The sequence below is a fragment of the Bradyrhizobium sp. 14AA genome, from assembly GCF_054185205.1.
Genome location: NZ_JAVAYM010000021.1, coordinates 1 through 57671 on the forward strand (window position 1 = coordinate 1; position 57671 = coordinate 57671).

Genomic DNA, 57671 nt, shown 5'->3' on the forward strand with positions numbered 1-57671 from the left:
AATCGGATTTCATCAGGGCCAGCGGTCATAAACCCCGCACCAACAGGCCGGACATATGACCGAAGCAGACCAACTCGTTCGATACTTCAAAAAGCGCTTGCCAATAGGGGCCGTCCACATATGACGATGCGGAGGCAATGTGCCCGGCCCACTCACACTCTGCAGATCGGCGACGAGTGTTTGCGTTACTGGTAGACGAGCCCGTTAGGGTTGCGTCGACGGGGCGGTGCACTAAGATGTCACGTAACGGCTATTTGGGGATCAAAGCCTCGCCGCGCCGCAGGAGACGTATTGCGGTCTGTCAGATGAACAAGTTCCGATGGACGGCCAACTCGTTCAATCAAGTTTCGATATGGTCCCGAGCATGACTGGCCAAAGCTCCGCCAACGTTCCGTCAGACATCAGCTCTGACCTGTTGATCGAACCCAGCCATGCAATCAATCGCGGTTGGAGCATAAGCTCTCTTGAAGATAGGCTGACGCTTAAGCAGCTTTCCGCTCTAGTAGGAGTTCAAGGTACCAAGCAAGAAATCTATGCTTATTTCAGTATCGGCGCGTCGAGTAAGATTGTCGCTATAAATCCTGACCCGAGAGCGTCTTGAATTTTCTCGCAGAAATGGTCGGGGGCGACGTGTGTATTTACGACTCGCCCAGCACCTTTCTCATGACTGTGTTGGAGGGCGACATCACCATCCTGGCCGCTGCGCCGAAAACGTTTCCGAAGAGCCTCGGCGGCGCAATGAATCGAAGACGTTGGCTGGAGGTCGCTTCTCACCTGCGGAACGATCTGAAAGTGAGATTGCTTACAAAGTACGCAACCTCCGTAAATTGCGTATAGCTCGGATGGTTAGAGCGGATGCGAAACCCATCGATTTGAATTGTCGTGGTGATGGGTTTCGCGAAGAGCTCAACCCATCCTACGGCCCTGGCGGAAGAGTAATAAACGGCAGCGTTGCAATCGGCAGTTTTAGCGGCGTGATACGTTTGCCATGAAAGAAAAACCAACAGAAACAACCCAAATGACTTCACTCGAGGCTTCAATACTGAGAATGTATTATGAGCGGTACAAGAATTATAATTTTCCTGGCTCTTCAGAAATCAGCGTATTGAGCAGAGTAAACACGGGATCTGGTCGATATACGCGTCTATTCAGTTCGAATGAAATCGGCGTGCCAGATGGACAACTTGATGTCGGCTCTTTTGGGCAATTCAACATGGACGGCTTGCCTCATGGGGCTTCCTTTTGGTTGTACATCAAAGAACATAGATTGGATCAGTTGGAAATCGCCGTGAATGGTGGTGAGCAATGGGACGGCAAAGAATTTAATTGGAAGATTTGCAATCCTGATACTGGTGAATTCTGAGCGACACGGTCAGCAGCTCGCAGGGTGGGTGGAGCGGGAGCGACGCCCATCGACTTGAGTTGTGGCGGTGATGGGTTTCGCGAAGAGCTCAACCCATCCCGCGGGGCAAGATGCTTCGGATATGTTACGTTGCCGCAAAATGAACTGGTCTTGAGTTTCTAGTTAGCTGAAGGCGCGTGTGCAATGGCAGGACCGATATTCACCGGCCCGCAACTGGCGGCAGCCGCGACGGCGCTAACGCGCTTCAGGGCTGAAGAAACAGAGTCAAATTTGGCGCGCTTCATCATTGAAGTGCGCGAGACTGCAGAATTCTTCGAAGTAATGTTCGGGCCCGAGCATGTTGACGTATTCGATCCGGCTACTGGACAAAAAGTGATAGTACGCGGAGGTGGAAATGTTCACGGTCGAGCCGTGCACTATTTTGTTTCCAAGGATAGTGGCGAGATCGTCAAGAGACGCCTCTCTCGCTAGATAGTCGACAGAGTTGCGGTGACCATTGCGAGATTGAGCAGATAATGCCGACAAGGCACTCAAATTGACGTCGCGTTCGATAGCTGCGGTTTCGCGAATAGCTTCATCAATCCTAGGACGATCGCCATAGTTCGAGCTGTGAAAGAACCCTCATGCTCAAAGTTTTTACAGATTTTAACGCGCAGGCAGAGGGCGGTCTTTGCTGGAATTTGAAGTGTGAGAACATTGATCTCGAAAGGAGAATTGACGATCTGAAGCTGCGCGCGGGAGACAAGGTCCTTCTGTTTCAAGATGAAGATGATTTTGAAGTGACCGCTGTCCTCGATTATAGGTATGTTGAAGTCCTGTCTCGAAAGGCGTGGGTCGCGATTCCGGATTGGTCCACGGTAGTAAGAAAGTAGACCCAAGCCAGCCGCACGATTGGTCAATTGCGGTGACGCTGCACTCAATTGGCGGCGTGTGCTATGGCGGAGCGTCACCAAATGATGGCTCGTAAGGTGGGTGGAGCGGAAGCTCGTAGGATGGATTGAGCCGTTGCGAAACCCATCTCTTGCCGGTCACCGCTCTCCGCAATCGCGGTTATCATCTGACGGACCGCCCGCCCAATCGGCTGGATAGCTGCTAGATTTGATCTGCGGTGGTGATGGGTTTCGCGAACAGTTCAACAGCATCCTGCGGGATGCTTTGCTGGCGCGAGCACCTCAGTACAGCCGCCTGTAGCATTGTTGAATCTCCTGGTTCTGATTGTCCTGGCTTGGGCAGGAGCGCGATTAGCTTCATCGGCACGACTCAATTGCAAGACTTGGTTTTTGTGCAGGCCAGAAATTACGGCGCCGGAATGAGGATCGCTCGTCCATCGAATGTCGGGAAAGCGGGAGCCGGTGCACCGCGCGAGGAGTTGGTCGCAATCCTCGAAACGGCCAGCACGGCATAGTGCCACTGTTTTGCCCGACGCGTCAAATGGAATTCGTGAAATGCGAAATTCACGTCGACCCTGAATCGCGCCCGACTGACGTCGTGTCAGCTTGCGAAAACGACCCCGCGCCGCAGATGCCGCGGTCCTCGCCGGTTTGCTTCTGATTTGCTCGACGCGGCAATGGCTTGGCGGAGCGCGTCCGGTGCCGGCCGGTAGTCGTGGTTCTACTGTGCATGGGGTTGTTTTTCACTTTTTTGCGGGAGGGCTCCCCGGCCCGGCAAAGGAGGCGCGTTGGGCGGCGCATCGTGCTGCTTGTCCTGCGCTTGCGCTGAACAAAAGAAAAGGCCCGGTCGCGATGGCGACCGGGCCTTTTGTGTTTTGATGTTCGTCGTCCGCGCTTTACGCGGCCGTCGAAGCCTTCTGCGCAGCCTTCGCCTCGGCAGCCTCGGCCTCGTCCTTGCGAATCTCCGACAGGCGCTTCTGCACTTCCGCCGAGAAGATGTACTGCGCCGGGCGCTGCTTGGACATGTCGATCTCCGGCACCATCGGGCCCGAGGTCTTGATGCCGCGCAGCGACACCCACATCGCCTTGATCGGGTTGTTGAGCGCTGCGGTCGCCGCGGTCGGCTCGTAGCCGCAATGGGCCATACAGTCGGCGCACTTCTCGTACTTGCCGGTGCCGTAGGTTTCCCAGTCGGTGGTGTCCATCAGCTCCTTGAAGGTTTTTGCGTAGCCTTCACCGAGCAGGTAGCAGGGTTTCTGCCAACCAAAAATGTTGCGCGCGGGCATGCCCCAGGGCGTGCACTCGTATTCCTGGTTGCCGGCGAGGAAGTCGAGGAACAGGCCGGAATGCATGAAGTTCCACTTCTTGCCCTTGCCCATCGCGAAGACGTCGCGGAACAGCTTCTTGGTCTTGGTGCGGTTGAGGAAGTGCTCCTGGTCCGGCGCGCGCTCATAGGCGTAGCCCGGCGACATCGAGACGCCGACGCCGAGCTCGACGGTGAGGTCGAGGAACTTCGCGATCTCCTCGGCCGGATGGCCGTCGAAGATGGTGGCGTTGACGTTGACGGTGAAGCCGCGCGCCTTGGCCGCCTTGATCGCGGACACCGCGCGGTCGAACACGCCCTTCTGCGACACCGCCTTGTCGTGGTGGTCCTTCAGGCCGTCGAGATGCACGGAGAAGAACAAATAGGGCGAGGGCTCGAACAGATCGAGCTTCTTCTCGAGCAGCAGCGCGTTGGTGCAGAGCGAGACGAACTTCTTGCGCGCCACGAGGCCGCGCACGATCTCGCCGATCTCCTTGTGGATCAGCGGCTCGCCGCCGGGAATGGCGACCATCGGCGCGCCGCACTCGTCGGCCGCGTCCCAGCACTCCTGCGCCGTCATGCGGCGGTTGAGGATCGCATCGGGATAATCGATCTTGCCGCAGCCGACGCAGGCGAGGTTGCAGCGGAACAGCGGCTCCAGCATCAGCACGAGCGGATAGCGCTTGCGGCCAAGCATTTTCTGCTTGAGCAAATAGCCGCCGATACGCATTTCCTTGAAGAAGGGGATTGCCATTACAAGTTTCTTTCTGGGCTTTTCAATTCGGGTGGGTCAGCTCGCGGCCAGTTCGGCCGGAAGCCGGAATTCAATGTTTTCCTCGCGGCCCGGCAGCACCTGGACCTTGACCGGTCCGATCCGCCGCATCGCTTCGATCACGTCATCCACGAGTACCTCGGGCGCCGAGGCGCCGGCCGTGACGCCGACGGTCCCGGCATCCTTCAACCACGCCGGATCGAGCTCGCTGCCGTCGGCAATCAGATAACTCGCGACGCCGGCCTCAGTGCCGATTTCGCGGAGCCGGTTCGAGTTCGAGCTGTTGGCAGCGCCCACCACCAAGATCACGTCGACCAGCTTGCTCAAGTCCCTTACCGCAGATTGGCGGTTCTGTGTCGCATAGCAGATATCCCGGATATCCGGGCCTTGAATATCTGTAAAGCGGGCCTGGAGGGCCGAAATGATGTCCCTGGTGTCGTCGACCGAGAGGGTGGTCTGGGTGATATAGGCCATTGGCGTATCCGCAGGCAATTCGAGGGCGTTAACCTCTTCGACGCTCTGGACCAGCAGCACGGGGGCGGGAACCTGGCCCATCGTGCCCTCGACCTCGGGGTGGCCGGCATGGCCGATCAGGACCAAAGTGCGGCCCCTGGTGATGTAGCGCTTCCCCTGATTGTGAACTTTCGTGACCAGCGGGCAGGTGGCATTGAGCACCGGAAGGTCGCGCGCGGCGGCCTCTTCCTCGACGCTGCGGGCGACGCCATGGGCGCTGAAGACGGTCACAGCCTTCGCCGGCACCTCGGACAGCTCCTCGACGAAGATTGCCCCTTTGTTCTTCAGGCTCTCGACGACGTATTTGTTGTGCACGATCTCATGGCGCACGTAGACGGGCGGGCCGTACTTCTCCAGCGCCCGTTCCACGATCTCGATCGCACGCACCACGCCCGCGCAGAAGCCGCGCGGCTGCGCCAGATAAACTTCCATGGGACGTCCATCACGCAAGTTGCATCAATCCGCTTCGTTAGGTCCCCGGCGGCACTCCGGCACTGACCAATGAGTTGCAATATCCGCACCATTGGCCTCGCGCACGCGGTAGCCGCCCACCCCCGGCGGGGCTCCGGCGCATGGAGGCGCAATACTTTGTGTCAAAAAATCGGCGGCAAGGAAAGGTGGAATGAACTTTGGTTCCCGCGCTCGGTCAATTTTCCGGTACCATGGTAGAGTGGGGGACGGAAGCGGGTTGGTGGCAATCTGCACCCGGCCGTCCGCCACTTTCCCGCCTCAACTCCCCGGCTATACCGACCGCCCCGCATGATTTTGCCACGGTCTCCCGCCGTTTACCTCGAACCTTCTTGCGGCGAGAACCACTCAAAACAGCAATAGGTTTCGTCTGGGAACTCCGATAAACAGCGGGCGTTTCCGGCAAGCTGTTAACCGCAGAAAGAAAAGAAGTGCTGCAAAGCGTAGTCGTTGCCATCGTCAGGGCCTGCACCCGGTTTGCCTCCCTCGTCGTCGTTCTCGGGCTCCTGCTTGCGGTGGGCGCGGGCTATTACGCGTCCCAGCACTTCGCCATCAACACCGACATCAATTCGCTGATTGCCCAGAATCTGGACTGGCGTCAGCGCGACCAGCAATTCGACCGCGCCTTCGACCGCGATGCGACCATTACGGCGGTCGTCGAGGCCAAAACGCCGGAGATGGCGAGCGCGGCGGCGGACGCGCTCTATGCAAAGCTGAAGGATGACAAGGTCAACTTCCAGTCGGTGCAGCAGCTCGGCACCGGCGAGTTCTTCGAGAAGAACGGCCTGCTGTTCCTGCCCACCGAGGAGGTCGGCAAGATCACCGGCCAGTTCGAAGCCGCAGCACCCCTGATCGAGATCATGGCGGGCGATCCCTCGATCCGCGGCCTGACCGGCGCACTGGAGACGGGCCTTGCCGGCGTCAAGCGCGGCCAGGTCAAGCTCGACAATACCGCGCGGCCCTTCAACCAGATCGCGCAGACCGTCGAGACCGTGCTCAACAAGGGCAGTGCGAGCTTCTCATGGCGCGAGCTCGTCAGCGACGAGCCGCTGTCGGATTCCGACAAGCGCGCCTTCATCGAGTTCAAGCCGATCCTCGACTACAACGCGCTGGAGCCCGGCAAGGGCGCCACCGACGCGATCCGCAAGGCCGCGGTGGATCTGGATTTTGCAACCAAATTCCAGGCGCGGGTGCGGCTGACCGGCCCGGTCCCGATCGCCAACGAGGAATACGCCACCGTCCAGGAAGGCGCGGTCGTCAACGGCGTCGGCACCGTCCTCGTCGTGCTGCTCATCCTGTGGCTGGCGCTGCATTCGGCGAAGATCATCTTCGCGGTGTTCATCAACCTCTTCGTCGGTCTTGCGCTGACGACCGCGGCCGGCCTGATGATGGTCGGATCGTTCAATTTGCTGTCGATCGCGTTCGCCGTGCTGTTCGTCGGCCTCGGCGTCGATTTCGGCATCCAGTACAGCGTTCGCTACCGTTCGGAGCGCTACAAGCACAACGACCTCTCGGGGGCGCTGGTGCTGGCGGCGAAGCGCTCGGCGGTGCCGCTGTCGCTGGCGGCGATGGCGACCGCGGCCGGCTTCCTCTGCTTCATGCCGACCGATTACAAAGGCATCGCGGAGCTCGGCCAGATCGCCGGCGTCGGCATGCTGGTGGCGTTCCTCTCTTCGATCACCGTTCTGCCGGCCATGCTCAAGCTGCTCAACCCGCCCGGCGAGCAGGAGCCGGTCGGCTACGCCTTCCTGGCGCCGCTCGATCACTTCCTGGAAAAGCACCGCGTGCTGGTCGTCGGTGGCACGCTGCTGCTGGCGCTCGCCGGCCTGCCGCTGCTCTATTTCATGAAGTTCGACTTCAACCCGATGAACCTGCGCAATCCGCACGCCGAATCGATCGCGACCTTCCTCGATTTGCGCAAGGACCCCAACACCGGCGCCAATGCCATCAACGTGATGACCACGTCGGAAGAGCAGGCGAGGCAGGTCGAAGCGAAGCTCGAGAAGGTGCCGGAGGTGCTGCGGGTGATGTCGCTCAACAGCTTCGTGCCCCAGGACCAGCAGCCGAAGCTGAAGCTGATCGCGCAGGGGGCCAAGGTGCTCAATCCCGCGCTCAATCCGGACCAGATCGACGCGGCCCCGTCGGACAAGGAGAACGTCGATTCGCTGAAATCCTCGGCCGATAATCTGCGCCGGACCGCAGGCGACGCGAAAGGCCCGGGCGCGGTCGCCTCGCGCCGCCTTGCAGACGCCCTCGAGAAGCTCGCCAATGGCGACGAAGCCACGCGCAACAAGGCGCAGGACGTGTTCGTCACGCCGATGAAGATCGTGTTCGACCAGCTCAGGAACGCGATGCAGGCCGGGCCCGTCACCCTGAGCTCGCTGCCGCCCGACCTCGTCAGCGCCTGGAAGAGCAAGGACGGCATCATCCGCGTCGAGGCGCTGCCCAAGGGCGATCCCAACGACAACGACACGCTGCGCAAATTTGCGGCGGCGGTGCTCACTGCCGAGCCGACCGCGATCGGCGGGCCGGTCTCGATCCTGAAATCCGGCGACACCGTGGTGAAGGCGTTCATCCACGCCGGCGTCTACGCGCTGCTGGTGATCGGCCTGTTGCTGTGGATCACGCTGCGTCGGTTCGTCGACGTGCTGATGACGCTGGTGCCGCTCCTGGTTGCCGGCGCGGTGACGCTCGAGATTTGCGTGTTGATCGGCCTGCCGCTCAACTTCGCCAATATCGTCGCGTTTCCGCTGCTGCTCGGCGTCGGCGTCGCCTTCAAGATCTATTATGTCGTGGCGTGGCGCTCGGGCAGAACAAACCTGCTCCAGACCAGCCTGACGCGCGCGATCTTTTTCAGCGCGTTGACGACGGCGACGGCGTTCGGCAGCCTGTGGCTGTCGAGCCATCCCGGAACGTCCAGCATGGGCAAGCTGCTCGCACTGTCGCTGGTGACGACGCTTGCCGCAGTGCTGCTGTTTCAGCCGGCCCTAATGGGCAAACCCCGCAATCTCAGGGAGTAGGCAGATGTCGCCGACCGGATCGGCGGCGCTCTTCTGACCCGGCTTGGCGGCGGCCGCAACGCTCTTCGGCGCGCCTGTCGTCGGAGCAGGAGCGGTGACGCCCGTAGTTCCCGCAGCTTTCGGCGCCGGGCCGGCAGGCTTCGGTGCGCCCTTGGCCATGGCGTTGGCGGGACTCAAGGGGATCGGCGGGCCGACCCGGGTCCAGGTCTCGCCACCGCAGAGGAAGCCCATCACGCAGCCCTTGATTTCGAGCTGGTCGGTACCGGCCGGCGTGATGGTCGCGCTGTAGAGCTGGCCGTCCTTGGCGTTGTAGACCTGTCCTTCCCACTGATCGACGCCGGACTTCTTCTTCATGTCGATCAGGGTGGCCATGCCCAGCGTCGGCCTGTTCTGTTTCGAGACATCCGGATTGTTCTCGTCGCGGCCGCCGGGCTGCTTCTCCCAAGAAACCGCGCCCCACATGCTGCCATTGCATTGGGCGACGCGAATATTGGCGACGCCGTCGGCGACCCGCCAATCGCCGGTGGGATCAGCGGCGAGCGCAGGGGTCAGGCCGGCGTAACCGCCAGCCAGGAATAATACGGTGTAAAGGGTCAAACGCATGAGTGTTCCTTGGCAGTGCAACATGGTCTAAAGCTGTGCTTGCGAAGATGGTCCGAAAAAGGGCAAAAGGCCGCACAGACCGTTTCCAGTAACGGTCCGTTTTCAGTTGACGAGACGGCCCTCAAGCGAAGTATGTAGCGGATGCACAGTCCAAATCCAGACATGTCTCAGCTGTTCGCGGACCGGCAGGCCCAGCGCAGCGCCCTGCATAATCGGTATCTGAACGAGCAGTTTGTCCGGGTCCTCAAGACCATCGGCTACGATGTCGGCTTCCAGAAGGGGCAGGGGCAGTACCTCTACGACCGCGAGGGCGCCCGCTATCTCGACCTCCTGTCCGGTTTTGGCGTGTTTGCGATCGGGCGCAATCATCCGGTCATGCGCGAGGCGCTCAAGAGCGTGCTCGACGCCGACCTGCCCAACCTCGTCCAGTTCGACGTCTCGGTGCTCGCCGGCGTGCTGGCCGAGCGGCTCCTGAAATACGTCCCGTATCTCGACAAGGCGTTTTTCGCCAATTCCGGCGCCGAATGCGTCGAAGCGGCGATCAAATTCGCCCGTGGCGCCACCGGCCGTCCCGGCATCGTTTATTGCGCCCACGGCTATCACGGCCTGACCTATGGCGCGCTGTCGCTGACCGGTGATTCGAACTTCCGCACCGGTTTCGAGCCGCTGTTGCCGGGCTGCACCCCGGTCCCGTTCAACGACTTGGCTGCGCTGGAAAAGGCGCTTGCCTCGCGCGAGGTCGCCGCCTTCGTCGTGGAGCCGATCCAGGGCAAGGGCGTCAACATGCCCACGGACGAGTTCCTGCCCGGCGCCGCCGCGCTCTGCAAGAAATACGGCACGCTGTTCGTCGCCGACGAGATCCAGACCGGAATGGGCCGCACTGGCCGCTTCCTCGCGGTCGAGCACTGGAACGTCGAGCCCGACATGGTGCTGCTGTCGAAGTCGCTGTCGGGCGGCCACGTGCCTGTTGGTGCGGTGCTGACGCGCAAGAGCATCTTCGACAAGATCTTCAACCAGATGGACCGTGCGGTCGTGCACGGCTCCACCTTCTCCAAGAACGACCTCGCGATGGCCGCCGGGATCGCCACGCTCGACGTCATGGAGTCCGAGAAGCTGATCGAGTCCGCCGCCAAGCGCGGCGCCGAGTTGCGCCTCGCGCTGACGCGCATGGTGCCCGGCTACGAGCTGCTGAAGGAAGTGCGCGGCAAGGGCCTGATGATCGGCATCGAGTTCGGTCCGCCGAAGTCGCTGCGGTTGCGGGCCTCCTGGAACGTGCTGGAAGCCGCCAACAAGGGCCTGTTCTGCCAGCTCATCACCGTGCCGCTGTTCAAGGACCACAAGATCCTGACGCAAGTCGCCGGCCACGGCAGCCACACCATCAAGCTGCTGCCGCCGCTCACGATCACGGAAGAAGACTGCACCTGGATCGAGAAGGCGTTCGACGACGTCATCGCCGGCAGCCACAAGGTCCCCGGCGCGATCTGGTCGCTCGGCAAGACGCTGGTGGACAACGCGGTGCGGCGGTCGGCGTAAGCCGATCGCTCAGGCCGCTTCAGGCTTGTTCACAGGCTCGATACGATCGAGCGCCTTGCAAGATCGCGTTTGGCGATCTGGATGTCGTAATGGTTCTGAAGATTGAGCCAAAGCTCGGCCGTCGTGCCGAGCGACCTGCCAAGCCGAAGCGCGGTGCATGGTCTTGAAGACCGCCTCAGTCGTGTTGTCCCGGAAGGGGCCGATCACTCGTCACGAGCCACCGCCTCGATAGCGTCCCGGCGATCGTCCAAACACGCGGCTGAACGCCTTCGAAAACGCCGGTCCGGACTCGTAGCCGACGGCCCGCGCGATCTCGTCGATGGAGCGGCCGGTTTCACGCAGCGCCTTCGCCGCCAGGCTCATACGCCAGCGCGTGACATAGGCGAGCGGCGGCTCTCCGATGAGTTGCGTGAACCGGCGCGCAAAGGTGGCGCGGGAGAGCAGCGCGTGATCCGCGAGCGTCGCGACCGTCCAGTCGTCTTGCGGTTGCTCATGGATCAGCCGCAAGGCGCGCGCGATGGCGGGATCGCTCGATGCGCCGAACCAATTGGCCGAGCCCGCAGGCTGGTTGTCCATCCACACGCGTAACAGCAGAACCAATGCGCTGTCGAGCAGGCGCGATGCTATGATTTCGGCGCCGTTGCGGCGGCCCTTCGCCTCGACGCGCAGCAGTTGCAGCACCAAACGCAACGGCTCGTTGGCATCGACCTGCCGAGCGGTGAGATGGATCAGGGGCGGCATCAGCGACACCATGGGATGAGGCCCGGTCTCATCGAGCTGATACTTTGCACACAGTAGCATCGTTGCATCGGGCGCCCATTCCGTCTCATGGCTCGGGGCGACGGACAGCGCCTCGCGAATGGCAACGATCGCGGCATCCGACGGGTCGCTCAGCGCGTGACCTATGCCGCTCGCGACCAGGACCACGTCGCCGGGCGAGAGACGAATGGGTTCGTCGCCGCTTGCCAGCCTCAGCCAGCAACGGCCCTTGAGAACGACGTGAAGCGCGGAGTTCCGCTGCGGATCGACGCCGATACCCCAGGGACGGCGCAACACCGCTATTCCGAGAAACGCGCCACCGATGCGATACGACGCCAGCACATCAGCTATTGCATCCATCCCGTCCGCTCCTGCGTCCTGATCGCCGCTGTTTGAGACGATCGGATATGACTTTGCAAGTCTCGCACATCGACGGCGACCTTCTCGTCAGTCCAGAACACATGACAGCGATCACATTGGAGACAAGACGATGAGCGAGATCATTTCGGCAAACAAGGTCATCGTGCGTGACTTCCTGGAAACGGCGATTAATCAGGGGGATTTCGATGGCGCCGCAATCCATTTCGGAGCGCGCTATGTCCAGCACAACCCTACGATCGGAGACGGCGTCGAGGGCATCCGTAAACATTTGTCCGAGCTTCGCAGGCAATTTCCGGAGCTGACGGCCGAGATGAAGCGCATCGTCGCCGACGGCGATCTCGTCGTGGCGCATGTTCACGCCAGGCGCACGTCTACGGACCCCGGCCTTGCTATCGTCGACATTTTCCGGCTCGAGGACGGCAAGTTGGTCGAGCATTGGGAGGTGCGGCAGCCCGTGCCCGACGCCGCGTTGCATGACAACGGGATGTTCTGACTGGATTGATCGTCGGAAAGTTCGGGCAGCGTCACCGTCGCGGTCGCGAGGGAAGGGCGAGCAATCCAGAATCCTTCCGAGGCGACGCTCTGGATTGCTTCACTCATTAGCGTTCGCAATGACGGAGGATGCGCCTTACCCCTCCACATTCGCCTTCATCGCCGCCTCGAACTTGTCGACGAACTCGGCGAGTTCGTCGGCGCCGATATCGCTGACGGCCCAGAAGTTCAGGCCGCGCTCGCCCCAGCGGCGGCAGTTGAAACCCTGCATGGTCTGGGTCTTCGGCGGCCGGTGCTCGGTGCTCGAGGTTTGCGACACGAACAAATTGATCACGTGTTGCCGGCGCTTGTAGACGACCGCGCCGATGGCGCGGGCGTCGATATAGTCGAGCCGGCCGCCGACCAGCGTAAAACCTTGCGTGGTGAGATCGATCACGGGCGGGGCGACGTCGAGCTTGCCGTTGAACCAGGGTTTCACCGTGTGCTGGTCGGTGGAGACGACGTCAGTGAGGTGGCCGGCCTGGAGCGAGCGCAGGTGCGCGGAGACGACCTCCGACAGGATGCGCTGCTGGTCGTCCTGGCGCAGCACCACGGCGACGACGCCTGTTGCCGCAAGCGCGGAGACGGCCGAGCCCATCGCAAAGCCGCGCAGCACGGAGCGGCGCGTCGGCTGCTGGCGCTGCGGTTGCGGCAGTGAGGCCTCGATGCGGGCGCGCAGGCTTGCCGGCGCGGTGTAGCGCAAATCGGTATCCGCGAGCACGCGCTGCATCTCGCGCTGTGCAGCGAACTCGGCTGCGCAGTCCGGGCAGCTCGCGATATGCGCTTCGACCTCGCGCGCATGGCCGGCATCGAGCTCGTTGTCGAGCAGCGCATGAAGCAGGATTTTTGCTTCGTCGCAGGTCATTTCGCTTGCTCCTCTTCCGCCGTCCAGGCCGCGCGCAGCATGGCGCGGGCGCGGGCGAGGCGGGACATCACGGTGCCGACGGGGGCGCCGACGGCCTCGGCGATTTCACGATAGGACAGGTTGTTGATCTCCCGCAGCACGAATGTTTCCTTGAACGGCTCGGCGAGCGCGTCGATCAGCTTGCGGATGACGCCGGCATCGCGACTGCGCAGCACTTCGGTCTCGGGACTTGCCTCGCTCTCCTGCCATATCGGCGTCTGTTCGGCGGCGCCGGGCGTGTCCTCGATTGCGCTGGGCCGGTGCGCGCGCCGCGCATATTCGGCGTTGCAGACGTTGCGCAGGATCGCGAACAGCCAGGGCTTCATCGCCGGGCCGCGATAGCTGTCGAAATGCTTCAGCGCGCGCAGATAGCACTCCTGCACCGCATCCTCGGCGTCGGAGGCATCGCGCAAGAGGTAGCGCGCGAGCGTGTAGACGTCGTCGAGATAGGGCAGCGCCGCCTCACGGAAGCGTTGCGACTTTTGCACATCGTCGGTGGCGGGCATCGCTCCTCGCTTTGCCTCTTGTTCTGCCTGTGGCTTCGTTCCGTCCCTGTTCGTTTCGCCCGGGTGCGTGACCGCGGGCACACGAGCCCGGCCGGCGTGGGACCACCGGCCGGGCAAGACGTTGATGCCTCGGTTGGCGATGTTACTCAACCTTGATCATCCCCGTCATGTGCGGATGTAGCGAACAAAAATACTTGTAGTCGCCCGCATTGGTGAAGGTGAACGAGAACTTATCGTCGGTGTCCAGGGTCTTGGACCTGAATTTTCCGGCCGACACGATGGTGTGGGGAATGTCGTCCCGGTTGGTCCAGGTCACGGTGGTGCCGGTCTTGATCTTGAGCTCGGCCGGCTGGAACACGAAATTGTCGATATGTATTTCCATGTCGTCGGCACGCGCACGTGTTGCGGGCAACAGGATGGCCGCGGCCATGGCAAGACCGAGGTCGACACCGAAGTCGCGGCGATTGAGGGTCTTCATGTCAGCTTCCACCTTAGCCCTGGAGCGGCGTGTCGATGATCGCGAGCCGCTGCTCGTTCTGCTTGAAGTTGATGCTGGCAACGCCGAGCATGGAGCGCAGCCTGGCGTCCTCCACCTTCATCGGTCCGGGCGAGGGGGCTGCCCCCGGCGCCGGCTGTGGGAAGGCGGTCGAGCGCGCGGTGTGGAAGGTGACGTTGCCCTCGACCTTCTGCATCACCTGGTGGATGTGGCCGTTCAGCACGGTGACCGAGCCGAAGCCCTTCACCTGCTCCAACGCACGGCCGCCGTCCTCGGTGCCCCAGCCCCATTCCGGATAGACGGTCCAGAGCGGGATGTGGGCGAACAGCACGATCGGCGTCGATTTCGACTTGCCGCGCAGATCGTCCGAGAGCCAGGCGAGCTGCTCGGCGCCGAGATTGCCAAGGCCGCCGGCCTTGAGGTCGACGACGTTGACGAGGCCGATGAAGTGCACGCCGCCGGCGTCGAACGAATACCAGCCCTGGCCCTTGGTGCCGCGGCCGTAGCGCTCGCGATAGAACTTCACCTCCTCGTCGAGGAAGTCATGTTCGCCTGGGACGTAGTGCACGTCGAGCTTGGTCTGCGAGATGATGCGCTCGGCATTGTCGAACTCGGCGGCCTTCGACAGGTGGGTAATGTCGCCGGTGTGGATCATGAAGGACGGTTTGGTCGGCATCGCGTTGATCTTGTTGACGGCCTCTTCAAGCGTGCCGAGCGCGTTGGGATTGGCCGGCTTGTCGAAGCCGACATGGCTGTCGCTGATCTGGAGGAAGCTCATGCCGGGCGCGGCCGCGGTTGCGGCCTGCGCGGAATCAATGATGCCGAGCGAGCGCGGCACACCGCCCGTGATGGTCCAGAGCACCCCGGTCCCGGCCCAGGTCATGCATTCCAGCACCTTGCGGCGGCTGACGCCGTCTTCCCCGTGATCGTGTCCGCTCATCGCGCCTCTCCTTGCGCCCGGTATTGGGCTTCGGAGGAGGTGATTGGGGGAGCGGGGGACTTATTCCCGGATGGGATGACGTTTTCGTGAGATGACAGGATTGTGGCCCGGATTGCGCTTCGCTCCATCCGGGCTACGGCGGGCATTTACTTGGCATCCTCCAAAATCATCGTCGCGCCTTTCTCGGCGATCATCGCCGTCGGCGTGTTGGTGTTGCCCGAGGTGATCGTCGGCATGATCGAGGCGTCGACGATGCGGAGGCCGCTGAGGCCGTAGAAGCGCAGGCGTTCGTCCACCACCGCCATCGGGTCGCTCACCGCGCCCATCTTCGCGGTGCCGACGGGATGGAAGATGGTGGTGCCGATATCGCCGGCGGCTTTGGCGAGCGAGGCATCGTCGTCGCCGACGGAGGGGCCGGGCAGATATTCGCTCGGGCGATATTTCGCCAGCGCCTTCTGCTGCATCAGGCGCCGTGTGGTGCGGATGGCGTCGGCGCCGACCTGGCGGTCGTCGTCGGTCGACAGATAATTCGGCGCGATGATCGGCTTTTCGTCGGGCGTCGCCGAACGCAGCCGCACCGTCCCGCGTGAGGTCGGCTGCAGATTGCAGGCGCTCACCGTGATCGCAGGGAAGCGGTGCAGGGGATCGCCGAACTTGTCGAGCGACAGCGGCTGCACATGGAACTGGATATTGGCGCGCGCGCGCGTCGCATCGGAGCGCGTGAAGATGCCGAGCTGCGACGGCGCCATGGTGAGGGGGCCGCGGCGGCGGAAGGCGTAGTCGAGCCCCATCAGGCCGCGGCGGAGCAGGTTGTAGTAGGTCTCGTTCAGCGTGCGGACGCCCTCGACCTTGTAGATCGCGCGCTGCTGCAGATGGTCCTGCAGATTTCGACCGACACCGGGCTTGTCCATGACGATGTCGATGCCGAGCGGCGACAGCCAGTCGGCAGGACCAATGCCGGAGCGATGGAGCACCTGCACCGAGCCGATGGAGCCTGCCGAGAGGATCACCTCGCGTTTCGCACGCGCCTCGATGACTTCGCCGTTCTGGATGAAGCGCACGCCGACGGCACGGCCCTGCTCGATGATGAGACGGTCGACCAGCACGTGCTTCTCGAGCCGCAGGTTCGCCCGGTTCAGCGCCGGCTTGAGGAAGCCGCGTGCCGACGACCAGCGCCGGCCGCGCTTCTGGTTGACGTGGAAATAGCTGGTGCCTTCGTTGTCGCCGGTGTTGAAATCCGGGATGCGCTTGATGCCCATTTCTTCTGCGGCATCGCCGACGGCATCGAGAACGTCCCATGACAGCCGCGGCGCCTCGATGCGCCAACCGCCGCCGGCGCCGTGATGCTCGCTGGGCCCAAGGAAGTGGTCTTCGAGTTTCTTGAACAAGGGCAGCACATCGTCATAGCCCCAGCCGGTCATGCCGAGCTGGCGCCAATGGTCGTAGTCGGCGGCCTGTCCGCGCATCGAGATCATGGCGTTGATCGCCGAAGAGCCGCCGATCACCTTGCCGCGGGGATAGGCGAGCGCGCGGCCGTTCAGGCCTGGCTCGGCCTCGGTCTTGAACATCCAGTCCGAGCGCGGATTGCCGATCGCGAAGAGATAGCCGACCGGAATGTGGAACCAGATCCAGTTGTCGTCGCCGCCGGCTTCGAGGATGAGGACGCGGTTCTTGGGCTCGGCCGAGAGCCGGTTGGCGACGATGCAGCCGGCCGTGCCGGCCCCGACGACGATGTAGTCAAACTCACCTTCGAGCCGTCTTGGCATTCTGCTTCCACCCGGATGGTCACTTAACGTTCCGTCCTAATAGGCAGACGCGGCCGATCGGGACAAGCCCGGCCATGCCTGTTGGTCAGGGCTAGGCCCCGATCCCAGGCAGTTGGGTGGACTGGCGCTTGCATGGTAGACAGTCCTGTATTTTCAACAAAGCTTGAGACCCTCCATGCCCATCATGAACCGCGTCGCCGACCTCCAACCCGATATTCAGGCCTGGCGCCGGGACATCCACGAACATCCCGAGTTGCTGTACGACGTCCACCGCACCGCAGCATTCGTCGCGGACCGCTTGCGTGAGTTCGGCTGCGATGAGGTCGTGACCGGCCTCGGCCAGACCGGCGTGGTCGGCGTGATCAAGGGCAGCAAGCCGGCCGGCGAGGGGCTCAAGGTGATCGGCATGCGCGCCGACATGGACGCACTGCCGGTCGAGGAGCAGACCAACCTGCCTTACGCCTCGAAGACTCCGGGCAAGATGCACGCCTGCGGCCATGACGGCCACACCGCGATGCTGCTCGGTGCAGCCCGCTATCTCGCCGAGACCCGCAACTTCGCCGGCGATGCCGTGGTGATCTTCCAGCCGGCCGAGGAAGGCGGCGCCGGCGGCGCGGCCATGGTCAAGGACGGCCTCATGGAGCGCTTCGGCATCGAGCAGGTCTACGGCATGCACAACGGCCCGGGCATTCCGGTCGGCTCGTTCGCGATCCGGCCGGGTCCGATCATGGCGGCGACCGACGAAGTCGACATCATGATCGAGGGGCTCGGCGGCCATGCGGCGCGTCCGCATAAATGCGTGGACTCCGTGCTGGTCGGCGCGCAGGTGATCACGGCGCTGCAGTCGATCGTGGCGCGCAGCGTCGATCCGCTGGAATCGGCCGTGATCTCGATCTGCGAATTCCACGCAGGCAACGCCCGCAACGTCATTCCGCAGACCGCGACGCTGAGGGGCACCATCCGCACGCTGTCCCCGGAGGTGCGCAAGCTCGTCGAGAAGCGCGTGCACGAAGTGGTGGCGGGCGTGGCGCAGATCACCGGCGCCAAGATCGACCTGCACTACAAGCGCAACTATCCGGTCGTGAACAACCATGCTGCGGAGACCGAGGTGGCGCGGCGCATTGCCAGGCAGGTCGCGGGCGAGGCCAATGTGCACGAGATGCCGCCGCTGATGGGCGGCGAGGATTTCGCCTACATGCTGGAAGCGCGCCCCGGCGCCTTCATCTTCTGCGGCAACGGCGACAGCGCCGGCCTGCATCACCCCGCCTACAATTTCAACGACGAGGCGATCGTCTTCGGCACATCCTACTGGGTCAAGCTGGTCGAGGAATCGCTCGCGGCGTCGTAACGCCGAGCTCCAAGCACAAATGAAAAGGGCCCGTGCATCGCACGGGCCCTTTGTCTTTGCGGAGCGTGATACTCAGAAGATGCGCGAGAAGATCACGTAGAGAGTGGCCGACAACGCGATCGCGCAAGGCAGCGTCAGCACCCAGGCCATCAGCAGATTGCGGATGGTGGACCATTGCAGGCCCGAGCCGTTGGCGGCCATGGTCCCGGCGACGCCGGACGACAACACGTGGGTGGTCGAGACCGGCAGGCCGAACACGTCGGCGGCGCCGATCGTGGCTGCGGCGACGAGCTCGGCGGAGGCGCCCTGCGCATAGGTGAGATGGGTCTTGCCGATCTTCTCGCCGACGGTGACGACGATGCGCTTCCAGCCGATCATGGTGCCCAAGCCGAGCGCGATGGCGACCGCGACCTTCACCCAGGTCGGGATGAACTTCGTGGCGCTGTCGAGCCCGCCCTTGTAGGCGTTCAAGGTCGCGACCTCTTCCTTGCTGAGGTCGTTTTCCTTGTCCTTCATCAGGAAGCGGATCGCTTCCGAGGTCAGGTACATGTCGTTACGGGTGTTGCCGACCACTTCCGCCGGCACCTTGTTGAGCGAGCCGTACTTCACGACCTGGTCGCCGACATCCTTCACCAGCACCGACAGCGAGGGGTAGGTGCCTTCGCTGATGTGGTGCGAGGTGATGTACTGCGTCACCGCGGGACGGGGATCGCCGATGATCGAGTGACCGGCGCCCTTGGCCGCGATCACCTTGGAGGCGGCCTCCGAGACCTTCTGGAACTGGGCGACCTGGCTCTCCGGCAGCGCGCGGTTGAGCGCGTAGGCCGTCGGCACGGTGCCGATCAGGATCAGCATGATCAGGCCCATGCCCTTCTGGCCGTCGTTGGAGCCGTGGGCAAAGCTGACGCCGGTGCAGGTTGCGATCAGCAGGCCGCGGATCCAGAGCGGCGGCGCCTTGTTGCCCTCGGGCGCAGCATAGAGTGCCGGGTTGCGCACGATGAACTTGAGCAGCAGCAGCAACACGGCGGCGCAGATGAAGCCGACGAGCGGCGACAACAGCAGCGCATAACCGATCTCGGTCGCCTTGCTCCAGTCCACGCCCGACGTGCCGTCGCGGCCGCGCATGACGGCGTTGGCGATGCCGACGCCGATGATCGAACCGATCAGCGTGTGCGAGGAGGAGGCGGGCAGGCCGAAGAACCAGGTGCCGAGATTCCACAGGATCGCGGCGATCAGAAGTGCGAACACCATCGCAAAGCCGGCGCTGGAGCCGACCTGGAGGATCAGTTCGACCGGCAGCAGCGAGACGATGCCGAAGGCGACCGCGCCGGAGGACATGAGCACGCCGAGGAAGTTGAAGAAGCCGGACCACATCACCGCGACTTCGGCCGGCAGCGAATGGGTGTAGATCACGGTCGCCACCGCGTTGGCGGTGTCGTGGAAGCCGTTGACGAATTCGAAGCCGAGCGCGATCAGCAGCGCGACGAACAGCAGGATGTAGGGCAGGAAGGTCGTGACCCGCGTGCCGGTCGCGTTGACGTCGACATAGATGCTGTAGGCGACGAACAGCAGGCCTGCGGCGAGGATGCCGAAGAACAGGATCATCGTCAGCGGATTGAAGCCCTTGTCGAGATTTGGCCGTGAGGCCGGCTGGATCGGCGCGGGATCGGCTACCGCGCGGTCAAATGCTACATCGGTCATGTCTGGACGCCCCTTAACTTTCAAGTAAGGGTATTGTCTGCGATGGATTTGAAGGCTGCATGACAACCAGCGCTTGCGAGCCGTTTTCCCGCCAGTATTTAGGCGGCGCGCGCGGCTTTCCTCTGCAAGGTGGCGGCGATCTTCAAATCTTCGACAAAGCGCTGATATTCCAGCACCTTGGCTTGCGGATCGGGCAGCCGCAGCAGGTAGGAGGGGTGTACCGTCACCAGAGCCTTGCGCCCGTCGGGCAGGTCTATGAGCCGGCCGCGGGTCTTGCCCACAGGGGTGATCTTGCCGAACACGCTTTGCGCCGCGGTGGCACCCATCGCCACGATGAGATCGGGCTGGATGACTGAGACTTCCCGCTCATACCATTGCCGGCATGCCCGGATCTCCGGCGTCGCCGGCTTCTGGTGCAGGCGGATTTTTCCCCGCGGCACGAATTTGAAGTGCTTCACCGCATTCGTGACATAGACCTTCTTGCGGTCGACGCCGGCTTCCTCCAGCGCGCGGTCGAGCATCTGGCCGGCCGGACCGACGAAGGGATGGCCAGCGAGGTCTTCCTTGTCGCCGGGCTGCTCGCCGACCAGCATGATATTGGCGTCCTTCGGCCCTTCGCCGAACACGGTCTGGGTCGCGTCCTTGTAGAGCGGGCAGGCGCGGCAATGCGCGGCCTCCTCGCGGAGCGCTTCGAGATCGTCGGCAGCTGCTGTGTGTCTCATGATGGGTTCCGGACGTCGGGAGATCCGTCCGCCGGTCCAGCGTTCGGCGTCGGCGAGCAGAGGTCCAAGTATCGATGCGTCCTGGAGGTTCCTCCGGCGTTTCGTCGGCGCGTCAGTCGTCGTCAACCGGTCGGGCTGAAAATGGCGCCGCCAGGTTTCCTCCAGGCGGCCGGGAGCCGGCCGCTCCGTCCGGCTGATCCCAGGCGTGAAGGAGATCGCGTGGCCGTCCCAATGGGCACAAACGTCAGGCGTGAGGATGGACCAGGGCATGTCGGCAAAACGACGCGCGAAGAACGGCGCGGCAAATGCGACGATGTGATGCTCCGGCTCGAACCAGGCAGCGTAATGTGCCTTCTGCTCGCGCCCGATCTCGCGGAAGCGGACGAGATCGCGCATCCGCTGCGCATCACGCTGCACCGCGCCTGTCATCGTGGTTGCCTGCGCCACGTCGGGATCGCTCATCGTTGCGAGCAGGTCATGATCGGTCTTCAACCGCCAGAGCAGGCGATAGAGCAGGGCAAAGCGCTCACCGTCGCGATGCAGGATCGCGATGCGTGCAAGCTCGATGAAATTGGCCGGTACGGTGAACGTGCTCTCGGTCTCGATCGGCGGAAGGCTCGGCGCTTCCGACAGGCCGGGCACATGGTCTTTCGTTTTGCCTTGCACGTGCCACGCCACGTCCGCCGGGGCGACGTGATGCAGCGCGAACGCGCGTGCGGCTTTACGCCAGCCATCGAAATCGGTCTCGCCGTCCAGGGTGATGAGGTACATGGCATTCGAATCCCTTTGATTCCGCTCATGAATCTAAAGGCGCGCCAATTCGATTGACTCTCCGCGCGCTGTTAGCTTTATATTAGAACATATCATGAACAAATGAGCCAGCCGCTGGTTCTCTTTTTGAGAGCCATCGGCAATCACCTCTGAAGGAGCGGCGTATATGAGCGGCGCACGTATGAGCGCGCTTGCGACCTTGCGCGGCCAGATCGAGCGCATCGAGACGGCGGAGGTCGTGCATCAGCAGGGTCGCGTCGCGCTCGGTCACAGCGAGGTCGACGGCGCGTTGAAGGGCGGCCTCGCGCGCGCGGTGATCCACGAGGTGTTTTGCGAGGGGCGCCAGGGGACGGCCGCGACCGGCTTCGTCATGGGGCTCGCCGGGCGCGTCTCGGCGCAGCGACCGCTGCTGTGGGTGCGGCAGGATTTCTCGGAACTTGAAACGGGCGCGTTGTCGATGAGCGGGCTTGCCGAGCTTGGTCTCGATCCGCGGCGCGTGGTGATGGTGCGCGCGGCCGATGTCGAGAGCGCGCTGCGCACTTCGGCCGATGCGCTCGCCTGCGATGCGCTGGGCGCCGTCGTGCTCGAGCTCTGGGGCGAGACGAGACAATTCGATCTCGTGGCGAGCCGCAAGCTGACGCTGGCCGCGCAAGGCTCCGGCGTCACCGGGCTGATGTTGCGGATGGCGGCGCAGCCGCTGCCTTCGACCGCGGAGACCAGGTGGATGCTGCGCGCGGCGCATTCACCGCCGGGCTCGATGTGGAGTGCCTGGGGCGCGCCGCGCTTCGATGCCGAGCTGTTGCGCAATCGTCATGGCCCCTGCGGCCGGTGGATCATGGAATGGAATTGTGATGAGTGCCAGTTCAGTGAACCGTCGACGTATCCTCAGCCTGTGGCTGCCGCGCCTGCCTATCGACAGGATCCAGCGGTTCTTCAACAGCGCCGGGCTGGGTAGAACCAATGATCCCAGCATCGTCGTCATCAAGGACAACAATGCGCTGGTGATCCATGCGCTCGACGAGGCCGCCGAGCGCCTCGGGCTGTACATCGGCCAGCCGCTCGCCAATGCCCGGGCGATGTGTCCGGACTTGAAAGTGTTCGACGCCGATGTCGTGGCCGATGCCAAGACGCTCAGCGACGTCGCCGATTGGTGCGACCGCTTCACGCCGCTGGTGGCGCTCGATCCGCCGCATGGGCTGTTCCTCGATATCACCGGTTGCGCGCATCTGTTCGGCGGCGAAGCTGCGCTGTTGCAGACGCTGGTTCGTGCGCTCGCTCGCCAGGGCTTTGCCGTCGGTGCGGCGATCGCCGGCACCTCGGTCTGCGCGCGCACGCTGACGCGGCAGGCCTCGGGCAGCATCGTTGCCGATGGCGGAGAGGCGGCGGCGATCGACCGGTTTCCGGTGTCCGCGCTCGGTGCGGGCGAAGCCATCACCACCGGTCTGCGCCGCGCCGGCCTCAAGACCATCGGCGACGTCGCCTCGCGCTCGCCGAGCGAGATCACGGCGCGGTTCGGCGCACGGTTCTCCACGCTGCTCGCACATGCGCTGGGGCGGGGCGATGCGCCGATCAATCCGCGAAAGCCGCTGCCCGATTACATCGTGGAAAAACGTTTTGCCGAGCCGATCGCGACCGGCACCATGATCGCAATGACGCTGTCGCGGCTGGCGGACACGTTGATCGCGTCCATGGAGAAACAGGGCAAGGGCGCGCGGCGGCTGGAAGCCGCGTTCTTCCGCACCGACGGCGTGGTGCGCGCGATCATGGTCGAGACCGGACGTCCCGTGATACGAAGCGCGGTCGTCGACCGGCTGTTCCGCGAGCGGCTCGATGCGCTCGCCGATCCCCTCGATCCCGGCTTCGGCTTCGATATTGTGCGGCTGTCGGCGAGCCGCACCGAGATCGTGGTGCAGGAGCAGCGCGACCTCGACGCCCATGTCCACGACAATGACGAGCTTTCCGCGCTGATCGACCGCATCGCCGCGCGCATCGGCGGAAAACGCGTCGTCGTGCACCTGCCTGAGGATAGCCATATCCCCGAATGTGCGGTGCTGGCCGCGCCGGCGCAGCATCATCTCGCCGCCGCCATGCAGGCCGAATGGCCGGCGCGGATCGAGAGCGAGCCGCCGCTACGCCCACTCAGGCTGTTCGAGAAGCCGGAGCCGATCAAGGTGCCGTTCGCGGCCGTGCCGGATGGCCCGCCGCATCAGTTCACCTGGCGCCGCGCGCTGCATGCGGTGGTGCGGGTGGAAGGACCCGAGCGCATCGCCATGGAATGGTGGCGGCAGGACGGCAAGCAGCTGACGCGGGATTATTTCCGCATCGAGGATGCCGAAGGCCTGCGCTTCTGGATTTTTCGCGATGGCCTTTACGAGGGGGAGGTGTTCGACGGCGATGGCGAGCCCGCTTCTCCCGGCTGGTACGTGCACGGTCTCTTCGCATGAACGCGCCCGCTTATGCCGAGATCGGCATCACCACGAACTTCTCCTTCCTGCGCGGCGGCTCGGATCCGCGCGCCTATGTGCATCAGGCCAGCATCCTCGGGATTCCCGCGATCGGCATCGCCGACCACAACACGCTCGCCGGCGTGGTGCGGGCTTACAAGGAGCTCGACAATGACAAGGTGCTGCACAAGCCGAAGCTGCTGATCGGCGCGCGCATCGTCTTCATCGACGGCACGCCGGATATCTTTGTTTATCCGAGCGACCGCGCGGCCTATGGCCGGCTGTGCCAGCTTCTGACCCGGGGCAAGCGCGGCGACGACATCACGCGGATCGAGAAGGGCGAGTGCCGTCTCACCTTTGCCGATCTCCTCGAGTTCTCCGAAGGCCAGCTCCTGGTCCTGACGCTGCCGCATCGCTTCGAGCCGGCGCAGGCGCTGGATATTCTTGCAAAGCTGAAAGCAAGCCGCGCCGAGGGTGTATGGCTGGCGGCGAGCCTGATCTATCGCGGCGACGACCGGCGCCGACTGGCGCGGCTCGACGATCTCGCCGCAAAAGCAGGAGTGCCGCTGCTCGCAACCAACGAGGTGCTCTATCACCATCCCGCGCGCCGCCCCTTGCAGGACGTGCTGACCTGCATCCGGGAAAAGACCACGATCGAGGCGGTCGGACGGAAGTTAGAGGCCAATGCCGAGCGGTTTCTGAAGACGCCTCGCGAAATGTCGCGGCTGTTCCGTGATTTCCCCGAGGCGATCGCGGAGACCATGCGTTTTGCCGACGCAATCGACTTCTCGCTCGATCAGCTCAAATACCAGTATCCGGATGAGCCGGTGCCGCCGGGCAAGACCGCGCAGGGACATCTGGAGGATCTGACCTGGGCGGGCGTCGACAAATATTTCGGCGGCCAGATCGACGGCAAGCTGCGCGCCACGCTGAAGAAAGAGCTCGCGCTGATCGCCGAGCTGAAATACGCGCACTACTTTCTCACCGTACACGACATCGTGCATTACGCGCGCAGCCAGAACATCCTGTGCCAGGGGCGGGGATCGGCGGCGAATTCGGCCGTGTGCTACGTGCTCGGCATCACCTCGGTCGACCCGACCAAGGTCGACCTGCTGTTCGAGCGCTTCATCTCCAAGGAGCGGCTGGAGCCGCCCGACATCGACGTCGATTTCGAGCATTCGCGGCGCGAGGAGGTGATGCAATATGTCTATCGCCGCTACGGCCGTCACCGCGCCGCGATCATCGCCACCATCATCCATTACCGTCCGCGCAGCGCCATCCGCGACGTCGGCAAGGCGCTGGGCCTCACCGAGGACGTCACCGCCGCGCTCGCTGACACCGTCTGGGGCAGCTGGGGCAAGGGCCTCAACGACATGCAGGTCAGGCAGGCCGGGCTCGATCCGCAAAACCCCATGATCAACCTCGCGGTCGAGCTTGCAACCGAGCTGATCGAATTTCCGCGCCATCTCTCCCAGCATGTCGGCGGCTATGTGCTGACGCAGGACCGGCTCGACACTTATGTGCCGATCGGTAATGCCGCGATGGACGACCGCACCTTCATCGAATGGGACAAGGACGACGTCGACGCGCTCAACATGATGAAGGTCGACGTGCTCGCACTGGGCATGCTGACCTGCATCCGCAAATGTTTCGATCTGATCGACCAGCACAAGGGCGAGCGTTTTGTGCTGGCGAGCGTTCCGCAGGACGATCCCAGGGTTTACGACATGCTGTGTGACGGGGAGTCGCTCGGCGTCTTCCAGGTCGAGAGCCGCGCCCAGATGAACATGCTGCCGCGCCTGAAGCCGCGGACCTTCTACGACCTCGTCATCGAGGTCGCGATCGTGCGCCCCGGGCCGATCCAGGGCGACATGGTGCATCCTTATCTGCGGCGGCGGAACGGGATCGAAAAGGTGAGCTATCCGTCGCCGTCGCCGGACCACGGCGACAAGGACGAGCTTTACAATGTGCTGCACAAAACGTTGGGCGTCCCCCTGTTCCAGGAACAGGCGATGCGCATCGCGATCGAGGCCGCACATTTTACGTCCGAAGAAGCCAACGGCCTGCGCCGCTCGATGGCGACCTTTCGCAATGTCGGTACCATCGGCCAATACGAGGAGAAGCTGATCGGCAACATGGTGGCGCGCGGCTACGACCCCAACTTCGCCAGAAGCTGCTTTGACCAGATCAAGGGTTTTGGCTCCTATGGCTTTCCGGAGAGTCATGCCGCGAGCTTCGCGCAACTGGTCTACATTTCTTCATGGCTGAAGCACTACCACCCCGATGCTTTCTGCTGCGGCCTGCTGAACTCGCAGCCGATGGGCTTTTACGCGCCCGCGCAGATCGTCAGCGATGCCCGCAAGAACGGCGTCGAGGTGCGAGACATCGATGTGTCCTACAGCTTTGCGCAGAACACGCTGGAGAACACCAAGGACAGGTATTGTGCCGTGCGCCTCGGTTTCCGCCAGATCGACGGCTTCCATTGGCTCGATCCCGATGAGGAGTTCCTCAAAAAGGAGCAGACGAAGCGGCAAGGCAAGGTTTATGTCGCTCAGGAAGACTGGGCCGACCGCATCGTCGCCGCCCGCAACCGCCGTCCCTTCACGTCGCTGGAAGATTTTGCCCGCGACACCGGCCTGCCCAAGCGCGCGCTGATTTTGCTTGCCGATGCCGATGCGTTCCGCTCGCTCGGGCTCGATCGCCGCGAGGCGCTGTGGCAGGTGCGGCGGCTGCCTGACGATGTGCCGCTGCCGCTGTTCGAGGCGGCCACCGCGCGCGAGCAGCCGGATGAGCACGCAAAACCGCTGCCGACGATGCCGCGTTCCGAGCAGGTGGTCGCGGACTACCAGACCATCCGGCTATCGCTCAAAGGTCACCCGATGGAATTCTTGCGCGAGATGTTTTCGCGCGAGCGCGTCGTCGCCTGCAAGGAGATCAGCCACGAGAACGAGCGGCGCCGCGTCCGCTGCGCCGGCGTGGTGCTGGTGCGGCAACGTCCGGGCAGCGCCAGCGGCGTCGTGTTCATGACACTCGAGGACGAAACCGGCATCGCCAATGTCGTGGTGTGGCCCAAGATCATGGAGCAGTACCGCAAGGAGGTGATGGGCGCGCGCCTCATCCTGGTCGAGGGCTATATCCAGAGCAGCCCCGAGAAGGTGACTCATCTCATCGCCCAGCGCATGATCGACCGCTCGCATGATCTGGTCGGGCTCGCCAACGATGCCCTGAGCCGCCAGCATCCGCTGCCGGCAGGCGCAACCGTGGTCGAGCCGCTCAACGAAGACCCCCGCGCCCTCGCGGACATGCCGGCACAGAAAATCCGCCACCCCCGCAACGTCCGCATCCTGCCGCCGTCGCGGGATTTTCATTGAGGCTCTTGCCTTCCGCACAGCTGCCGTAGGGTGGGCAAAGGCGCGTAAGCGTCGTGCCCACCGTCTAGGATCTCCTCGCGCAGGCGGTGGACACGCTTCGCTTTGCCCACCCTACGAGTTCCTAGATGATGATGCCGTTTCCCTAAAAATTCACCCGGTTCGAGATCGCGCCATCTACAACCAGATTCGATCCCGTGGTGAACCCCGACACCGGGCTTGCCAGAAACACCGCTGCGTTCGCGATCTCCTGCGGCGTTGCCATCCGGCCCAACGGGTTGCGCTTCATCGCGTCGTTGTAACGCTCGGGCATGTTCTGCTCGATCATGTTCCAGACGCCGCCCTTGAAATAGACCGTGCCGGGCGACACGACATTCACACGGATCTTCTTCTTGGCGTATTGCCGCGCCAGTCCCTTGGACATGTGGATCAGCGCGGCCTTGATCGGGCCGTAGGAGCTGGCCGTGTCCGCTTGCGCCGCGGAGATCGACGAGATGATGACGAAGGCGGCATCGCCGCGTCTCTCGCCGCTGACCTCGAGAAACGGCCGCGCGGCGTCGAACGCATGCACGGCGCCGAGCACGTCGAGCTGGAAATTCTGCTGCCACGATGCGGCATCGTGGCCCTGCGCCATCGCGCCGGCATTGGAGAACAGCAAGTCGATGCCGCCAAGCTCGTTCGCAGCACCCTCGACCCACGCTTTCAGCGCCGTGCCGTCGGTGACGTCGACGGGACCGCCGGTCGCGTTGATGCCCGTCGCCTTCAGCTCGGCGACGGTGGCCGCAACTTGATCGGCATTGCGCGCGCAGACCGCGACATTGGCGCCTTCACCGGCGAGCGTCTCCGCAATCGCCCGCCCGATGCCGCGCGTGCCGCCGAGCACGATGGCGTTTTTTCCTTTGAGACCGAGATCCATTGTTGGGATTCCTTTTTGTTGGTGCGGGGAGTGTAGCTGTTTCGGTGGGTATGCTGAACTCTCCAATTCGTCATTGCGAGCGCAGCGAAGCAATCCAGAAATGCATCCGCGGAGATAGTCAGTCTGGATTGCTTCGTCGCAAGAGCTCCTCGCAATGACGACGTGGAGAGAGGAGTGGCCCGCCTCACTCCGGCGCAGCCCCCACCGGCGGGCCGCCGGGCGGGCGGTGCAGGAAGGTCAGCGAGGCGTAGGCGCCGACCCAGGAGCCGATCGCGGCGAAAGCGACATAGAAGGCGTTTTCGGTGTAGCTGATCACGGCGTAGGACGAGAGCAGGTACCAGATTGCGCTCCAGGTCGCCGCCGGCATGCGCTTGCGCGCAACCACGGCCGAGGTGAACATCACATAGACCGCGTCGGTGGCCGCCGTTGCGACGAACACGGCGCCTGCGGTGAGGGGATCGATGGCGGCCATTGCAATCCTTCTTGTGCTGATGAATGGTCATGAAACTAGAGCATGATCCGGAAAAGTGTGCAGCGGTTTTCCGTCGCGACCAACGCGAAACGCGTTTGCGCGGAGATCATGCTCAAACAATAACCTGAACGGGAGAGAAGCGGCCATGCAAAACCCCGCCGATATTCTCAAGGGTATCTGGACCTCTGCCGGCGGCGATGCGGCAGCGCTCGCCCGCGTACGGTTGACCGGCGCGGAGCCGCAAATCCCGTCCTCGTTTCGCGTCGCCGTCGCCGGACAGGCCACGATCGCCGCGGCCGGCCTTGCCGCCGCCGAGATCTGGCGGCTGCGCAGCGGCGAGATACAGGACGTCTCCGTCGACATGCGCCACGCCGTCGCCGAATGCCGCTCCGAGCGCTATTTGCGCGTCGACGACAAGCCGCCGCCACCGGCCTGGGACGCCATCGCCGGCGTCTACAGGACGGGCGACAACCGCTTCGTCCGCTGCCACACCAATTTTCCGCATCATCGCGATGCCGTCTGCAATGTGCTCGGCTGCGAGCCTGAACGCGAGAAGGTGCAGGCCGCGCTGATGCAATGGAAGGGCGAGGATTTTGAAACCGCGGCTTATGCCGCGGGCGGCGTCGTTGCCTTGATGCGGAGCTACGACGAATGGTCGGCGCTGCCGCAGGCGCGGGCGCTCGCCGAATTGCCACTGGTCTCGATCGCGAAGATCGGCGACGCCCCGCCAAAGCCCTGGCCTGGAGGTGATCGTCCGCTCGAAGGCCTGCGCGTGCTCGACCTTTCTCGCGTGATCGCGGGGCCCGTTGCCGGCCGCACGCTCGCCGCGCACGGCGCGGACGTGCTGCTGGTGTCAGGGCCGGAGCTGCCCGCCATTCCCTGGCTCACCATCGACACCGGCCGCGGCAAGCTCACCAGCTTCATCGCGCTGAAGAGCGAGACGGGCAGGGCGCAATTGCGCGAGCTCTTGAAGGACGCCGACATTGTCTCGCAAGGCTATCGCCCGCGCGCGCTTGCAGCGCTCGGCTTCGCGCCGGAGGACGCGGCGGCCATCAATCCCGGCATCGTCTATGTCACGCTGTCGGCCTATGGCGATGCCGGTCCCTGGGCCGAGCGGCGCGGCTTCGATTCGCTGGTGCAGACCACGACCGGCTTCAACCATGCGGAAGGGCAGGCCGCGGGCATCGACGGTCCCAAGGAATTGCCGGCACAGATGCTCGACCACGCCACCGGCTATCTGATGGCGTTCGGTGCGATGATGGCCAAGGCACGTCAGGCCAGCCAAGGCGGCAGCTGGCATGTGCGCGTGTCGCTGGCACAGACCGGTCGCTGGTTGTGGAATCTCGGCCGGCACGACGGCGGACTGAACACCCCGGATATTACGGGCGCGGCCGTACATGCGGCGTTCATCGACAGCGTGCCATCTGGCTTCGGCACGTTGAAAGCGGTGCGCCACTCGGCACTGCTGTCGAAGACGCCGGCGCAATGGAGCCGTCCGGCGATGCCGCTCGGCAGTCATCCGGCACTGTGGCCGGCTCGAAACTGACACGGAGCTTACCCAGGCCTGACGCGTCGCAAAATTTTAACGCAAACGGAGAGGCCCCAGCGTTTTTTAGGTTGTTTGAAATCACAATTCAGCACTATTAGCGCGACCGATAAGGCAGGCATCTGCCGAGATCGTCGCAGACACGACCGGGCCCCATGGTAGTTGAAAATACCAAGCGATTGCAGGTGCTTACAAAACAACGGGTCGTCGCATCCGTAGTTTTACTAGCTCTTGCCGGTGCCGGGGTCTACGGCTTTCTCCGTGCGGGCGCCAAGGAGAAGAGCCACTCCGAGATCTCCAGCCAGTCGCGCAGGAATGCGCAGAACTTCACGCCGACGGCGTCCGAATGGGCGACCCTGACGATCGAGCCGGTCAAGGCCAAGACCTTCCGGGCCGAGTATGTCACCGAGGGCAAGGTCGCGGTCGACGAGGATCGCTCGACGCCGGTGTTCTCGCCTTATGCGGGCCGCGTGACCAAGCTGCTCGCCAAGCCGGGCGAGACACTGAAGCAAGGTCAACCGCTGTTCACAATCGAGGCCGCCGACACCGTGCAGGCCCAGAACGATTTCATCGCGGCGATGACCTCGCAGAACAAAGCGAAGTCGGCGATCGATCTTGCCGAGATCCAGTTCAAGCGCGCCAAGGACCTCTATGAAGGCCACGCCATCCCGCTGAAGGACTACCAGCAGGCGGAAGCGACCCAGGTCCAGGCGCAGAACGACATGCGCTCCTCGACGACGGCGCTGGAAGCCGCGCGCAACAAGCTGCGCATCCTCGGCTTCACCGACGAGACCATCAAGGCGTTCCAGGACAAGGGCGCGATCAATCCGGAGGTCACGATCTACTCGCCGATCTCCGGCACCGTCGTGCAGCGCAAGATCGGCCCCGGCCAGTACGTCAATTCCGGCGCCAGCGATCCGGTCTTCGTGGTCGGCGATCTCTCCACGGTCTGGCTCACCGCCTTCGTGCGCGAGAGCGATGCGGCCGCGGTGTGCATCGGGCAGGACATCACCGTCAACGTGATGGCGCTGCCGGGCCGTCCGCTCACCGCGAAGATCAACTACGTCGCCGCCGCGATCGACCCAAGCACCCGCCGCCTTCTGGTCCGCGCCACCATCGACAACAAGGACGGGCTGCTCAAGCCCGAGATGTTCGCCAACGTCACGATCTATTCGGCCGGCGACCGTGCCGCGCCGGCGGTGCCGAAGCAGTCGCTGATCTATGAAGGCGACCAGGTCCGTATCTGGGTTGCGCGCGAGGACAAGTCGGTCGAGCTGCGCCAGATCAAGATCGGCCTCATCAACGGCAATCTCGTCGAGGTCACCAGCAACCTGAAGCCCGGCGAGCAGATCGTCGTCAGGGGCAGCCTGTTCATCGACCGCGCGGCGTCCGGCAGCTGATCGACGACCCAAGAAAACTGAAGAACCGAACTGAAGACAAACTGAAGACCTGAATGGATCGCCTCGTCGCACTTGCCGTCAACCGGCGCTTCCTGATGGTCGGCATGTTCGTCGCCGTGTTCGTCGGCGGCCTGATCGCGTTCAACCAGCTCAACATCGAGGCCTATCCCGACCCGACGCCGCCGATGGTCGACATCGTGACGCAGAGCCCGGGCCTGTCGGCGGAAGAGATCGAGCGCTACATCACGATCCCGATCGAGACCCAGGTCGCGGGCCTGAAGAACATCACGACCATCCGCACCATCTCGCTCTATGGTCTCTCCGACGTCAAAATCCAGTTCTCCTTCGCCTATACTTACGAAGAGGCGTTGCAGCAGGTGCTGAACCGCCTGGCGCAGCTCGCGCCGCTGCCCGGCAACGTGCAGCCGCAGATCTCGCCGCTCAGCCCGATCGGCGAAATCTTCCGCTACCGCCTGGTCGGTCCGCCGAACTACAGCGTGCTCGACCTCAAGACCATCCAGGACTGGATCCTCCAGCGCCGCTTCCGCGCCGTGCCGGGGGTGATCGACGTCACCGGCTGGGGCGGCAAGAGCAAGACCTACGAGCTCCAGGTCGACTTCAACAAGCTCGTCGCCAATGGCCTGACGCTGCCGCAGCTGCTCCAGGCGGTCGGCAATGCGAACGTCAATGTCGGCGGCAACACGGTCAATATCGGCCAGCAATCGGCGGTGGTGCGTGGCGTCGGCCTGATCCGCTCGATCGACGATCTCGCCAATACCATGGTCTCGCAGACCGGCGGCAATCCTGTTCTGGTCAAGGACGTCGCCACGGTCACCGTCGGCCAAAGACCCCGTCTCGGCATTGCCGGCCTCGACGAGGCCGACGACATCGTGCAGGGCATCGTGCTGATGCGCCGCGGCGAGCAGAGCTCGCCAACCATCAAGCGCGTCCACCAACTCGTTCAAACCATCAACGAGTCCAGCATCCTGCCGCCCGGCGTACGCATCGAGCGCATCTACGACCGCGGCGACCTGATCGAGCTCACGACCCACACCGTGCTGCACAACATGGTGGTCGGCATCCTGCTGATCGTGCTGTTGCAGTGGATCTTCCTCGGCGACCTGCGCAGCGCGCTGATCGTCGGCGCCACCATTCCGTTCGCGCTGTTCTTCGCCGTGATCATCCTGGTGCTGCGCGGGGAATCGGCCAACCTGCTCTCGGTCGGCGCGATCGACTTCGGCCTGATCGTCGACGCCACGGTCATCATGGTGGAAGCGATCTTCCGCCGCCTGACGCAGACGACGCCGATGTCGGAATCCGAACAGATGTCGCCCGAGACGCTGTTCGGCATGAAGAGCCATGCCATCCTCAGCGCGGCCGCGGACGTCTCGCGCTCGATCTTCTTCGCCGCGGCGATCATCATCGCGGCCTTCCTGCCGCTGTTCACGCTCTCGGGCGTCGAGGGCAATATCTTCGGACCCATGGCGCGGACCTATGCCTATGCGCTGGCCGGTGGTCTGCTCGCGACCTTCACCGTCACGCCGGCGTTGTCCGCGATCATCCTGCCGGCGCATGTCGAGGAGACCGAGACCAGGGTCATGCGGATCCTGCACCGGCTCTACATGCCGCTACTGAATTGGGCCGTCGCCAACCGCGGCATCGTGCTCGGCGGTGCGGTCGGCCTCGTGGTGATGACCGTGGCACTGAGCCGGCTGCTCGGCCTCGAATTCCTGCCCAAGCTGGAAGAGGGCAATCTCTGGATCCGCGCCACGCTGCCGCCGACCATCTCGCTCCAGGAGGGCAACTCCTACGTCAACGAGATGCGCAAGGTGATCCGCGCCCGGCCCGAGGTGGAATCCGTGGTGTCGCAGCACGGCCGTCCCGATGACGGCACCGACGCCGCCGGCTTCTTCAACGCAGAGTTCTTCGCGCCGCTGAAGCCCGCCAGCCAATGGCCCGGCACCCGCGACAAGGAAGAGCTGACCGCGCAACTGCTCAAGCAGCTCGACGACCGCTTCCCCGGCGTCGAGTTCAACTTCTCGCAATATCTCCAGGACAACGTGTCCGAAGCCGTCTCCGGCGTGAAGGGCGAGAACTCGATCAAGCTGTTCGGCAGTGATCTCCAGGCGCTCACCGACACCGCCGCCAAGATCAAGTCGGTGCTGGCCACGGTGCAGGGCGTGACCGACCTTGCGGTGTTTACCTCGCTCGGGCAGCCGACCGTCCAGATCGACATCGACCGTGCCAAGGCCGCGCGCTACGGGCTCGCGCCCGGCGATATCAACGCCACCATCAAGGTCGCGATCGGCGGCGACACCGCGGGCGATCTCTACGAGCCCGGAAGCGATCGTCACTTCCCGATCATCGTCCGCCTCGCGCCGGAATACCGCAGGAGCGCCGAGGCGATCCAGAACCTGCGCATCGGTGCGCCCGGACCGAACGGCACCGTGACGCAGATCCCCTTGAGCGAGGTCGCCACCATCAGCCTGGTGTCCGGTGCCGCCTACATCTATCGCGAGCAGCAGGAACGCTATCTGCCGATCAAGTTCTCGGTGCGCGAGCGCGACCTCGGCAGCGCAATCCGCGAGGCGCAGCAGAAGATCGCCGATCAGGTGCAGCTGCCGCCCGGCTCGCACATGGAATGGGTCGGCGAGTTCGGCAATCTCCAGGACGCCATCCGCCGGCTGTCGATCGTGGTGCCGATCTCGCTGGCGCTGATCGGCGTGCTGCTCTGGTTCAATTTCGGCTCGATGACCGACACGTTGCTCGCCATGAGCGTGATTCCGATGGCGATCTTCGGCGGCGTCCTCGGACTGTTGATCACCGGTACCGCCTTCAGCGTCTCGGCCGCGATCGGTTTCATCGCACTGTTCGGCATTGCGGTGATGGACGGCATCATCATCCTGTCGCAGTTCAACCAGCTCATCGAAGAGGGCATGGACCGCGTGAGCGCGGTGATACGCACCGGCGAGTTGCAGCTCCGGCCGGTGCTGATGACCTGCGTGGTCGCCGGCGTCGGCCTGCTTCCGGCGGCGCTGTCGGAAGGCATCGGCTCGCAGGTGCAGAAGCCGCTCGCGGTCGTCGTCGTCACCGGCATGATGCTCGCGCCCGTCGTGATCCTGGTGACCTTGCCGGTGCTGATCTCCTTCTTCTCCCGCCGCGCGCGCTGATTGCGGGCGCCGGCTGAGGTCTCAAAAACCGTAAAGCCGCGCCGGATTGTCGACCAGGATCCTCTTGCGCACATCCGCGTCCGGCGCCCATACCGGAAGCTGGTTGAGGAGACGGCCGTCGTCGATCTGGTACAGCGGCGCAATGTCGGTGGCTTTTCGTCCCTCGACACGGCTCGAATCCGGATGCGGCCAGTCGGTGCCCCAGACGATGCGATCCGGATTCGCTGCGATCAGCGCCCGCGCGAACGGCACCATGTCCTGATAATCCGGCGCGAGCTTCGACGAGCGATAGGCGCCGGAGATCTTCACATAGGCCTTGCCGGACTTCACCAGCGCAACGAGATCGGAGAAGCCCGGCTGCTCCGGACCCTGCGAGGCTTCCAGGCCGCCGAAATGGTCGAACACGACGGGTACCGGCGCCGTCTCGACGAGGTCCTTGATCGCCGTGATCATGGCCAAGGTGGTATAGAGCTGCACGTGCCAGCCGCGTGCCTTCATGCGCTCGACCGCGGCGGTGAAGCGCGGTCGGCCGACATTGGGGTCATTGACGCCGCCGGTCGCGAGATTGAGGCGGACGCCGCGGAAGCCGTCCTGCTGCATCATGTCGAGCGTGCTCGCCGGCGTCTTGTCGTCGATCACGGCGACGCCGCGCGCGTTCGCACCGCGGGCTTTCATGCCGAACAAGGTCGATGAATTGTCGGTGCCGTAGACGCTCGGGGTCACGATCACCACGCGTTCGATATGCAGCGCCTTATGCAGTGCGGCCATTTCTTCGGGGCTTGCCGGCTCGGGCGTGTAGACGCGCCCGGCGAAGAAAGGAAACTTCTCGACGTCACCATGAATGTGAGTGTGGCAGTCGCAGGCGTGCAGCGGGACGTCGAAATTGACCGGCGTCGCAGGCTGCGCCGCGCGGGCGTGGGCTCTGTTGGTCATGGCTACTCCGGCGGCAAGGGAGGCAAGCAGGACGCTGCGTCGGTTGAGCACGGTTTCTCTCCCTGTTTTTTGTTATTAGGCAGTGGTGCCGGAACGATATCACATCAGCCGGACAGCCGCTGCGCTTCGCTGCATAGCTGCTCGACGACGTCCGCAAGCGGGCGCGAGCCGTCAACGCGCACGACCGGGCAGGGCAGGCCTGCGAGCCAGGCCTCATCTTTTGCGAGACTGCGGCCCTCGCGATCGCCGGCTTCGTAGCGCGAGGCCCATTCCACGAACGACTCCGTCTCCTCATGACGCCAGCCGCCCTGTGCGACGGCATCAGCTCCGAAATGCGCAGCCTCGCGGCCACGCAGGCGCTGCAAGCGAAGTTCGCGCGGCGTCGTCACAAAGACGACAAGGTCGAAGAACGGGACGAGCTCGTTGCCCCAGCCGGTGACGGTCCCGCTCAATACCCAGTCGTGCCGCGGCAGAAAAATCTCGCGCATCAACCTCAGCCGCTCGGAGGCGGGGCGTGTCGTCTGGTAGGGCGGGACAGTCGGCAGCCAGAAATAGTCGTCGCTGTCGTGATGCGGCAGCGCGAGCCGGCCCGCGAGCGCGCGACCGAGCGTCGTCACGCCGGAGCCGGAAGCTCCCATCAGATGGATGCGGCGGCTTTTCATCGGCACCGATCCAAGCGATTTGAAACTACTGCCCCGAGGGCGTGCGCAGGCCGTGCCAGGCGTCGCGGACCTGCTGGTAGTGCACCTCGGGCAGGTAGTCCGGCGTGTTCAGGCTCAAGGTCTTGACGTCGAGATGGCCGACGGCGCTGAGCAGCGTGTAGGACGCGATGACGCGGTCGCGCAGCGCGCCGATCAGTCGGGCCTTGGCCTGGATCAGATCGGCCTGCGAGTTCAGCACGTCCACCGTCGTGCGCTGTCCGCCGGCGGCCTCGCGCTGCACGCCCTGGAGCGCGACGGTCGCCGCCTTCACCTCGGACTCCGAGGCCGACACCGCGATCTTGGCGCCCTCATTGGCGACCCAGGCGCTGGTCGCCGCCGTGCGCGCCTGGTTGCGCACCTGGTCGAGCACGAGCCGGCTCTGCGCCGTGATTTCCTTGGCCTGCCGGGTCTGCGAAGCGGCCTGGCCGCCGTCGTAGATCGGCGCGGTGACGCTGGCGACGATCGAGGCCTGGTCCTCGGCGAAGGTGCCGAGCGTCGGGTCGTTGTTGCGGCTTTTGCTGGCGCTGCCCTGGATGCTGGCGCTCGGCAGCAGCGCGCCTTCGGCAACGCGGATGTTGGTGGAGGCGACATCGACGTCGAAGCCAGCGGCCATCACCGCGGGGTGCTGGCGGATCGCCATCGTCATGGCGTCTTCGCGGCTCTTCGGCAGATAGCGGTCGACGACTTCGGCGGCCCGAAGCTGCGACGGCGCATTGCCGATCACCTGCGCGTATATCGCCTGGCTCACCGCGAGCGCGACCTCGGCGGCATTGAGGTCGGCAAGGCCGCGGTTGAGACGGGCCTCGGCCTGGGCGCTGTCGGTCGGCGTGACATCGCCGGCGTTGAGGCGACGCTGGGTGACGGCGAGCGTTTCGCGCAGGAAGGCGACGTTGGAGCGCTGCGCCTCGACCAGCGACTGGTTGGCGAGCACGTTGGTATAGGCGGTGACCGCATCGAGCAGCACGCCCTGGCCGACATTGCGCAGCGCCTCGCGGCCCGACTGCACCTGAAGCTCGGCGGCCCGCACGTTGTTGGCGGTACGGAAGCCGTTGAACAGGGTCTGCGTCACGGTGACGCCGATGACCCAGGGCTTCAGGTTGGCGGTCTGGATGGTGTTGTCGGGCAGCAGATTGCGCACCGATTGCAGGCCGGCGCTGAGGCTCGCCATGATCTGCGGCCGATAGCCGGCGAGCGCCTGCGGCACGTTCTCATCGGTGGCACGCTGACGCGCGCGCTCGGCATTGAGCTGCGGGTTGGTCTGGTAGGCCTTGGCGAGCGCCTCCGGCAGGGCTTCGGCCCATGCCGCGGAGGGCAGGGCGCACGAGAGCGCCAGCGTGGTCCATGTCGCAAGCACAGGACCCACGCCCGATCGACGTCGCGTCATCACGCGACCAGCTCTGGCGGCACGCCCAATCATGTAATCCCGCTAAACCCCGGCTGTCCGCCCCCGCCGACGGTGGCCTCTTAACTGTTTAACGAGCCGGGGTCCCGCAGGCAAACTGCCGCGGGGAAAACCCCCATCTATTCCGTGCTTGTTGCAGGTGCGTCACAGCTTTTTTGCGGGGACGCGCCAGAGACTTACATCAGCCTGACCAAGTGATGGCTCACCGGTTCTTGTTCACCGGTTTGCGCTTCTCGATGAACGCCGCCATGCCCTCGGAGCGGTCTTCCAGCGCGAAGGTCGAGTGGAACAGGTTGCGCTCGACGCTCATGCCTTCCGCCAGCGTCGTCTCGAACGCGCGGTTCACCGCTTCCTTGGCCATCGCGGTCGCAGGGCGCGACATCGAGGCGATCTTGTCGGCGGCGGCCATGACTTCGTCCATCAGCTTGTCGGCGGGCACAATGCGGCTGACGAGGCCGCTGCGCTCGGCTTCCGCAGCATCCATCATGCGGCCGGTCAGGCAGAGATCCATCGCCTTCGACTTGCCGATCGCGCGGGTCAGGCGCTGGGTGCCGCCGATGCCGGGAATGGTGCCGAGCGTGATCTCGGGCTGGCCGAATTTGGCGGTGTCGGCGGCGATGATGAAGTCGCACATCATGGCGAGTTCGCAGCCGCCTCCCAGCGCGTAGCCCGAGACCGCGGCAATGGTCGGCTTGCGGCAGCGCGCGAGGCGGTCGCCGCCGATCGCGGCAAAATCCTCGGAGAACATGTCGATGAAGCCCTTCGGCTGCATCTCCTTGATGTCGGCGCCGGCGGCAAAAGCTTTCTCGCTGCCGGTCACGACGATGCAGCCGATGGCGTCATCGGCTTCGAGATCGTCGACCGCCGCGGCGATCTCGCGGAAGACGCCGAAAGAGAGCGCGTTGAGCATCTTCGGCCGGTTCAACTTGACGATGCCGACTGCGCCTTTGCTCTCGACGATGATGTGTTCGAACGTGCTCATGCTCCACCCACGCTTTTGATTGGGCGGGCAATGTGCCCGCTGGCGCGGTGGGCTTCAAGGGGGCGCAAAGGCGGTCGGAACGAGGCCGCCGGAACACGCGGCGAGACGCGTATTCCGGACGAGGTCCCTCAGGCCGAAACTCAGGCCGAAACTCAGGCCAAAAATCAGGCCAAGAACATGCGCGCAGCGGAGGCCAGCGTCAGCAGCGTGCCGACGCCGATGAAGATCTTGCCGATCAGGGAGCTCTGGTCCCAGGCCGAGCTATGCTGGCTGCTTGCCATCACGGGCGCGGGGCGCGGCTGCGCCTCGGTCGCGGCAATCGCGGCCTTCTGCGCCGGCGGATTGTCCTGTTGCAGGGCGCGGTCGATGTCATTGAGCTGATCGGGTGCGACGACCTGGCTCTCGGCGTTCGGGCTGGTGGTATTATCGGCCGCGGCCTGGACGTTGTCGTTGGCACGCCCCGTCATCGCGGAGGCGGCAGCCGCGGTCGGCGTATCGGCGGCGGCAATCTGCGCATTGGCGTTGGCGACTTCCGGCGGCATCTGGCTCGAGGCCGGCACGTCTTTGTTGGCCTGCGCGTCGTCGGCCTTGGCCGCGGCGTCCTTCTTGTCGGCCTTGTCTTGCGACGTCTCTTGAGATTTCTGAGCCGTCTTGCTGCTGGTGCTGCGGTGCGAAGTGTGGCGCCGCTGCTTGCTCGGCCTGACCGGGTCGGCCTGTGTGCCGGCGCTGTCCGATTTGCCGCTTGCAGTTGAGCTCGGCGCCGCCTGTGCAACGCCGCCGAACAGCACGAAAAATGCGGCCAGAAGAATCACGGCCGCGCGCCCGCTGGCTTTCATCATGTTGAGGATCTCCCCAATTCCGCCCGTCCCGGGGCGAACAGAGACCCCGGGGCGTGACCACAGCGCGGCAGAAAATGGGAATCTTCGGGCTACACTGGGCGAAAACGGGGCAAGCCGCCCCTCGCGGCCGGCCGCTGGATGCGGAACGGGCCGATCAGTGTTATGAGCCGTCGAAGATCCCTACGGCCGTTTCGGTCGCGGGCTCCACCATCGATCACGAATTCGTGATCTGGTGGCCGCCCGCGTAACAAATTGAAAGAGCGGCCGAATTGCTTGGTGAGGGGCGCGCGTGCGCGGACGTGAGGACGAATGGACCGGCCTGATGCGGTCGGCCATGGCAGGCGATGACGCGGCATATCATCGCCTGTTGAAGGCGGTCACGCCGGTGCTGCGCGCTGCCGCAAGGCGAGGCCTGGCACGGGCAGGCCAGCCTCCCGACCAGGCCGAGGATATCGTGCAGGAGATTCTGTTGGCGGTGCATCTGAAGCGGCACACCTGGGACAGCGAAGCCCCCTTCGCGCCCTGGCTGTTTGCGATCGGCCGCAACAAGCTGATCGACACGCTCCGCCGGCGCGGCAAGCGCGTCTTCGTCAACATCGACGACTTCGCCGAGACGCTGCCGGGCGAGGTGCCGGCGGAGACCGCTTCAGCCGGCGAGGTGGCAGCCCAGCTCGACACCCTGCCGCAGCGCCAGCGCGACGTGCTGCAGTCGATCGCGGTGAACAGCGCCTCGATCAAGGACACGGCGGCAAAGTTTTCCATGAGCGAAGGTGCGGTGCGGGTCGCGCTGCATCGCGGACTTGCGGCGCTGACCGCCAAACTGCGGGACCACTAGTCATGGATACCGATCAACTCATTCGCTCGCTCGCGGCCGACAACGCCCATCGCGCGCCGCGCGTCGGCGCCGTGCTGACGATGGCGCTGCTGGTCGCCGCACCGCTGTCGATCCTGATCTTCGCGACGTTCCTCGGCGTGCGCGCCGACGTGATGACGGCCATGGGCAATCCGTTCTTCGATATGAAGTTCGCGGTCACGCTGTCGCTCGCGATCCCCGCGATCATCGTCAGCCTGCATCTGTCGCGGCCCGAGGCCCTGTTGCGAGGCTGGGGCTGGCTGCTGCTGCTTCCCGTCGGACTGCTCGCGGTGGCGATCGGCAGCGAGGCGATGATGGCACCCGCCATGCCGATGACCATGCGCCTGATGGGCAAGAACTCCAGGGTATGCCTGTTCGCGATCCCCGCGATGTCGCTGCCGCTGCTCGCGGGGGCGCTGTTCGGCCTGCGCCACGGCGCGCCCTCGCGCCCCGCGCTCGCCGGCGCGCTCGCCGGCCTGGTGTCGGCCGGCCTCGCCGCGACGCTCTACGCCTCGCATTGCACCGACGACTCGCCGCTTTTCGTTGCGACCTGGTACACGCTCGCGACCGCATTGGTGACCGTGATCGGCGCGGCGGTCGGCTCCAGGGTTCTGCGCTACTAGCGCCGGCGTCAGGCCGCCGGCGTCGCGCTCTGCTGCATGCGGTGGAAGCGCAGCACCTGCTGCGCAGTCGATGAGCGCAGCGCCTCGTAGGTGTCCCGCAGTGTGAGCATGTCGGTCTGCGAACCGCCGGAGAGCTTTTCGCGCATGGCGATGATGGCGCGCACGCCCGGCCAGGACATACCCGCGACCTTGGCGAGGATCATCACGCCCTCTGTCCGGCTCTCGATCATCATGGTCTCGGCAGTCTCGACGGCGACGCCCGCGAGCGCCGCGAGCCCCGCATTGGTCTCGTCGAACTTGCCCTGCTCGGCGAAGGCGGTGACCTGGAACTCGCTGAGGCGGCCATCCTCGTGCAACGACCTCACGAGCGCACGCGCCATCTCGGTCTGCCGGGTCATCGCGGCGGAGCGGACCCGCTGGGCAGCTTCCTGGACCACGCTCGACACTTCGTCGGCCATCTCCGGATGCGCGGCCTCCATTTTCCTGCGTACGCTCAGCGACGCCTTGGCGATCAGCTTCAGATAGTGATGGCGGGGCAGGCCGGGCCGCAGACCGATGCAGGTGGCGAGGTCGTCGTCGCGTTCGGCGCGGGTGACGAGGTCGGTGAGACTTCCCTCCGAGAGTTGCGCGCCCGGATTGCTGACGGTCGACTGCACCACGTCCTCGTTGCCGCGCGTCACCAGCACGTCGGTCAGCGCTTCCGACAGCACCCGCCGCAGCGAGATCGCCTTGAGATGCGCCTGGCTCCTGGTGCGCGCGATCTCGATCAGGGTCGTCTCGTCCAGCCGTTCCGATTTCGTGAGCACGGGGCCGGAGACCTCGATCACCTCGTCGAGCGCGAGCGTGCGGATGATCTTCGGCGGTGCGGCCGCGATCGGCGCGAGGCGGTCGGCAAGCAGTGCCCTGGCCGAAGTCTCGATCTGCTCGATCAGGCATTGGAACACGTCGTCGAACACACGGACGTGGTCGTCGGAATAATCCACCGCGTTGCCCACGAACAGATCGGTGACGCGGCGCAACGTCTCGACCCGGCGCGCGACGGTGCCGTGCGAGAGCGCGGCCTGCAATTCCTCGAGCAGGTTCTCGGATGGTTTGGCGGATTTGAATGTCATTGCCCTGTCCTGGAGCGTTCGGTCCGGCCGTGGTTTTTGTCGCGCCGGAAGAAAATGGATTGGTCAGCTCGTTGCAATACGGTTGCGCCCTTGCGCCTTGGCGGAATAGAGCGCGCTGTCGGCGCGCGCGAGAAACGTGTCGGCAGTATCATTGTCGCGCAGCGTCACGACGCCCGCGGAAATGGTCACGCGCGTGCCGGGGGCAAATGCGCTCCAGTCGAGATCGGCGACGATGCTGCGCAAGCGCTCGAGCATGCGCAGCGCCGCCTTGCCGTCCGCTCCCGGCAGCAGCAGCAGAAATTCCTCGCCGCCGTAGCGGCCAAAGCGGTCGTCCGGACGGATATTGGCAAAAATGGTGATCGCGAAGGTACGGAGCACCTCGTCGCCCATGGGATGGCCGTGGGCGTCGTTGATGCGCTTGAACCAGTCGAGATCGATCAGGGCGATCGCGCAAGGCGTCGATGCCTGCCGCGACTTTTCGATCTCGACGTCGAGAAGCCGCATGATGCAGCGGCGGTTGTAGGAGCCGGTGAGCTCGTCGAGCTCGGCCAGCTCCTCGATGCGCTGATAGGCGGCCTTCAGCTCGATGCTGCGCCGATACAGGATCTTGCGCAGCGTGGCGCCGAACAGGCCGAGGAAGGCGCACTGGCCGATCACCAGCACGAAGCACAGCATCGAGGCGATCCGCTGGAGCCGCGTCGCGACGGGCATGCCGATCGGCAGGTCGGAGGCGAGGAAGACGGCAGCAAGACCGGTGGCGGCGACGGCAAAGGTAAACATTGCCTGGGCCGCGGTCATGCGCAGCGAGCCGAAGGCGAACACCAGGAACAGCACGCTGATGAAAGCGATGCCGATCGTCGGCACCGACACCAGGAAGACGAACTGCAGCGCCATGTGCGCCGAGATCTGGAAGACCGTGAGATAGTGGTCGGCGAACCGGTCGCCGACGCCGGCTTCCGACATCACGACGAAGATGCCGATGATCGAGAGGCCGCCGGCCCAGAACAGCGACGGCACGTGCATCGCAACGGCGCCGTCATAGCCATAGAGCAGCAGGACGAAGGCGCCGAGCGAGTAGCTTGCGACCTGGCCGACATACATCTGGCGGCGCTGCCGGGCCCGCCGCGCCACCACGTCGGGGGCGGCCGCCTCGGGCGCGAGGACGAGATCCGCGACCTCAGCGGCATTCCTCTCGGGAAAGGACGTCGCGGCCGTGTTCATGGTCCCGCCAATGGTGGATGTCAGCCCAAAAATCTACGTGGCAAGCCTTTAGGTTTGGTATCCTTTCGAAACCGAATCCGAACCGTGCAGTGCGGAACAGGGTGATATCGGCCGGCAGCGGGAATTTGCCGGCGATTAGGCATCGTTTGCGATGCGGTCGAGCCAAAGCAGGGCTTCGTGAGACATACGTCGTGCAGGGCTGCTATGGAACCGGACTTGGTCGGCCCGCCCGTGCCGGGCGGGCGTTCCGCAGGAAAGTGTTTCAGTATTATGTTACCAATTTGGATTGACATGGCCGTTCGCCGCGGGTGGGACAAGAAAAATATGCGTATGTGGGGTAGATCACACAGGGCCCCGTATGACTGCGGTAGGTTGAACAATTTTGCACCTCCCGTCGAACCGGCCGCGGCGTCGACCCGACCAACCTTGCGAGACGGCCATTGAGCGTGACACAGGCGGCTTCGGACGAGGTCCTGATCGCCAGGATCGCTCAAGGTGACCGGCTCGCCATGCAGGTGCTGTACGGGCGGCACCATGTCAGGGTTTACAGGTTCGGGCTGAGGCTTGTGCGGGACGAGCAGGCGGCGGAAGACCTCATTAGCGAGGTGTTTCTCGACGTCTGGCGTCAAGCCGGCAAGTTCGAGGGCCGATCCGCCGTTTCCACCTGGCTGCTGGCAATTACCCGATTCAAGGCCCTCTCGGCGCTCCGGCGCAGGAAGGATTTTGAGTTGGACGAAGACGCCGCGAACGCGATCGAGGACACGTCCGATGATCCGGAAACGGTGGTGCAGAAGAAGGATACCAGTGAAGCGTTGCGGGAGTGTCTGACGGGCCTCTCGCCGGACCACCGGGAAATCGTCGATCTCGTCTACTACCACGAGAAATCCGTGGAAGAAGTTGCCGAAATCGTCGGGATACCGGAGAACACTGTGAAGACGCGCTTGTTCTATGCGCGCAAGAAACTTGCCGAACTGCTGAAAGCAGCCGGCGTTGAGCGAGGCTGGCCATGATGGCATTGAGCAAGAAGATGCTGGAGCAAGAGCCCAGTGAAATTGAACTGCTGCTGCCCTGGCACGCCGCCGGCACGCTGAACGCGCGCGATGCGCGCCGTGTCGAGGAAGCGCTGGCGCGCGATCCCGAACTCGCCAGGCAATATGCCGCGATCCGCGGCGAGTACGAAGAGACCATCCACCTGAACGAGAGCCTGGGTGCTCCGTCGGCGCGGGCGATGCAGAAGCTGTTCGCCGCGATCGACGCCGAGCCGGCGCGGGCGACCGGTTCGCTGCCGCTGTCGGCGCGCATCTCGACCTTCTTCGCGAGCCTGTCGCCGCGCACGCTGGCCTGGTCGGCAAGCCTCGGCGCCATCGCGTTCGTGCTGCAGGCCGGCGTCATCGGCGCCGTGCTGATGAAGACCCAGACCGCGACCTTCCAGACCGCCTCGCTTTCGACCAGCGCGCCGATTACGCGCGAGCTCGGATCGTCCGCGGCACCTGCTGCGCGCGCGCTGGTGCGCTTCACGCCCGAGGCGCGCGTCGCCGACATCACCGCGCTGCTCGACAGCTACCAGGCTTCGATCATCGGCGATGCCAAGGGCGGCATGTTCCGTCTCCAGTTCGACAAGGCGATGAGCCAGGACGAGCTCGCCTCGCTGCTCGGCAGGATGCAGCGCGAGAAGTTCGTCAATCTGGCCGTCGCGGCGCCCTGAGCGCGCCGCCGAACCGATGACAGGCAGATCCGAGAGCAGGGTACGCGCCGGGGTTTACGCCTCATCGGTCGGAGCCGCGCTCCTGCTCGCCGCCTGTCTCGGCGTCGAGGTTGCGCAGGCGCAGGCGATCATGCGCACGCCCACGATCAGCGTCCCCTCGCGCACGCCAACGATCTCTCCGAGCATCGCCGCGCGGGCGGTGAGCGTCGATCGCGGCCCGCGCCCGATCACGACCGCCCGGATCCCGTCGGCGCGGATCGGGTCGACGCCGGTGCTGCCCTATGCGCACTATTCGCCGAACCTCTATCCGGCCTGCACCGCGCCCTATCGCGATGCCGACGGCGAGTGCCTGGCGCAGCCGAACGCGGGCGGCGAGGGCACTGGAAAATCGGGCAAGAAGAGCGCCGGCAAGGGGCGCGGCAACAACATTCCGGCCGCCGGGAACCTGCGCAGCTTCGCCAATGAATTCGTCGCCGAGATCGACGGCGCCCTGTCGGTGGCGGAGGCTGACGAACTCGCTCGCCGGCACGGCTTGAGGCGCATCTCTTCGGAGAACTTCCCGCTGATCGGGGCGACGTTCGGCCTGTTCCGCATCGCAGACGGCCGGCCGTACGAGACGGTGCGGCGCGAATTCGCTGCCGACGGCAGCGTGCGCTCGCTCCAGCCGAATTTCCGATATGTGCTCCAGGACCAGAAGCCGGCGACGCCGAGCGAAGGCGATCCTGCGCAATATGCACTGACGAAACTCCGCCTGCCGCAGGCGCATACGCTGGCGCATGGCGCCAACGTGACGGTTGCCGTGATCGATTCCGGCATCGACGCCAGGCATCCCGAACTCGCCAATTCCGTCTCCGACAGTTTCGATGCACTCGGCAGCGCCGAAGGTCCGCACGTTCACGGCACCGGCATCGCGGGTGCCATCGTGGCGCATGCCAGGCTGATGGGCAGCGCGCCCGAGGCGCGCATCATCGCCATCCGCGCCTTCGGCGGCACCACCGGCGGCGCCGAGAGCTCGTCCTACATCATCCTGCGCTCGCTGAACTATGCCGCCGAGCACGGCGCGCAGATCGTCAATATGAGCTTTGCCGGTCCGAAGGACGCGGTGATCGAGCGCGCCATCGCGGCGACCGCTGCGCGCGGCCTCGTGCTGATCGCGGCTGCCGGCAACGCCGGCGAGAAATCGCCGCCGCTCTATCCCGCCGCCAATCCCAACGTGATCGCGGTCAGCGCGACCGATCGGCAGGACAGGCTGTTCCCCGCCTCCAACCGCGGCAATTACATCGCGGTTGCAGCGCCCGGCGTCGACATCTTCCTGCCGGCGCCCGACGGCAAATACCAGATGACGTCGGGAACCTCGTTCTCGGCCGCCTATGTCTCCGGCGTCGCCGCCCTGCTGCTCGAACGCAATTACGCGCTGAAGCCGGAAGCGCTGCGCATGACGCTTGTGAAGACCGCGCGCGACCTCGGCTCACCCGGCCGTGACGATCTCTTCGGCGACGGCGAGGCTGACGCCTTTGCCGCGGTCATGGCCGTTCCCGTCGACAATGCGACGCCGGTTGCAGCGGCGTCCGGTACAACAAAACGTGAAGATGCCGGGAAGCGTCGCGACGAGCCCGGCATCCGTGCGATCGAACAACCCTCGCTCTCGAGTGCCGACGATAAATCCACGATTTCTCAGGTGGATAGGCCGGCGAGGCGATAGCGGCTGCGACAAAGATGCGCGCGGCTCGAAGGTCAAAAAATCGAACGCCGCATTGAACGTTCAAGCCAGCTGCCACGACCAAAATATGTGGGAGCGGTCATCCCTCCCCATCAGTCATATCAGGCGCGAGCGCCCATCCACCCCAAGCGCCCATATGGCTCGACCCGTCCGGTTGTCCCCCCGGACGGGTCTTTTCTTTTTGGGCGTCCAATTCTTTGAAGCCCTGCCTTCGTTCAGCTTCCGGTTGAAAGAGAGCGACCGCGTTGGTCGCCATCGTTCGCTTGGCGCGCCGCACGTCCGTTATGCTTGTGCGAAGCTTGACTCGAAAACACAGCAAATATCCGCACGACTACGGTCTTTCGTGACGAAATCGGTGTCGTTGCTGGACAAGTCAAAACTTTTCCACAAAATATTCATGTCGCGTCTAAATTGATTCGTGTGCGTTGCGTCGCGTCCGTATTTCTCTCCTCACGGGCTGGTTCATGACACAACGCCAAGGGACTGTTCGCGACGTGGCGAGTGACCGCGCCGTCGCGGCACGCTGGTGCGCCCTCGCCGAGCAGCGCCTGCAACATCTCTCCGAAATGTTCGAGACCGGACGCTGGCGCCGTTATCACTCCGAGATCGCATTTCTCGAAAACATCCAGGAAGCCAAGCGCGCCGTTCAGACCTGGCGTGCGCTCGCCACCGGCGCGGACGTTGCCGAGGCGGCGGCGAGCGTGACGCCCGCATTCGGCTGGTCGCCGGCGACGATGCCCCGCGTGTTTCCGCGCGACCAGCAGGCGCAGACCGTGCAGCCGAAGGCCGTCCACATCGCTCCCGAGACCGCCGTGCCGGTCGCGCTCGATCCCATCCCGAACGTGCTCGCCGAGATCACCGAGGCCCCGATCGCGCCGCTCGCCGTGCCCGCTCCGCTGGCGCCGCCCACAGTGCCTGCCGCGATGGCGACGCTTCTGCCGCAGTTCTCCCCGCCCGCCGCCGAAATCGTCGCAGCCCCCGAGCGCCTGGTTGAATTCACCTTCAGCCTCGACGGCCTGGAAGCGAAGTACCCGCTGCTGAGGAACGCGTTTTAAGTTTTCGTGTGGGGCGCGCGCCGTACCCTCCGCCGTCGTCCTGGCAAAGCCAGGACCCATACCGCGGAATCTTTCGGGCGAACGATGCGGCCAATACCGCGCACATAACCCAATCCTGCGGTTATGGGTCCTGGATCTGCGCTTCGCTTGTCCAGGACGACACCGAGTGTGTCTTACCGCCGCACCGCGTTGCCCCCGACCATCACCTGCGCGAACCGCTGCGCACCGTCCGCCGACAAGTCGGATGTCACCGCGCGGGCGTGATCGAGCCCGACCACGGCGCCACGCGGGGTCTCCGAGATCATGTTGTTGTTGACGAGCGCGGTGCCGGCTCCGGGCACCACGGAGACGCCGACGCCGGCCAGAGCCTTGCGGATCACGTTGCCGGTGATCGCGACGTCGCGCAGATATTTGCCCCAGCCGGCGACGACGCCATAGGACGGCGCGTTCTCGATCACGTTGCCGGTCACAGAAGAATCCGCCTCGATGTAGATGCCGACGCCGGCATCGTCATCAGGCGCGGTGCCGATCGGCCGCTTGGGGATCAAATTGCGGATGATGTTGCCCTGGACCACCGCGATGCGGCCGCCCTCGTTGAAATTGCAGACGGAGACGCCGACGGCGGCGCCATCGACAATGTTGTTGGCGATCACCGCGGCCTCGAATGCGAACTCGGAATAGAGCGCGACCTCGCGCACGTCGCTGACGCTGTTGCCTGATATGTGGATGTTGGAAGCGGAATTGCCGCGCACCGCGGAGTAGTCGCAGTTCCTGATGCGATTGCCGCGCACGATGACATTGCCGGCGCGGAAGGCGTTGATGGCGTTGCCGTACTGGCCGGAGCCGCCGGGGCCGGCCTTGATGTCCTCGATGCGGTTATCGGCGACCAGCGTGCCGTCGTCGCCGATCGCGGTGCGCAGGATCTCGATGCCGTTGTCGTTGGTGCCGGTGATGGTGTTGCGCGACACGCTGAGGCCTCTGGCGTCGAACGAGACCACCGCCGTCACCGCGATGTCGGTGAAGACATTGCCGGAGATATCGCCTGACACCTGCTCGAGCCAGATGCCGCTGCCGCCGGAGCGGGTGATCTCGCAATCGGTGATGCGGACGTCGCGCCCGCCGAGCACGTGGATCAATCCGCGCCGGGTCGGCAGTGGGATATTTCCACCGTCGAAGGTGATGCCGGAAATGCCGATCGAGTCCGAACCTTCACACTGGATCGCCGATGCTCCACCGGTGAAGGCGAATTTGGTCGCGCCGCGCACGCCGATCAGTTGCGTGCCGTTCGGCAGGCGCAGCAAGCCGCTGCGGTAGATGCCGGGTGGCAAGGCGAGCGGCATTTGCACCCGCGCGGCCTCGTCGATGGCGCGCTGCAGCGCGCGGGTCTGATCCTCGCTGCTGCCGGGCCGCACGCCGTATTGGGTCGCATCGCGGCCGAGCAGGGACGTCAGCGGTGCCGCGCGTGCGGCGTCAACCGGCATGGCGAGCGCGCCGGCGATGCCGGCTGTCGAAGCTCCGATGAGATGGCGGCGATTGAGGTCCATGATGCGTCCTCTAGCGGACGCGGGGGTCCGCGGGGGACTAGGTAGCGCAGGGCGGCCGGGCCCGCGGGGATTGTTCGCGGTAGGGTTAAATGTTTACCGCAAAGGCGGTGCCGTAGGGTGGGTTAGCCGAAGGCGTAACCCACCATCTCACCGCGACTACGGAGCCTGTGGAAACTGAAGAGGTGGATTACGCTTCGCTAATCCACCCTACGAAGCCGGTGTGCTCCGCCGCTTCCGCGCCAGCCCCACCATCTCCATCAGCATTGCTTCCCCCGCGTCCACCAGCTCCTCTAGCGTGATCCGCGGCGCGCCCTTGCGGCGCACCGCGCCGCTGCGTGCCAGCAGGGGAATGTGAATGAATGCGGCAAGCTGTGGCCCGCCCGCCCTGACATTCTCGATCGCGCGCCAGCTCAGATAATTGCAGAGATAGGCACCGGCATCGCGCGAAGAGCGCGCATCGAGGCCGGTGAGGCGCGCGGCGCGCAGCAGCCTTGCCGTGTGCGGGCCGAACTGCATCGCGTCCGCCTTGGCGGCGATGCCGCGCTTGCTCGAGCGGGTGTTGGCGGCATCGGGCCACAGCATGGTGACGGCGTTGCGGGCGCGGGTCTCGATGCGCAGGTAAGGTGTGCCCGCGGCGAGGCCGAACATCAGCAGCGCGTCCGGTTTCACCTTCGCGAGCACGTCGGGCAATTGCCGGTCGACCGCGGCGTAGGTGACCGGAAAAATGTGGCTCGACAGCGCGACATCGTCGAGCGCCGGACGGCGCAGATGCGCGAGCCGCGCGACCAGCGGCTGGGTCGGGTTATACGGCGCGCCGGGAAAGGGGCCGAAGCCGGCGAGGAGAATGCGGAGCTTGTCGCTCATTTCAGCAACTCCAAAATCTGCTCGGCGGCGAGGGCCGGCGTGAGATGGCCGTCGGCAACGTCGGCCTCGATCTTGCGGACCTTGGTCCGCACGGACGCCTCGCTGCGCAGCCGCGCCAGCATGCGCTGCTCCAGCATCGACCACATCCATTTCACCTGCTGCTCGCGCCGCCGCGCGGCGAATTCGCCGGATGCGTTCATCGCCTTGCGGTGATCCAGGACTTTTTGCCAGATCTTTGCGATGCCGTCGCCGGTCAGCGCCGAATACGTCTCCACCGGCGGATGCCAATGTTCGGACCGGGGGCTGAGAATATGCAGCGCGCCGCGATAGTCGGCGGCGGTGATTTTTGCGCGCTTGAGATTGTCGCCGTCCGCCTTGTTGATCGCGATCATGTCGGCGAGCTCGACCAGGCCCTTCTTGATGCCCTGGAGCTCGTCGCCGCCGCCCGGCAGCATCAGTGCGAGAAAGAAATCGGTCATGTCGCAGACCGCGGTCTCGGACTGGCCGATGCCGACGGTCTCGACCAGCACGACGCCGAAGCCGGCCGCCTCGCAGAGCAGCATCGCCTCGCGCGTCTTGGCTGCGACGCCGCCGAGCGTGCCCGAGGACGGCGAGGGCCGGATGAAGGCATCGTCCGAGGCCGCGAGCTGCGCCATCCGCGTCTTGTCGCCGAGGATCGAACCGCCGCTGCGTGCCGAGGACGGGTCGACCGCGAGCACCGCGACCTTGTGGCCCTGCTCGATCAGATACGTCCCGAGCGCATCGATGGTGGTGGACTTGCCGACGCCGGGCGAGCCGGTGATGCCGACGCGAAATGCCTTGCCGGTGTCGGGCAGGAGCATCTGCACCAGCTCGCGCGCCAGCGCCTGGTGGTCGCCGCGCCGGCTCTCTACCAGCGTGATCGCCCGTGCCAGCGCCGCGCGGCTGCCGGTGCGGAGGTCACGGGCGAGGGTTTTGATGTCGAGCGAGGCCTTCTTCTCAGTCATGCCCTGCTTTACAACGCCGAGGGGAGGCAGGCGAGGGCCGCTCGCCCCATATCACCTGCTCGTTGCCGCCGCCGTCTGCACCGGTTTCACCTTGCGCCAGACCCACACCATAACCGGCCAGAGCAGGGCGCCGATCGCCATGGCCGCGAGGATCGCCGCGACCGGGCGCTCGAAGAACGGCAAAATGCTGCCGTCCGACTTGATCAGCGACGTGACAAAAGCCTGCTCGACCATGGTGCCCATGACGATGCCGAGCACCATGGCGGCCACGGGGTAGCCGTTGGCCTCCATGACATAGCCGATCACGCCGAAGGCGGCGACGGTGACGACGCCGAACATGTTGTTGCCGATTGCGAACGAGCCGACCGCGCAGCACAGCATGATGATCGGCATCACGGTGGAGCGCGGCGCCAGCAGGATGTAGGCCGCGACGCGGATCATGGCGATGCCGAGCGGGATCATCAGGATGTTCGCGATGATGAACATCAGGTAGATCGCGTACATGCTCGACGCTTTTTCCGTGAACAGCGTCGGGCCGGGATTGAGGCCCTTCATGTAGAGCACGCCAATCGCGATCGCGGCGATGGTGTCGCCTGGGATGCCGAACAGCAACGAGGGCACCCAGCCGGAGGCGATGCTGGCGTTGTTGCTGGCGCCGGCCTCGACCAGGCCCTCGACATGGCCAGTGCCGAACTTCTCCGGCTCCTTGGAGAAGCGCTTCGACATCGCGTAGGAGACCCAGGCCGCCATGTCGGCGCCGGCACCGGGCAGCACGCCGATGATGATGCCGACGATGTTCCCGCGCGTCATCTGCCAGTGATATTTCTTCGTCAGCCTCCACTGGCCGGCCATGATGCTTCCGAATTTCCGCCGCGGCAGCGGTGGCGGTTCCGGCGTCAGCATCGCGCGCATCACCTGTGCCACCGCGAACACGCCGACCAGCGCCGGGATCGGCTCGATGCCACCGAACAGGTCGGTGATCCCAAAGGTAAAGCGCGGCACGCCGCCGGGATTCTCGATGCCGATGCAGGAGACCAGCAGGCCGAGGAACATGCCGGCGATCGCCTTCACCGGCGAGGACCGCGCGACCAGGGTGGCGCACATCAGGCCGAGCAACGCCAGCCAGAAATATTCGAAGGTCGAGAACGACAGCGCGATCTCGGCGAGCGGCGGCGCCAAAATCATCAGCGACAGCACGCCGGCGATGCCGCCGACCGCCGAGAACCAGACGCCGGCACCTAACGCGAGCTCAGCCTGGCCCTTGCGCGTCATGGCATAGGCCTCGTCCGCATAGGCGGCCGAGGCGGGCGTGCCGGGAATGCGCAGCAGCGCGCCGGGAATGTCGCCGGAGAAGATCGCCATCGAGGATGCCGCGACGATGGTCGCGATCGCCGCGATCGGGGAGAGGTAGAAGGTGACGGGGACGAGCAGGGCGGTCGCCATCGTTGCCGACAGGCCCGGCAGCGAGCCGATCACGAGCCCGTACACGGAGGCTGCGAACATCGCGATGATGACCTCCCAGGTGGAGATCAGCGCGAAGGCTTCGATGAGGGTCTTGAGCATGGGATTACCAGGGCGTCGGCAGCAGGCCGGCAGGAAGCGGCACGCGCAGCAGCTTGCCGAAGATGAGATGGATGGCGAACGGCGAGAGTGCCGCGAGCGGCAGCGCCAGCTTCCACTTCGCCCCGAGCGCGGTCGAGGTGACATAGACCATGATCGCCGCGGTGATGATGAAGCCGAGCCGGTCGGCGGCCGCGACGTAGAACAGCAGCAGCGCCGGCGGCAGCAAAGCGCGCAGGCCGTAGAGCTTGCTCTGCGGCGGCGGCGCTGCCGCCTGGCCGTCCTCCAGCGGGATCAGCTCTTCCTCCTCCTCGAAGGAATGCCCGATGCCGAACACGATCGCGAGCCCGCACAGCGCAAGGCCCGTGCCGATCACGAGCGGAAATACGTTGGGCCCGACCGGCTGCCCCGGCACCGGCGGCAGCAACCAGCCGCCATAGGCGGCGGCCGCGCCGAGCACGACGAGAAACGATCCCGTGACGGAGTCGGGAAGACGCATGGGAGGGAGTCCTGTGGGTGTCCTTCTCCCTCGCCCCGCTTGCGGGGAGAGGGTCGGGGTGAGGGGGAGTCTCCGCGGGGACGGTGAGAGTTGGACTCGCGGAGAGTCCCCCTCACCCGAATTCGAGCAAAGCTCGAATTCGACCTCTCCCCGCAAGCGGGGAGAGGTGAACAATCACGCCTTGCTCAAACCTGCGGCCTTCATCGCTTCGCCCATCTGGGCGTCGCCCTTGTCCATGAAGCCGGCGAATTGGCCGGCATCGCCCCATACCGTGCCGAAGCCGCGATTGCTCATGAAGTCCTTGAACTCGGCGGAGTCATAGACCTTCTTCAGCGCGGCGGTGAGCTTGGTTGCGATCTCCGGCGGCAGGTTCTTCGGCGCGCCGATGCCGCGCCAGGCGCCGGTCGCGTAGTCGATGCCCATCGCCTCCTTCAGCGTCGGCACGTCCTTGAAGATCGGGTTGCGCGCCGGTGCCATGATGGCAAGGCTCCTGGCCTTGCCGGCCTCGATGATGGCGCGCGCCTCCGGCACCGAGCAGGTGGTGAGGTCGAGGCCGCCGGCGGCGAGATCCTGCATCGCGGGTGCTGCGCCGTTCGACGGCACCCAGGCGACCTGGTTGGCGGGCAGGCCCATCGCCTGCATCCAGCCGACCAGCGCCAGATGCCAGATGCCGCCCTGGCCGGTGCCCGAGGCCTTGAACTTGCCGGGAGGTGCCGCCTTGATCGCCTCGGCGAGCTCCTTGACCGTCTTGTAGGGCGAGGACGAGGAGACCTGGATGCCGGGCGGGTCCTCGTTCATCAAGGCGAGCGGGGTGTAGCTCTTTGGCGTCAGGTCGGTCAGGCCCTGCCAGTGCATCATCGAAATTTCGACGGTGAGCATGCCGATGGTGTAGCCGTCGGGCTGCGCGGTTGCGATTGCGGTATGGCCCACCACGCCGGAGCCGCCGGTCCGGTTCACCACGTTGAAGGGCTGGCCGAGATCCTTTTCCAGAAGTGCTGCGACAATGCGCGCGGTCGCATCGGTGCCGCCGCCCGCGCCCCAGGGTACGATCACGGTGACCGGCCGCGCCGGATAGGCCTGCGCCAGTGCCGGCTTGAAGCCGAATGCCGCGGATGCCGCAACGGCGGCGGACGAAGCCGCGAAGGTGCGGCGCGAAATCTTGGACATGAATGCCTCCCAGCGGCGCCCGTGTCGTCGGGCGCTCTTGTCAATGGCGGCATTCTAGTCGGCTTTGCAGCGCCGCTGCAAGATAGCGCTACCAATGCGCTGTGAGCAACCAACGGGTCACTGCCCCTCCTCGGCGTCACCCTTCGGTCGTGCACCGCCGAAGATGCGCGTGCCTTCCGCTGTGAGAAATGGCTTCAGGGTTTCCCATGGCACGAAGGCGACATATTCGCCCTCGGCGTAAGACCCGACCGCATAAGGCGGGTAGTGGAAGGTGAGGCCGGAGCTCTTGCCCGCTTCGGTCGACGGCGCGAGCGTCGCCGCGCCGATCTTGAGTAGGCTCGGCTCCACACTCTTGAACCACTCGTCGGTCGCGGTCTCGCTGGTATCGCGCTTCTTCTTCTCGGTTTTCAGCGAGGCGATCACGGCTTTGACTAATGCCTTCATGGTGGGTCCGCCATCGGCGGTCTCGGTGAAGAACGGGCGGATCGAGATGCGCTTGCTCTCGGCCTTGTCCCACAGGATCGTGTTCACGTCCGAATTGGGATGGGCGCCATGGGTGTCCATGTAGTCGTTGCGCAAGACGCTGACATAGCGGTCGGCCACGACGGAACGGATGCTGTATTTGCGCTCAAAATCCCAGCCGCCATCCCTGAAGAACTGCGGATCCTGCTTGCGCGAGGCGGCGGCTTCAGTCGCGTTCTTGTCGAGCCACTTCTTGCCTTCCGTGAGGCAGTCCGCGGCCAGCGCCGTATCCGCCTTGATCCTGTCGTCGAGGAAGATTCGCGCGTCGATGCTCCTGGTCTTGACGGCGGCATCGGGCTTGGGGTCGGCGGCGAGGGCGGAAAACACGCATGTTGCGCTCAGCGCCAGGGCGACGCTCAAACCGGTCATGAACTTCAAGGATGGTGCTCCTGCGTGAGCGTCAGAAAATTTCGACAATGTCGTCTGCGCTGTGCGGCGCAAAGCGGGGGGACATCGAGCGGCGAACGGTTGCTTGCGTCTGCAAGCCGGTCGCGTCCTCGATGATGTGTTCGACATCGATCAGGTTGAGTAGCGAGAAAGTGGTGTCCGGTTCGACCTCGACCAGAATGTCGATGTCGCTGTCGGCGCGGTAGTCTTCGCCGGCCCGCGCGCCGAGGATGGCAAGCTTCGACACACCCTTGCCCTTGATGGCATCCGCGTTCTTGCGGATCGCCGCGATGATTTCGTCACGTGTCATGGACACAATCTGGCCGGTTACCCGGCCAGTCTATCATCTACTCCGCCGCCTCGCTATGGCCGAGCCGGGCATTCAGCTTGCGGATCAGCTCCTCGGCCGCATCCGCGATCACGGTGCCCGGCGGGAAGATCGCCTCGGCGCCGGCCGCGTAGAGCGCGTCGTAATCCTGCGGCGGCACCACGCCGCCGACGATGATCATGATGTCCTCGCGGCCCTGCTTCTTCAGCGCGGCCTTCAATTCCGGCACCGCCGTGAGATGAGCAGCGGCGAGCGAGGAGACGCCGAGGATGTGCACGTCGTTCTCGACCGCCTGCCGCGCGGCTTCGTCCGCGGTCGCAAACAGCGGTCCGATGTCGACGTCGAAGCCGATATCGGCAAACGCCGACGCGATCACCTTCTGGCCGCGGTCGTGGCCGTCCTGGCCGATCTTGGCGACCAGGATGCGCGGGCGTCGGCCCTCGGCTTCCTCGAAGGCGTCGATCAGCGCCTGAACCTTCTCGACCTGGTTGCCCATGCTGGACGCCTCTCGCTTATAGACGCCGGTGATGGACTTGATCTCGGCGCGATGCCGGCCGAACACCTTCTCCATCGCGTCCGAAATTTCGCCGACGGTTGCTTTCGCGCGTGCCGCGTCGATTGCGAGTGCGAGCAAATTGCCGTTGCCTTCGCCGGCCGAGCGCGTCAGCGCGGCGAGCGCGGCATCGACGTCCTTCTGGTTGCGCTCGGATTTCAGCCGCGTCAGCTTGTCGATCTGCAAGCGCCGGACGTTGGTGTTGTCGACCTTGAGGATGTCGATGGCGGCTTCGTCCGTCGGCTTGTACTTGTTAACCCCGATCACTGCCTGCTTGCCGGCATCGATGCGGGCCTGGGTCTTGGCCGAGGCCTCCTCGATGCGCAATTTCGGCACGCCGGCTTCGATGGCCTTTGCCATGCCGCCAAGCTCCTCGACCTCCTGGATGTGGCTCCAGGCTTTTGCGGCGAGGTCGCGCGTGAGCCGCTCGACATAATACGAGCCGCCCCAGGGATCGATGATGCGGGTGGTGCCGCTCTCCTGCTGCAGGAACAATTGGGTGTTGCGGGCGATCCGCGCCGAGAAATCGGTCGGCAGCGCCAGCGCCTCGTCGAGCGCGTTGGTGTGCAGCGACTGGGTGTGGCCCTGCGTCGCCGCCATCGCCTCGACCGTGGTGCGCATCACGTTGTTGAAGACATCCTGCGCGGTCAGCGACCAGCCTGAGGTCTGGCTATGCGTACGCAGCGAGAGCGAGCGCGGGTCTTTCGGGTTGAACGGCTTCAAGAGCTTTGCCCAGAGCAGGCGGGCGGCGCGCAGCTTGGCGACTTCCATGAAGAAGTTCATGCCGATCGCCCAGAAGAACGACAGGCGCGGCGCGAAGCGGTCGACGTCGAGACCGGCGGCAAGGCCGGCGCGAAGATATTCGACGCCGTCGGCGAGCGTATAGGCGAGCTCGAGGTCCTGCGTCGCACCGGCCTCCTGCATGTGATAGCCGGAGATCGAGATCGAATTGTACTTGGGCATCTTCGAGGAGGTGTAGGCGAAGATGTCGGAGATGATCCGCATCGAGGGCGCAGGCGGATAGATGTAGGTGTTGCGCACCATGAACTCTTTCAGAATGTCGTTCTGAATGGTGCCCGATAGCTTTTCCGGTGCCACGCCCTGTTCGCCCGCAGCGGCGACGTAGAGCGCGAGGATCGGCAGCACCGCACCGTTCATGGTCATGGACACGCTCATCTGGTCGAGCGGAATCCCAGCGAACAGCGTGCGCATGTCGTAGATGGAATCGATGGCCACACCGGCCATGCCGACGTCGCCGCCGACGCGCGGATGGTCGCTGTCATAGCCGCGATGGGTGGCGAGATCGAACGCGACCGAGAGGCCCTTCTGGCCGGCCGCGAGGTTGCGGCGGTAGAACGCGTTGGAATCCTCCGCCGTGGAGAAGCCGGCATATTGCCTGACGGTCCAGGGCTGGTTGACATACATGGTCGGGTAGGGGCCGCGCAAATAGGGCGCGATGCCCGGATAGGTCTCGAGGAAATCGAGCCCGGCAACGTCAGCCTCGCCATA

Annotated in this window: 48 protein-coding genes (1 of these 48 running past the window's edge); 19 read left to right on the forward strand and 29 right to left on the reverse strand. The window is 64.6% G+C overall.

All coding sequences use genetic code 11. The annotated features are described in order from the left end of the window. Positions 1-988 precede the first annotated feature (988 nt). From RAD15_RS30650 to RAD15_RS30660, 3 genes are all read left to right on the forward strand, one after another. Positions 989-1363 carry a hypothetical protein gene (locus tag RAD15_RS30650; RefSeq protein ID WP_458182032.1) on the forward strand — a complete coding sequence of 125 codons (375 nt, stop codon included), beginning with the start codon at positions 989-991 and terminating at the stop codon, positions 1361-1363. A gap of 183 nt (positions 1364-1546) precedes the next feature. After that, the gene (locus RAD15_RS30655; protein WP_458182034.1) at positions 1547-1834 is read left to right on the forward strand and encodes a hypothetical protein; all 288 of its coding nucleotides are present in this window, start codon (positions 1547-1549) and stop codon (positions 1832-1834) included. 152 nt (positions 1835-1986) lie between these two features. Further along, positions 1987-2235 (forward strand): hypothetical protein, encoded by a 249-nt coding sequence (locus RAD15_RS30660; RefSeq protein WP_458182036.1) that lies wholly within the window; start codon positions 1987-1989, stop codon positions 2233-2235. Between the two features lie 914 nt (positions 2236-3149). On the opposite strand, the gene hpnH is transcribed toward RAD15_RS30660, so the two are convergent. Together hpnH and ispH are read right to left on the reverse strand one after the other, a co-directional pair. Beyond that, positions 3150-4310, reverse strand: coding sequence for an adenosyl-hopene transferase HpnH (hpnH, locus tag RAD15_RS30665; RefSeq protein ID WP_458182037.1), 1161 nt, complete (start codon positions 4308-4310; stop codon positions 3150-3152). Positions 4311-4346: 36 nt separating this feature from the next. Beyond that, positions 4347-5273 carry a 4-hydroxy-3-methylbut-2-enyl diphosphate reductase gene (gene ispH / locus RAD15_RS30670; RefSeq protein WP_458182039.1) on the reverse strand — a complete coding sequence of 309 codons (927 nt, stop codon included), beginning with the start codon at positions 5271-5273 and terminating at the stop codon, positions 4347-4349. Positions 5274-5740: 467 nt separating this feature from the next. Here ispH and hpnN point away from each other — a divergent pair, with 467 nt between their 5' ends. Further along, a complete protein-coding gene (hpnN, locus tag RAD15_RS30675; RefSeq protein WP_458182041.1) occupies positions 5741-8329 on the forward strand; it encodes a hopanoid transporter HpnN in 2589 nt (862 codons plus the stop codon). Here hpnN and RAD15_RS30680 read toward each other — a convergent pair. After that, positions 8297-8932 (reverse strand): DUF2147 domain-containing protein, encoded by a 636-nt coding sequence (locus RAD15_RS30680; RefSeq protein WP_458182042.1) that lies wholly within the window; start codon positions 8930-8932, stop codon positions 8297-8299. The genes hpnN and RAD15_RS30680 overlap by 33 nt on opposite strands. A gap of 141 nt (positions 8933-9073) precedes the next feature. Between RAD15_RS30680 and hpnO the strand changes: the two genes are divergently transcribed. Further along, the gene (gene hpnO, locus RAD15_RS30685) at positions 9074-10465 is read left to right on the forward strand and encodes an aminobacteriohopanetriol synthase HpnO (RefSeq protein ID WP_458182043.1); all 1392 of its coding nucleotides are present in this window, start codon (positions 9074-9076) and stop codon (positions 10463-10465) included. Positions 10466-10675: 210 nt separating this feature from the next. Here hpnO and RAD15_RS30690 read toward each other — a convergent pair whose 3' ends face one another. Then, complete coding sequence (locus RAD15_RS30690) at positions 10676-11584, reverse strand: cupin domain-containing protein (protein ID WP_458182045.1); 909 nt, start codon at positions 11582-11584, stop codon at positions 10676-10678. Positions 11585-11714: 130 nt separating this feature from the next. Here RAD15_RS30690 and RAD15_RS30695 point away from each other — a divergent pair, with 130 nt between their 5' ends. Further along, the gene (locus tag RAD15_RS30695) at positions 11715-12098 is read left to right on the forward strand and encodes a nuclear transport factor 2 family protein (protein WP_458182046.1); all 384 of its coding nucleotides are present in this window, start codon (positions 11715-11717) and stop codon (positions 12096-12098) included. Between the two features lie 135 nt (positions 12099-12233). Here RAD15_RS30695 and RAD15_RS30700 read toward each other — a convergent pair whose 3' ends face one another. The 5 genes from RAD15_RS30700 to RAD15_RS30720 form a co-directional block, all read right to left on the reverse strand. Continuing rightward, positions 12234-13001 carry an anti-sigma factor family protein gene (locus tag RAD15_RS30700; protein WP_458182047.1) on the reverse strand — a complete coding sequence of 256 codons (768 nt, stop codon included), beginning with the start codon at positions 12999-13001 and terminating at the stop codon, positions 12234-12236. Further along, positions 12998-13546 (reverse strand): sigma-70 family RNA polymerase sigma factor, encoded by a 549-nt coding sequence (locus RAD15_RS30705; RefSeq protein WP_458182049.1) that lies wholly within the window; start codon positions 13544-13546, stop codon positions 12998-13000. Before RAD15_RS30705 ends, RAD15_RS30700 begins: the two co-directional genes overlap by 4 nt. A 142-nt stretch (positions 13547-13688) precedes the next feature. After that, the gene (locus RAD15_RS30710; protein WP_458182050.1) at positions 13689-14024 is read right to left on the reverse strand and encodes a cupredoxin domain-containing protein; all 336 of its coding nucleotides are present in this window, start codon (positions 14022-14024) and stop codon (positions 13689-13691) included. A gap of 13 nt (positions 14025-14037) precedes the next feature. Next, positions 14038-14982: a metallophosphoesterase family protein gene (locus RAD15_RS30715; RefSeq protein ID WP_458182051.1), complete on the reverse strand. Its 945-nt coding sequence runs from the start codon at positions 14980-14982 to the stop codon at positions 14038-14040. Positions 14983-15128: 146 nt separating this feature from the next. Continuing rightward, positions 15129-16748 (reverse strand): GMC family oxidoreductase, encoded by a 1620-nt coding sequence (locus RAD15_RS30720; RefSeq protein WP_458182052.1) that lies wholly within the window; start codon positions 16746-16748, stop codon positions 15129-15131. A gap of 175 nt (positions 16749-16923) precedes the next feature. Here RAD15_RS30720 and RAD15_RS30725 point away from each other — a divergent pair, with 175 nt between their 5' ends. Further along, positions 16924-18096, forward strand: coding sequence for a M20 aminoacylase family protein (locus tag RAD15_RS30725; RefSeq protein WP_458182053.1), 1173 nt, complete (start codon positions 16924-16926; stop codon positions 18094-18096). Positions 18097-18168: 72 nt separating this feature from the next. On the opposite strand, the gene RAD15_RS30730 is transcribed toward RAD15_RS30725, so the two are convergent. Beyond that, positions 18169-19797: an inorganic phosphate transporter gene (locus RAD15_RS30730; protein WP_458182055.1), complete on the reverse strand. Its 1629-nt coding sequence runs from the start codon at positions 19795-19797 to the stop codon at positions 18169-18171. Between the two features lie 98 nt (positions 19798-19895). Continuing rightward, on the reverse strand, positions 19896-21290 hold the full coding sequence (locus RAD15_RS30735) for a UdgX family uracil-DNA binding protein (protein WP_458182057.1): 1395 nt from the start codon (positions 21288-21290) through the stop codon (positions 19896-19898). Positions 21291-21456: 166 nt separating this feature from the next. On the opposite strand from RAD15_RS30735, the gene RAD15_RS30740 reads away from it, so the two are divergent. Genes RAD15_RS30740 through RAD15_RS30750 form a run of 3 tightly spaced genes read left to right on the forward strand, consistent with a single transcriptional unit; the run spans position 21457 to position 27105 of the window. Next, positions 21457-22245 carry an ImuA family protein gene (locus RAD15_RS30740; RefSeq protein ID WP_458182059.1) on the forward strand — a complete coding sequence of 263 codons (789 nt, stop codon included), beginning with the start codon at positions 21457-21459 and terminating at the stop codon, positions 22243-22245. Next, the gene (locus RAD15_RS30745) at positions 22142-23734 is read left to right on the forward strand and encodes a Y-family DNA polymerase (protein ID WP_458182060.1); all 1593 of its coding nucleotides are present in this window, start codon (positions 22142-22144) and stop codon (positions 23732-23734) included. The genes RAD15_RS30740 and RAD15_RS30745 overlap by 104 nt, the downstream gene beginning before the upstream one ends. Next, positions 23731-27105: an error-prone DNA polymerase gene (locus RAD15_RS30750; protein ID WP_458182062.1), complete on the forward strand. Its 3375-nt coding sequence runs from the start codon at positions 23731-23733 to the stop codon at positions 27103-27105. Before RAD15_RS30745 ends, RAD15_RS30750 begins: the two co-directional genes overlap by 4 nt. 142 nt (positions 27106-27247) lie before the next feature. Here RAD15_RS30750 and RAD15_RS30755 read toward each other — a convergent pair whose 3' ends face one another. Next, positions 27248-28018, reverse strand: a complete 771-nt coding sequence (locus RAD15_RS30755; RefSeq protein WP_458182064.1) for an SDR family NAD(P)-dependent oxidoreductase — start codon at positions 28016-28018, stop codon at positions 27248-27250. A 184-nt stretch (positions 28019-28202) separates the two neighbouring features. After that, entirely contained in the window at positions 28203-28490 is a 288-nt protein-coding gene (locus RAD15_RS30760) for a hypothetical protein (RefSeq protein WP_326899625.1), read from the reverse strand. 145 nt (positions 28491-28635) lie between these two features. Here RAD15_RS30760 and RAD15_RS30765 point away from each other — a divergent pair, with 145 nt between their 5' ends. From RAD15_RS30765 to RAD15_RS30775, 3 genes are all read left to right on the forward strand, one after another. Beyond that, entirely contained in the window at positions 28636-30036 is a 1401-nt protein-coding gene (locus tag RAD15_RS30765) for a CoA transferase (RefSeq protein WP_458182065.1), read from the forward strand. Between the two features lie 155 nt (positions 30037-30191). Then, positions 30192-31436, forward strand: a complete 1245-nt coding sequence (locus RAD15_RS30770; protein ID WP_458182067.1) for an efflux RND transporter periplasmic adaptor subunit — start codon at positions 30192-30194, stop codon at positions 31434-31436. A 53-nt stretch (positions 31437-31489) separates the two neighbouring features. Next, positions 31490-34606, forward strand: a complete 3117-nt coding sequence (locus RAD15_RS30775) for an efflux RND transporter permease subunit (RefSeq protein WP_458182069.1) — start codon at positions 31490-31492, stop codon at positions 34604-34606. Between the two features lie 21 nt (positions 34607-34627). Here RAD15_RS30775 and RAD15_RS30780 read toward each other — a convergent pair whose 3' ends face one another. The 5 genes from RAD15_RS30780 to RAD15_RS30800 all read right to left on the reverse strand — a co-directional run bounded on the left by RAD15_RS30780 (position 34628) and on the right by RAD15_RS30800 (position 39463). Next, the gene (locus RAD15_RS30780; protein ID WP_458182070.1) at positions 34628-35590 is read right to left on the reverse strand and encodes an amidohydrolase family protein; all 963 of its coding nucleotides are present in this window, start codon (positions 35588-35590) and stop codon (positions 34628-34630) included. Between the two features lie 53 nt (positions 35591-35643). Beyond that, entirely contained in the window at positions 35644-36201 is a 558-nt protein-coding gene (locus RAD15_RS30785) for a hypothetical protein (RefSeq protein WP_458182072.1), read from the reverse strand. 25 nt (positions 36202-36226) lie between these two features. Next, positions 36227-37657 (reverse strand): TolC family outer membrane protein, encoded by a 1431-nt coding sequence (locus RAD15_RS30790; RefSeq protein ID WP_458182073.1) that lies wholly within the window; start codon positions 37655-37657, stop codon positions 36227-36229. Between the two features lie 187 nt (positions 37658-37844). Further along, a complete protein-coding gene (locus tag RAD15_RS30795) occupies positions 37845-38624 on the reverse strand; it encodes an enoyl-CoA hydratase (RefSeq protein WP_458182075.1) in 780 nt (259 codons plus the stop codon). Positions 38625-38788: 164 nt separating this feature from the next. Continuing rightward, entirely contained in the window at positions 38789-39463 is a 675-nt protein-coding gene (locus tag RAD15_RS30800; RefSeq protein ID WP_458182076.1) for a hypothetical protein, read from the reverse strand. A gap of 289 nt (positions 39464-39752) precedes the next feature. Here RAD15_RS30800 and RAD15_RS30805 point away from each other — a divergent pair, with 289 nt between their 5' ends. Together RAD15_RS30805 and RAD15_RS30810 are read left to right on the forward strand one after the other, a co-directional pair. Beyond that, on the forward strand, positions 39753-40298 hold the full coding sequence (locus RAD15_RS30805) for a sigma-70 family RNA polymerase sigma factor (RefSeq protein ID WP_458182078.1): 546 nt from the start codon (positions 39753-39755) through the stop codon (positions 40296-40298). A gap of 2 nt (positions 40299-40300) precedes the next feature. Then, positions 40301-40939 carry an NrsF family protein gene (locus RAD15_RS30810; RefSeq protein ID WP_458182079.1) on the forward strand — a complete coding sequence of 213 codons (639 nt, stop codon included), beginning with the start codon at positions 40301-40303 and terminating at the stop codon, positions 40937-40939. Positions 40940-40947: 8 nt separating this feature from the next. Here RAD15_RS30810 and RAD15_RS30815 read toward each other — a convergent pair whose 3' ends face one another. Both RAD15_RS30815 and RAD15_RS30820 read right to left on the reverse strand, forming a co-directional pair. Then, the gene (locus RAD15_RS30815) at positions 40948-42051 is read right to left on the reverse strand and encodes a DUF2336 domain-containing protein (RefSeq protein WP_458182081.1); all 1104 of its coding nucleotides are present in this window, start codon (positions 42049-42051) and stop codon (positions 40948-40950) included. Between the two features lie 63 nt (positions 42052-42114). Then, the gene (locus tag RAD15_RS30820) at positions 42115-43272 is read right to left on the reverse strand and encodes a GGDEF domain-containing protein (protein ID WP_458182082.1); all 1158 of its coding nucleotides are present in this window, start codon (positions 43270-43272) and stop codon (positions 42115-42117) included. Between the two features lie 440 nt (positions 43273-43712). On the opposite strand from RAD15_RS30820, the gene RAD15_RS30825 reads away from it, so the two are divergent. The 4 genes from RAD15_RS30825 (at position 43713) to RAD15_RS30840 (ending at position 47752) form a co-directional block, all read left to right on the forward strand. Beyond that, complete coding sequence (locus RAD15_RS30825) at positions 43713-44282, forward strand: sigma-70 family RNA polymerase sigma factor (protein WP_174719206.1); 570 nt, start codon at positions 43713-43715, stop codon at positions 44280-44282. After that, positions 44279-44977 carry a hypothetical protein gene (locus tag RAD15_RS30830; RefSeq protein WP_458182083.1) on the forward strand — a complete coding sequence of 233 codons (699 nt, stop codon included), beginning with the start codon at positions 44279-44281 and terminating at the stop codon, positions 44975-44977. Before RAD15_RS30825 ends, RAD15_RS30830 begins: the two co-directional genes overlap by 4 nt. Positions 44978-44993: 16 nt before the next feature. Then, positions 44994-46679: a S8 family serine peptidase gene (locus RAD15_RS30835; RefSeq protein ID WP_458182084.1), complete on the forward strand. Its 1686-nt coding sequence runs from the start codon at positions 44994-44996 to the stop codon at positions 46677-46679. A gap of 512 nt (positions 46680-47191) precedes the next feature. Beyond that, a complete protein-coding gene (locus tag RAD15_RS30840; protein ID WP_458182242.1) occupies positions 47192-47752 on the forward strand; it encodes a TIGR03809 family protein in 561 nt (186 codons plus the stop codon). A 173-nt stretch (positions 47753-47925) separates the two neighbouring features. On the opposite strand, the gene RAD15_RS30845 is transcribed toward RAD15_RS30840, so the two are convergent. From RAD15_RS30845 to scpA, 9 genes are all read right to left on the reverse strand, one after another. Further along, complete coding sequence (locus RAD15_RS30845; protein WP_458182085.1) at positions 47926-49296, reverse strand: TIGR03808 family TAT-translocated repetitive protein; 1371 nt, start codon at positions 49294-49296, stop codon at positions 47926-47928. Between the two features lie 207 nt (positions 49297-49503). Then, positions 49504-50160 carry a pyroglutamyl-peptidase I family protein gene (locus RAD15_RS30850; protein ID WP_458182086.1) on the reverse strand — a complete coding sequence of 219 codons (657 nt, stop codon included), beginning with the start codon at positions 50158-50160 and terminating at the stop codon, positions 49504-49506. Beyond that, positions 50157-51146, reverse strand: a complete 990-nt coding sequence (gene meaB / locus RAD15_RS30855; protein ID WP_458182088.1) for a methylmalonyl Co-A mutase-associated GTPase MeaB — start codon at positions 51144-51146, stop codon at positions 50157-50159. The genes RAD15_RS30850 and meaB overlap by 4 nt, the downstream gene beginning before the upstream one ends. A gap of 51 nt (positions 51147-51197) precedes the next feature. Beyond that, positions 51198-52709 (reverse strand): tripartite tricarboxylate transporter permease, encoded by a 1512-nt coding sequence (locus tag RAD15_RS30860; protein ID WP_458182089.1) that lies wholly within the window; start codon positions 52707-52709, stop codon positions 51198-51200. Positions 52710-52713: 4 nt separating this feature from the next. Further along, positions 52714-53205: a tripartite tricarboxylate transporter TctB family protein gene (locus RAD15_RS30865; protein WP_458182091.1), complete on the reverse strand. Its 492-nt coding sequence runs from the start codon at positions 53203-53205 to the stop codon at positions 52714-52716. 174 nt (positions 53206-53379) lie between these two features. Further along, on the reverse strand, positions 53380-54372 hold the full coding sequence (locus RAD15_RS30870; protein ID WP_458182092.1) for a tripartite tricarboxylate transporter substrate binding protein: 993 nt from the start codon (positions 54370-54372) through the stop codon (positions 53380-53382). Positions 54373-54489: 117 nt separating this feature from the next. Then, positions 54490-55263, reverse strand: coding sequence for an RsiV family protein (locus RAD15_RS30875; RefSeq protein ID WP_458182243.1), 774 nt, complete (start codon positions 55261-55263; stop codon positions 54490-54492). Positions 55264-55294: 31 nt separating this feature from the next. Continuing rightward, entirely contained in the window at positions 55295-55591 is a 297-nt protein-coding gene (locus RAD15_RS30880; protein ID WP_458182094.1) for a nucleotidyltransferase family protein, read from the reverse strand. Between the two features lie 37 nt (positions 55592-55628). Further along, positions 55629-57671, reverse strand: the 3' portion of a protein-coding gene (gene scpA / locus RAD15_RS30885) for a methylmalonyl-CoA mutase (RefSeq protein ID WP_458182096.1). The gene runs 114 nt beyond the window's last position; 2043 of the gene's 2157 nt are visible here — the last part of the coding sequence; its start codon lies off the right edge, out of view — the gene reads right to left on this strand; it ends in the stop codon at positions 55629-55631.

Coding starts and splice junctions, on each gene's coding strand:
- RAD15_RS30650 (WP_458182032.1), top strand. CDS start 989: ATGAAAGAAAAACCAACAGAAACAACCCAAATGACTTCACTCGAGGCT.
- RAD15_RS30655 (WP_458182034.1), top strand. CDS start 1,547: ATGGCAGGACCGATATTCACCGGCCCGCAACTGGCGGCAGCCGCGACG.
- RAD15_RS30660 (WP_458182036.1), top strand. CDS start 1,987: ATGCTCAAAGTTTTTACAGATTTTAACGCGCAGGCAGAGGGCGGTCTT.
- hpnH (WP_458182037.1), bottom strand. CDS start 4,310: ATGGCAATCCCCTTCTTCAAGGAAATGCGTATCGGCGGCTATTTGCTC.
- ispH (WP_458182039.1), bottom strand. CDS start 5,273: ATGGAAGTTTATCTGGCGCAGCCGCGCGGCTTCTGCGCGGGCGTGGTG.
- RAD15_RS30680 (WP_458182042.1), bottom strand. CDS start 8,932: ATGCGTTTGACCCTTTACACCGTATTATTCCTGGCTGGCGGTTACGCC.
- hpnO (WP_458182043.1), top strand. CDS start 9,074: ATGCACAGTCCAAATCCAGACATGTCTCAGCTGTTCGCGGACCGGCAG.
- RAD15_RS30690 (WP_458182045.1), bottom strand. CDS start 11,584: ATGGATGCAATAGCTGATGTGCTGGCGTCGTATCGCATCGGTGGCGCG.
- RAD15_RS30695 (WP_458182046.1), top strand. CDS start 11,715: ATGAGCGAGATCATTTCGGCAAACAAGGTCATCGTGCGTGACTTCCTG.
- RAD15_RS30700 (WP_458182047.1), bottom strand. CDS start 13,001: ATGACCTGCGACGAAGCAAAAATCCTGCTTCATGCGCTGCTCGACAAC.
- RAD15_RS30705 (WP_458182049.1), bottom strand. CDS start 13,546: ATGCCCGCCACCGACGATGTGCAAAAGTCGCAACGCTTCCGTGAGGCG.
- RAD15_RS30710 (WP_458182050.1), bottom strand. CDS start 14,024: ATGAAGACCCTCAATCGCCGCGACTTCGGTGTCGACCTCGGTCTTGCC.
- RAD15_RS30715 (WP_458182051.1), bottom strand. CDS start 14,982: ATGAGCGGACACGATCACGGGGAAGACGGCGTCAGCCGCCGCAAGGTG.
- RAD15_RS30720 (WP_458182052.1), bottom strand. CDS start 16,748: ATGCCAAGACGGCTCGAAGGTGAGTTTGACTACATCGTCGTCGGGGCC.
- RAD15_RS30725 (WP_458182053.1), top strand. CDS start 16,924: ATGCCCATCATGAACCGCGTCGCCGACCTCCAACCCGATATTCAGGCC.
- RAD15_RS30730 (WP_458182055.1), bottom strand. CDS start 19,797: ATGACCGATGTAGCATTTGACCGCGCGGTAGCCGATCCCGCGCCGATC.
- RAD15_RS30735 (WP_458182057.1), bottom strand. CDS start 21,290: ATGTACCTCATCACCCTGGACGGCGAGACCGATTTCGATGGCTGGCGT.
- RAD15_RS30740 (WP_458182059.1), top strand. CDS start 21,457: ATGAGCGGCGCACGTATGAGCGCGCTTGCGACCTTGCGCGGCCAGATC.
- RAD15_RS30745 (WP_458182060.1), top strand. CDS start 22,142: ATGAGTGCCAGTTCAGTGAACCGTCGACGTATCCTCAGCCTGTGGCTG.
- RAD15_RS30750 (WP_458182062.1), top strand. CDS start 23,731: ATGAACGCGCCCGCTTATGCCGAGATCGGCATCACCACGAACTTCTCC.
- RAD15_RS30755 (WP_458182064.1), bottom strand. CDS start 28,018: ATGGATCTCGGTCTCAAAGGAAAAAACGCCATCGTGCTCGGCGGCACG.
- RAD15_RS30760 (WP_326899625.1), bottom strand. CDS start 28,490: ATGGCCGCCATCGATCCCCTCACCGCAGGCGCCGTGTTCGTCGCAACG.
- RAD15_RS30765 (WP_458182065.1), top strand. CDS start 28,636: ATGCAAAACCCCGCCGATATTCTCAAGGGTATCTGGACCTCTGCCGGC.
- RAD15_RS30770 (WP_458182067.1), top strand. CDS start 30,192: ATGGTAGTTGAAAATACCAAGCGATTGCAGGTGCTTACAAAACAACGG.
- RAD15_RS30775 (WP_458182069.1), top strand. CDS start 31,490: ATGGATCGCCTCGTCGCACTTGCCGTCAACCGGCGCTTCCTGATGGTC.
- RAD15_RS30785 (WP_458182072.1), bottom strand. CDS start 36,201: ATGAAAAGCCGCCGCATCCATCTGATGGGAGCTTCCGGCTCCGGCGTG.
- RAD15_RS30790 (WP_458182073.1), bottom strand. CDS start 37,657: ATGATTGGGCGTGCCGCCAGAGCTGGTCGCGTGATGACGCGACGTCGA.
- RAD15_RS30795 (WP_458182075.1), bottom strand. CDS start 38,624: ATGAGCACGTTCGAACACATCATCGTCGAGAGCAAAGGCGCAGTCGGC.
- RAD15_RS30800 (WP_458182076.1), bottom strand. CDS start 39,463: ATGATGAAAGCCAGCGGGCGCGCGGCCGTGATTCTTCTGGCCGCATTT.
- RAD15_RS30810 (WP_458182079.1), top strand. CDS start 40,301: ATGGATACCGATCAACTCATTCGCTCGCTCGCGGCCGACAACGCCCAT.
- RAD15_RS30815 (WP_458182081.1), bottom strand. CDS start 42,051: ATGACATTCAAATCCGCCAAACCATCCGAGAACCTGCTCGAGGAATTG.
- RAD15_RS30820 (WP_458182082.1), bottom strand. CDS start 43,272: ATGAACACGGCCGCGACGTCCTTTCCCGAGAGGAATGCCGCTGAGGTC.
- RAD15_RS30830 (WP_458182083.1), top strand. CDS start 44,279: ATGATGGCATTGAGCAAGAAGATGCTGGAGCAAGAGCCCAGTGAAATT.
- RAD15_RS30835 (WP_458182084.1), top strand. CDS start 44,994: ATGACAGGCAGATCCGAGAGCAGGGTACGCGCCGGGGTTTACGCCTCA.
- RAD15_RS30845 (WP_458182085.1), bottom strand. CDS start 49,296: ATGGACCTCAATCGCCGCCATCTCATCGGAGCTTCGACAGCCGGCATC.
- RAD15_RS30850 (WP_458182086.1), bottom strand. CDS start 50,160: ATGAGCGACAAGCTCCGCATTCTCCTCGCCGGCTTCGGCCCCTTTCCC.
- meaB (WP_458182088.1), bottom strand. CDS start 51,146: ATGACTGAGAAGAAGGCCTCGCTCGACATCAAAACCCTCGCCCGTGAC.
- RAD15_RS30860 (WP_458182089.1), bottom strand. CDS start 52,709: ATGCTCAAGACCCTCATCGAAGCCTTCGCGCTGATCTCCACCTGGGAG.
- RAD15_RS30865 (WP_458182091.1), bottom strand. CDS start 53,205: ATGCGTCTTCCCGACTCCGTCACGGGATCGTTTCTCGTCGTGCTCGGC.
- RAD15_RS30870 (WP_458182092.1), bottom strand. CDS start 54,372: ATGTCCAAGATTTCGCGCCGCACCTTCGCGGCTTCGTCCGCCGCCGTT.
- RAD15_RS30875 (WP_458182243.1), bottom strand. CDS start 55,263: ATGACCGGTTTGAGCGTCGCCCTGGCGCTGAGCGCAACATGCGTGTTT.
- RAD15_RS30880 (WP_458182094.1), bottom strand. CDS start 55,591: ATGACACGTGACGAAATCATCGCGGCGATCCGCAAGAACGCGGATGCC.